42 protein-coding genes, 2 rRNA genes and 9 pseudogenes (1 of these 53 running past the window's edge) are annotated in these 57,671 nt (G+C 44.7%); 26 read left to right on the top strand and 27 right to left on the bottom strand.

Annotation, left to right across the window (positions count from 1 at the left end; genetic code table 11):
* The 10 genes and pseudogenes from J5O05_RS11330 to J5O05_RS11285 all read right to left on the bottom strand — a co-directional run.
* On the bottom strand, nt 1–394 hold the 5' end (the start) of the coding sequence (locus J5O05_RS11330; protein WP_208842141.1) for a Dam family site-specific DNA-(adenine-N6)-methyltransferase. It extends 437 nt beyond the left edge of the window; the window shows 394 of its 831 coding nt (coding positions 1–394); the start codon lies at nt 392–394; its stop codon lies beyond the left edge, outside the window.
* 51 nt (nt 395–445) lie between these two features.
* Nucleotides 446–1,072: an SPOR domain-containing protein gene (locus J5O05_RS11325; RefSeq protein WP_208842140.1), complete on the bottom strand. Its 627-nt coding sequence runs from the start codon at nt 1,070–1,072 to the stop codon at nt 446–448.
* Complete coding sequence (locus J5O05_RS11320; protein ID WP_208842139.1) at nt 1,059–1,916, bottom strand: ATP-binding protein; 858 nt, start codon at nt 1,914–1,916, stop codon at nt 1,059–1,061. The genes J5O05_RS11325 and J5O05_RS11320 overlap by 14 nt, the downstream gene beginning before the upstream one ends.
* A complete protein-coding gene (aroB, locus tag J5O05_RS11315) occupies nt 1,916–2,986 on the bottom strand; it encodes a 3-dehydroquinate synthase (protein WP_208842138.1) in 1,071 nt (356 codons plus the stop codon). The genes J5O05_RS11320 and aroB overlap by 1 nt, the downstream gene beginning before the upstream one ends.
* 29 nt (nt 2,987–3,015) lie before the next feature.
* The gene (gene aroK, locus J5O05_RS11310; protein WP_208842137.1) at nt 3,016–3,534 is read right to left on the bottom strand and encodes a shikimate kinase AroK; all 519 of its coding nucleotides are present in this window, start codon (nt 3,532–3,534) and stop codon (nt 3,016–3,018) included.
* A 167-nt stretch (nt 3,535–3,701) separates the two neighbouring features.
* Nucleotides 3,702–5,805, bottom strand: a pseudogene (locus J5O05_RS11305) (type IV pilus secretin PilQ).
* On the bottom strand, nt 5,783–6,331 hold the full coding sequence (locus J5O05_RS11300) for a pilus assembly protein PilP (protein WP_208842136.1): 549 nt from the start codon (nt 6,329–6,331) through the stop codon (nt 5,783–5,785). Before J5O05_RS11300 ends, J5O05_RS11305 begins: the two are co-directional and overlap by 23 nt.
* The gene (locus J5O05_RS11295) at nt 6,328–6,936 is read right to left on the bottom strand and encodes a type IV pilus inner membrane component PilO (RefSeq protein WP_208842135.1); all 609 of its coding nucleotides are present in this window, start codon (nt 6,934–6,936) and stop codon (nt 6,328–6,330) included. The genes J5O05_RS11300 and J5O05_RS11295 overlap by 4 nt, the downstream gene beginning before the upstream one ends.
* Nucleotides 6,937–6,962: 26 nt before the next feature.
* Nucleotides 6,963–7,541 (bottom strand): PilN domain-containing protein, encoded by a 579-nt coding sequence (locus tag J5O05_RS11290; protein WP_208842134.1) that lies wholly within the window; start codon nt 7,539–7,541, stop codon nt 6,963–6,965.
* The gene (locus tag J5O05_RS11285) at nt 7,529–8,608 is read right to left on the bottom strand and encodes a pilus assembly protein PilM (protein WP_208842133.1); all 1,080 of its coding nucleotides are present in this window, start codon (nt 8,606–8,608) and stop codon (nt 7,529–7,531) included. Before J5O05_RS11285 ends, J5O05_RS11290 begins: the two co-directional genes overlap by 13 nt.
* Before the next feature lie 132 nt (nt 8,609–8,740).
* On the opposite strand from J5O05_RS11285, the pseudogene J5O05_RS11280 reads away from it, so the two are divergent.
* Nucleotides 8,741–11,192, top strand: a pseudogene (locus J5O05_RS11280) (penicillin-binding protein 1A).
* A 77-nt stretch (nt 11,193–11,269) separates the two neighbouring features.
* Here the strand turns inward: J5O05_RS11280 and metL are convergent.
* A pseudogene (gene metL / locus J5O05_RS11275) lies at nt 11,270–13,616 on the bottom strand (bifunctional aspartate kinase/homoserine dehydrogenase II).
* Nucleotides 13,617–13,620: 4 nt separating this feature from the next.
* A pseudogene (metB, locus tag J5O05_RS11270) lies at nt 13,621–14,878 on the bottom strand (cystathionine gamma-synthase).
* 309 nt (nt 14,879–15,187) lie between these two features.
* On the opposite strand from metB, the gene metJ reads away from it, so the two are divergent.
* A complete protein-coding gene (gene metJ, locus J5O05_RS11265; RefSeq protein ID WP_208842132.1) occupies nt 15,188–15,508 on the top strand; it encodes a met regulon transcriptional regulator MetJ in 321 nt (106 codons plus the stop codon).
* 56 nt (nt 15,509–15,564) lie between these two features.
* Here the strand turns inward: metJ and J5O05_RS11260 are convergent.
* A pseudogene (locus J5O05_RS11260) lies at nt 15,565–16,805 on the bottom strand (malic enzyme-like NAD(P)-binding protein).
* 88 nt (nt 16,806–16,893) lie between these two features.
* Here J5O05_RS11260 and J5O05_RS11255 point away from each other — a divergent pair.
* Nucleotides 16,894–17,205, top strand: a complete 312-nt coding sequence (locus J5O05_RS11255; RefSeq protein ID WP_208842131.1) for a hypothetical protein — start codon at nt 16,894–16,896, stop codon at nt 17,203–17,205.
* Between the two features lie 408 nt (nt 17,206–17,613).
* Here J5O05_RS11255 and rpmE read toward each other — a convergent pair whose 3' ends face one another.
* Nucleotides 17,614–17,829, bottom strand: a complete 216-nt coding sequence (rpmE, locus tag J5O05_RS11250; RefSeq protein ID WP_208842130.1) for a 50S ribosomal protein L31 — start codon at nt 17,827–17,829, stop codon at nt 17,614–17,616.
* Nucleotides 17,830–18,049: 220 nt separating this feature from the next.
* On the opposite strand from rpmE, the gene priA reads away from it, so the two are divergent.
* From priA to J5O05_RS11225, 5 genes are all read left to right on the top strand, one after another.
* Nucleotides 18,050–20,221, top strand: coding sequence for a primosomal protein N' (priA, locus tag J5O05_RS11245; RefSeq protein ID WP_208842129.1), 2,172 nt, complete (start codon nt 18,050–18,052; stop codon nt 20,219–20,221).
* A 5-nt stretch (nt 20,222–20,226) separates the two neighbouring features.
* On the top strand, nt 20,227–20,763 hold the full coding sequence (locus J5O05_RS11240) for an SPOR domain-containing protein (protein ID WP_208842128.1): 537 nt from the start codon (nt 20,227–20,229) through the stop codon (nt 20,761–20,763).
* A 77-nt stretch (nt 20,764–20,840) separates the two neighbouring features.
* Entirely contained in the window at nt 20,841–21,359 is a 519-nt protein-coding gene (hslV, locus tag J5O05_RS11235) for an ATP-dependent protease subunit HslV (protein WP_208842127.1), read from the top strand.
* Nucleotides 21,360–21,370: 11 nt separating this feature from the next.
* Entirely contained in the window at nt 21,371–22,699 is a 1,329-nt protein-coding gene (gene hslU / locus J5O05_RS11230; RefSeq protein WP_208842126.1) for an HslU--HslV peptidase ATPase subunit, read from the top strand.
* Nucleotides 22,700–22,747: 48 nt separating this feature from the next.
* Nucleotides 22,748–23,122, top strand: a complete 375-nt coding sequence (locus J5O05_RS11225; protein ID WP_208842125.1) for a gamma-butyrobetaine hydroxylase family protein — start codon at nt 22,748–22,750, stop codon at nt 23,120–23,122.
* A gap of 35 nt (nt 23,123–23,157) precedes the next feature.
* Here J5O05_RS11225 and J5O05_RS11220 read toward each other — a convergent pair whose 3' ends face one another.
* From J5O05_RS11220 to J5O05_RS11210, 3 genes are all read right to left on the bottom strand, one after another.
* On the bottom strand, nt 23,158–25,038 hold the full coding sequence (locus J5O05_RS11220) for a methyl-accepting chemotaxis protein (RefSeq protein ID WP_208842124.1): 1,881 nt from the start codon (nt 25,036–25,038) through the stop codon (nt 23,158–23,160).
* 141 nt (nt 25,039–25,179) lie between these two features.
* On the bottom strand, nt 25,180–26,232 hold the full coding sequence (locus J5O05_RS11215; protein ID WP_208842123.1) for an MJ1255/VC2487 family glycosyltransferase: 1,053 nt from the start codon (nt 26,230–26,232) through the stop codon (nt 25,180–25,182).
* A complete protein-coding gene (locus J5O05_RS11210) occupies nt 26,229–26,750 on the bottom strand; it encodes a phosphatase PAP2 family protein (RefSeq protein ID WP_208842122.1) in 522 nt (173 codons plus the stop codon). Before J5O05_RS11210 ends, J5O05_RS11215 begins: the two co-directional genes overlap by 4 nt.
* A gap of 169 nt (nt 26,751–26,919) precedes the next feature.
* Between J5O05_RS11210 and rraA the strand changes: the two genes are divergently transcribed.
* Both rraA and J5O05_RS11200 read left to right on the top strand, forming a co-directional pair.
* On the top strand, nt 26,920–27,435 hold the full coding sequence (rraA, locus tag J5O05_RS11205; RefSeq protein WP_208842121.1) for a ribonuclease E activity regulator RraA: 516 nt from the start codon (nt 26,920–26,922) through the stop codon (nt 27,433–27,435).
* Nucleotides 27,435–28,499, top strand: coding sequence for a formimidoylglutamase (locus tag J5O05_RS11200; protein ID WP_208842120.1), 1,065 nt, complete (start codon nt 27,435–27,437; stop codon nt 28,497–28,499). Before rraA ends, J5O05_RS11200 begins: the two co-directional genes overlap by 1 nt.
* Here the strand turns inward: J5O05_RS11200 and J5O05_RS11195 are convergent.
* The 3 genes and pseudogenes from J5O05_RS11195 to hutI all read right to left on the bottom strand — a co-directional run bounded on the left by J5O05_RS11195 (nt 28,464) and on the right by hutI (nt 31,508).
* Nucleotides 28,464–30,020 carry an EAL domain-containing protein gene (locus J5O05_RS11195; RefSeq protein WP_208842119.1) on the bottom strand — a complete coding sequence of 519 codons (1,557 nt, stop codon included), beginning with the start codon at nt 30,018–30,020 and terminating at the stop codon, nt 28,464–28,466. The genes J5O05_RS11200 and J5O05_RS11195 overlap by 36 nt on opposite strands.
* Nucleotides 29,963–30,259: a hypothetical protein gene (locus J5O05_RS11190; RefSeq protein ID WP_208842118.1), complete on the bottom strand. Its 297-nt coding sequence runs from the start codon at nt 30,257–30,259 to the stop codon at nt 29,963–29,965. The genes J5O05_RS11195 and J5O05_RS11190 overlap by 58 nt, the downstream gene beginning before the upstream one ends.
* Before the next feature lie 24 nt (nt 30,260–30,283).
* Nucleotides 30,284–31,508, bottom strand: a pseudogene (hutI, locus tag J5O05_RS11185) (imidazolonepropionase).
* Nucleotides 31,509–31,619: 111 nt separating this feature from the next.
* On the opposite strand from hutI, the pseudogene hutC reads away from it, so the two are divergent.
* A pseudogene (gene hutC, locus J5O05_RS11180) lies at nt 31,620–32,323 on the top strand (histidine utilization repressor).
* A 60-nt stretch (nt 32,324–32,383) separates the two neighbouring features.
* Here hutC and J5O05_RS11175 read toward each other — a convergent pair.
* Nucleotides 32,384–33,142 carry an NAD-dependent epimerase/dehydratase family protein gene (locus J5O05_RS11175; RefSeq protein WP_208842117.1) on the bottom strand — a complete coding sequence of 253 codons (759 nt, stop codon included), beginning with the start codon at nt 33,140–33,142 and terminating at the stop codon, nt 32,384–32,386.
* 164 nt (nt 33,143–33,306) lie between these two features.
* Between J5O05_RS11175 and J5O05_RS11170 the strand changes: the two are divergent.
* Together J5O05_RS11170 and hemN are read left to right on the top strand one after the other, a co-directional pair.
* A pseudogene (locus J5O05_RS11170) lies at nt 33,307–35,336 on the top strand (methyl-accepting chemotaxis protein).
* 130 nt (nt 35,337–35,466) lie between these two features.
* A pseudogene (hemN, locus tag J5O05_RS11165) lies at nt 35,467–36,838 on the top strand (oxygen-independent coproporphyrinogen III oxidase).
* 82 nt (nt 36,839–36,920) lie between these two features.
* Here hemN and J5O05_RS11160 read toward each other — a convergent pair.
* Genes J5O05_RS11160 through J5O05_RS11150 form a run of 3 tightly spaced genes read right to left on the bottom strand, consistent with a single transcriptional unit; the run spans nt 36,921 to nt 39,660 of the window.
* Nucleotides 36,921–37,940, bottom strand: a complete 1,020-nt coding sequence (locus J5O05_RS11160) for an aldo/keto reductase (RefSeq protein ID WP_208842116.1) — start codon at nt 37,938–37,940, stop codon at nt 36,921–36,923.
* 5 nt (nt 37,941–37,945) lie between these two features.
* Complete coding sequence (locus J5O05_RS11155) at nt 37,946–38,899, bottom strand: aldo/keto reductase (protein WP_208842115.1); 954 nt, start codon at nt 38,897–38,899, stop codon at nt 37,946–37,948.
* A 29-nt stretch (nt 38,900–38,928) separates the two neighbouring features.
* Complete coding sequence (locus J5O05_RS11150; protein WP_208842114.1) at nt 38,929–39,660, bottom strand: dienelactone hydrolase family protein; 732 nt, start codon at nt 39,658–39,660, stop codon at nt 38,929–38,931.
* Between the two features lie 331 nt (nt 39,661–39,991).
* Here J5O05_RS11150 and J5O05_RS11145 point away from each other — a divergent pair, with 331 nt between their 5' ends.
* Nucleotides 39,992–40,861, top strand: coding sequence for a LysR family transcriptional regulator (locus tag J5O05_RS11145; protein ID WP_208842113.1), 870 nt, complete (start codon nt 39,992–39,994; stop codon nt 40,859–40,861).
* 122 nt (nt 40,862–40,983) lie between these two features.
* On the opposite strand, the gene J5O05_RS11140 is transcribed toward J5O05_RS11145, so the two are convergent.
* Entirely contained in the window at nt 40,984–42,156 is a 1,173-nt protein-coding gene (locus J5O05_RS11140; RefSeq protein WP_208842112.1) for an MFS transporter, read from the bottom strand.
* Between the two features lie 330 nt (nt 42,157–42,486).
* Between J5O05_RS11140 and J5O05_RS11135 the strand changes: the two genes are divergently transcribed.
* The 12 genes from J5O05_RS11135 to J5O05_RS11080 all read left to right on the top strand — a co-directional run bounded on the left by J5O05_RS11135 (nt 42,487) and on the right by J5O05_RS11080 (nt 53,789).
* Nucleotides 42,487–43,248 carry an AfsA-related hotdog domain-containing protein gene (locus J5O05_RS11135; RefSeq protein WP_208842111.1) on the top strand — a complete coding sequence of 254 codons (762 nt, stop codon included), beginning with the start codon at nt 42,487–42,489 and terminating at the stop codon, nt 43,246–43,248.
* Between the two features lie 27 nt (nt 43,249–43,275).
* The gene (locus J5O05_RS11130) at nt 43,276–43,851 is read left to right on the top strand and encodes a glutathione S-transferase family protein (RefSeq protein ID WP_208842110.1); all 576 of its coding nucleotides are present in this window, start codon (nt 43,276–43,278) and stop codon (nt 43,849–43,851) included.
* 71 nt (nt 43,852–43,922) lie between these two features.
* The gene (locus J5O05_RS11125; protein ID WP_208842109.1) at nt 43,923–44,930 is read left to right on the top strand and encodes a ketoacyl-ACP synthase III family protein; all 1,008 of its coding nucleotides are present in this window, start codon (nt 43,923–43,925) and stop codon (nt 44,928–44,930) included.
* 224 nt (nt 44,931–45,154) lie between these two features.
* Nucleotides 45,155–47,476 carry an efflux RND transporter permease subunit gene (locus J5O05_RS11120; RefSeq protein ID WP_244369576.1) on the top strand — a complete coding sequence of 774 codons (2,322 nt, stop codon included), beginning with the start codon at nt 45,155–45,157 and terminating at the stop codon, nt 47,474–47,476.
* A 26-nt stretch (nt 47,477–47,502) separates the two neighbouring features.
* Nucleotides 47,503–48,297: an outer membrane lipoprotein-sorting protein gene (locus tag J5O05_RS11115; RefSeq protein ID WP_208842107.1), complete on the top strand. Its 795-nt coding sequence runs from the start codon at nt 47,503–47,505 to the stop codon at nt 48,295–48,297.
* 74 nt (nt 48,298–48,371) lie between these two features.
* A complete protein-coding gene (locus J5O05_RS11110; RefSeq protein ID WP_208842106.1) occupies nt 48,372–49,844 on the top strand; it encodes an FAD-dependent monooxygenase in 1,473 nt (490 codons plus the stop codon).
* Nucleotides 49,825–50,028, top strand: a complete 204-nt coding sequence (locus J5O05_RS11105) for a hypothetical protein (protein WP_208842105.1) — start codon at nt 49,825–49,827, stop codon at nt 50,026–50,028. The genes J5O05_RS11110 and J5O05_RS11105 overlap by 20 nt, the downstream gene beginning before the upstream one ends.
* A 23-nt stretch (nt 50,029–50,051) precedes the next feature.
* Nucleotides 50,052–51,260: a hypothetical protein gene (locus tag J5O05_RS11100; RefSeq protein ID WP_208842104.1), complete on the top strand. Its 1,209-nt coding sequence runs from the start codon at nt 50,052–50,054 to the stop codon at nt 51,258–51,260.
* Nucleotides 51,261–51,273: 13 nt separating this feature from the next.
* Nucleotides 51,274–51,945 (top strand): HAD family hydrolase, encoded by a 672-nt coding sequence (locus tag J5O05_RS11095; RefSeq protein ID WP_208842103.1) that lies wholly within the window; start codon nt 51,274–51,276, stop codon nt 51,943–51,945.
* Nucleotides 51,946–51,989: 44 nt separating this feature from the next.
* Nucleotides 51,990–52,406, top strand: coding sequence for an SDR family NAD(P)-dependent oxidoreductase (locus J5O05_RS22470; RefSeq protein ID WP_208842102.1), 417 nt, complete (start codon nt 51,990–51,992; stop codon nt 52,404–52,406).
* Nucleotides 52,372–52,758: an SDR family NAD(P)-dependent oxidoreductase gene (locus J5O05_RS22465; RefSeq protein ID WP_208844517.1), complete on the top strand. Its 387-nt coding sequence runs from the start codon at nt 52,372–52,374 to the stop codon at nt 52,756–52,758. Before J5O05_RS22470 ends, J5O05_RS22465 begins: the two co-directional genes overlap by 35 nt.
* A 2-nt stretch (nt 52,759–52,760) precedes the next feature.
* On the top strand, nt 52,761–53,789 hold the full coding sequence (locus J5O05_RS11080; protein ID WP_208842101.1) for an NHL repeat-containing protein: 1,029 nt from the start codon (nt 52,761–52,763) through the stop codon (nt 53,787–53,789).
* Between the two features lie 709 nt (nt 53,790–54,498).
* On the opposite strand, the gene rrf is transcribed toward J5O05_RS11080, so the two are convergent.
* Nucleotides 54,499–54,613: ribosomal RNA gene (gene rrf / locus J5O05_RS11075) — 5S ribosomal RNA — on the bottom strand.
* Nucleotides 54,614–54,744: 131 nt separating this feature from the next.
* A 23S ribosomal RNA gene (locus J5O05_RS11070) occupies nt 54,745–57,630 on the bottom strand.
* Between the last annotated feature and the right edge of the window lie 41 nt (nt 57,631–57,671).

Raw genomic sequence — 57,671 nt, 5'->3', positions numbered from 1 at the left:
GATTATACCGGCACAAACCATTGTAACCATGTCGGTTCATGTACAAGAATAAAATTGCACGCTCATAGACATCAACACTTTCGTTAAACTGCTGACGATAACTGTAGTACGCATCGGGGTGGTTATTGAGTTCGACAAACAGCTTTTTTGCATCACTCACAAACTCATCAGGCGATGTTTTTAACTCTTTGTAGAGGTTAATTAAATCTGCATTGATGTCGTTGAGTATGTAATGTTTGTAATTGGTATTTAAAAACACAGATCCCGCACCAACAAAAGGCTCAATCAACGTATCAGCGTCCGCATCGGCAAGTCTTAGGCGACGTGCAATGTCCTCAACTAACGTGTATTTTCCGCCGGCCCATTTTAAAAAGGCTCTCGTTTTTGTTTGCATGGATCTTAATTTCTTTTCTGAATTGCGCGATTCTACACTAAAGCAGCCCGTTTACCGAGATGAAGCGCGAATTTCTTCTTGGATTTGGCTGACTTTTTTATAGAACGGTTGGTTTTTTAACACATTCTCTGGTAATTGCTGGCGGGCAGATTTAGCCTCTGCTATGTTTGCATATTGCCCCACCGTTACGACATACCACCAAGTCCCCTTTCGTAATGCAGGATAGACTTTTGCGTCGAGGTTCGGGAACTCATCCCTAAATGCCTGAGCATCTTTGTCATCTGTTACAGCCATCACCTGAATTGTCCACGCACTCGACGCCAATGCGACGTACCAGGATGAATCATCAATTGAATGGTACCAGGATGAATCATCAATTGAATGAATGCTGGGCTTCGGTTCCTCGGAGATCGTTGCAGCCGTGTCTGGCGTGACAACTGTTAACTCCGTTTTTTTGTCGTCCGCTTTTGCTTCTAAGACGTCAGGTTGGTCAATTTGACTCTCTACCACTTGCTCAGCAATTTGTGGTAATTCAGTACCCTTATTCGCCTCTACCGGCTGAGCTTCTATCGGCTCCAGATCGGACAAAATGCTCTGTACATCATTTTTCAGCGTAGTATTTAGCGCCACTGCCGAATCAGCAGTATCGACTGAGTCACTAGATTTATCGAGTCTCAATCGAAGAATTTATATTAGACGTTGTCGCAGGGGCGTCTACTACCTCATTTGCCGATTGCTCATTCAACTGAGGGCGAGGCAACACCAATTCTGGCACGTCTGAGACTTGTTCATCAGGTAGCAATGTAACAAGTTCTTTCTTATACAATAATCCGACGGCAAGCACGGCCAACACAATGGTCAATACAAGAAAGTGCCAATGCCAGTTTGAAGGTTTTTTTTCGCGTAAGTTGGTTGATTGTTCCTCAGGTTTCCATGATAACAACAGCGTAGGATTGCCTCGGGATGATTCTATAAACGTCTGAAAAATTGGGTCTTCATCCATCGGGAGGTTTTTAAAGTACCACTGCATTAGTTGCTTACTTTCGTGCCACGTCAATGGTTCAAGATGAATGTCCAGTGCACCGACTATCATGTTCGCTTGCTGGGAACCAATTAAAATGTAAATTGTTTCGTTGCTAGTTTTGACCAGACGATTGAGCTGTTCAATCATTTCGTCCGAGAGGTGACGACCACCATCTAAAATCCAGAGGCACGGTCCGCATGGCGCATGTTGATGCAGTAATTGGAAGTTTTCATATAATGACAGATTATGGTCAACTAGAGGCGCTCTAAAACTATGCTCAAGTAACGCGTGCATTAACTCATTGTCGGTCAACGTTGCCGAAACCTGCACGAATGCTTTGTTGAATTCAGGATATTTATCCGTAATGAAGGACTCGAGTAAATAACTCTTACCCAATCCAGACTGGCCAACGACATTGATAATCTGTTGACCATATTCGAGTTGAAGCGCAATTCTATCGATAAGCGTCGCGCGACTTGGCAATAACTGCGACTGCATCAGCGTCCTATCAGTTGTACAACCATTTCGTCAGTAACATCGTCCACTAAGGCACATTGACCAATACCTGTTGGAACAATAAAACGGATTTTACCGCGTTGATTTTTCTTGTCTTTACGCATATGACGTAAGAAGTCGTCTGCGGTCATTGTTTCTGGTGCCGATGTCGGCAAATCAAACGACGCAATCAGTGCGACCGCCTTCTCGAGTTCGTCATTGGATATATCGCCACGCAGATGGGCAAGCTGTAACGCGAGCACCATCCCTGCACCAACCGCTTCTCCATGTAACCACACGCCATAACCTTGCTCGGCTTCAATGGCATGCCCGAATGTGTGGCCCAGATTTAATAATGCTCGCAATCCAGATTCTTTTTCATCTTGTCCAACAATGTCTGCTTTGATTTGACAACAGCGATGAATCACTTGGGTTAACGTCGCGGTATCCAAAGCTCGGAGAACGTCACGTTTTTCGCTTAGCTCGTTCAGAAACTCGGCATCATGGATAAAACCATACTTAATCACCTCTGCCATACCAGCTGCGAACTCACGTGAAGGCAACGTACTCAGGGTATTGGTATCAATGAACACGGCTTGAGGCTGATAAAATGCTCCAATCATGTTTTTGCCAAGCGGATGATTGACTGCCGTTTTTCCACCAACCGATGAATCCACTTGTGACAGCAACGTTGTGGGTAACTGAATAAAAGGGACTCCACGTTGGTAACAAGCTGCTACAAAACCCGTTAAATCACCTATTACGCCACCACCAAGTGCCAATAAACACGTATCTCGGCCACAATTGTGATCAAGTAAAAACGCGTTAATACGCTCGAACCAGTCCAGTGATTTATATTGTTCGCCATCAGGTATGATGAAATGCAAAGGAGACAAAGGTGCTAGCTTGTCGAGTAGACTCGCTAAATAAAGCGGAGCAACCGTTTCGTTGCTAATTATGACGGGACGACATTTACCGATGTACGATGTCAGTCGTCCTGCATCATCAAACAGTGATTGACCAATAAAGATGGGATAACTACGCTCGCCTAATTCAACAGTTAATTCAAGCATGGTTTTCCCTCCACTACTGGTACATCACATTAGAAATCAAGTTTCTCAATTATTTGGTTTGCAACCACTTTCGCACTTTGCTCATCAGTACGAACAACGAAGTCAGCAACTTCACGATACAACGGTTCACGTTCGTCTGCCAAGCGCTCTAACACTTCACGTGCAGGCTCTTCGGTTTGCAGTAACGGACGACGTTTATCACGTTGAGTACGAGCCACTTGCTTTTCGATTGGCGTTTCAAGGTAAACCACAATGCCGCGCGCAGATAACTTATTGCGCACGTCTTTGCTCAACACCGAGCCACCGCCAGTTGCTAATACAATACCTTGTAATTCTGTTAGATCAGAAATTACCGCCTCTTCGCGAACACGGAACCCTTCTTCACCTTCTAAGTCAAACACCCACGAAATATCAGCACCAGTACGGCGTTCAATCTCTTGGTCTGAATCATAGAATTCAAGATGTAAAGTGTCAGCGATGTGACGACCTATTGTGCTCTTACCAGCCCCCATTGGGCCAACTAGAAATATATTACGTTTCTCAGCCATATCTTTTTAGTACAAACGAACTCTAAAATTTGAATAAAACCCCGCCTAACGACCTGGCCCCAAAATTAAGGAGGGGATTATCTCAGCATTCCTACTGGGATTTCAACCCCCATTTGTTCAAAATGCATTAATCCCCCAAACTTAGGTTTTATCCCCGGTCCGAAAATTTACAGTCCTTCATGTAAGATTTTTGGAGTAACAAAGATGAGTAATTCTTTCTTTTCGTTAAACTCACTTGTGTTTCTGAACAACGCACCAACGTATGGTAGATCACCAAGCAAAGGTACTTTTTTCACAGCATTAACGATTTGCTGCTGGTAAATGCCACCCAGTACTACCGTTTGTCCATTTTCAACTAATACTTGGGTTTGAATCTTTTGCGTATTAATTGCAACCGCCGGTTCTCGTTGGCGTTTGCACCACATCACCACGAGTATCTTGCGTGATCAACAAATCGAGAATAATTTTGTTGTCCGGCGTGATTTGTGGTGTTACTTCCAAGCTTAGTACCGCTTTTTTGAAAGTCACGGTTGTTGCGCCACTCGACGCGGATTCCACATAAGGGATTTCAGTACCTTGTTCGATCCGCGCTTTCTTCTGATTGGCCGTAGTAATGCTCGGACTTGCGATAATTTCACCTTTGTTCTCTTGCTCAAGCGCAGAAAGCTCTAGATCAATAATCGTACCGTCTGCCAGCTTTGCCACGTGCATACCAATACTACCCGCAGGTGATGTTACAGGTAAATTCACATTCAGACGATCAGCAAGTGCTGGGATTGTACCATTAGAAAGCTCTTGTGCCCCCTTCAATGTGCCCGCGATTGCATCAGCTCCTTGTTGGTCACTAAACCCCCAACGGATCCCTAAATCTTCTTGCACGTTGTCACGTACAGTCACCATGCGTGATTCTATGACCACCTGCTTTACCGGCACATCGAGGGTTTCGACCATTCGACGGATACTTTCAATCGAGCGTGAAGTGTCTTTGATTAGCAACGTATTGGTACGTTTATCCACTGAGACGCTGCCACGAGAACTAACAATACTATTGATATCCGTTTTTAATAAGTCTGCAAATTCTTCCGCTTTCGCGTAATTCAATTGAATGTACTCGCTGTACAGCGGCTCGAGTTCTTCCACTTGCTTTTTCGTTTGCAAATCTTTGGCTTCACGTGCGGCTAATTCTTCTGACGGCGCAACCATCAAGATAGAACCTTCGGTACGTTTATCAAGGCCTTTTACTCGCAAAACAACGTCCAACGCTTGGTCCCATGGGACCCCGTCTAGACGCAGTGTAATATTGCCCATGACCGAATCACTGGTCACTAAATTGAAGTTGTTGGTATCCGCAATAATCTGCAATACCGACCGAATCGGAATGTCTTGGAAATTTAAGGTAATTGGCTGACCGCGATACGTTTTCTTTTCACCAAATTGGCTCGCGCCTTGGTCCTTTTCAACCGTTAACGTAAACACATTCTCGAGCTGTTGATAATTGAATTTGAACGCGGCATTCGGTTCGATGATAAGGCGCGTTTTGTTCGCTTCTCTGAACGTTTCAACTTTACTTACAACAGTCCCAAAATCAAGCACATCCAGTTGATAGAGCAAGTCGTCAGGAATACCTATATGGTGAAAATCCGCAATAATTTTACCACCACGCTCTTGCACATCTATCGCCGCTTGAGGTGACTCTAAAAACGCAAGAATTTGAGCTGCACCTTTTTCCGTGCGACGAAAATCAATCGATTGCACCATATTCATATACTGTGGTGCAGGCTCTTCGCCAATTGACGACGCGGTACCAACTTGCTCATCAACTGTGGTGATTGGGTTATCTGACACGCGAAGATAAACGAGATTGTTCTTCACCTCAGTTTTGTATAATTTCAGTTCTTTTAACGCAACCGTAACCTTAAAACCATCTTTTTGCATTTCACTGGACAGGGATTCGATCCCCGCTTTGTTGATTTCCAGCTTCTTAAGACTTTCTTCGTATTCAGCCCCTTGGAAGAATAACTCAATACGAGCAGGTTGATTGAGAACGGTCACTTTCGGTTCTTGACTTAATTGCTCATCAAAGACTAGCTGAAGTTCAGTTTCTTCCTCTAACACTGGGTTATATCGAATGTCATATAGCATGGGAACTGCTTGAGCGAAGGTCGAAATACCGACTAACATACTCAGCGAGGCAAACTTTGCTGTTTGTTTTAATGTTGTGAAAACGTCGCGCTTCATTTTCAACCCTTTATTGTTTTTCACTCTGGCCATTCTCCACTGCGTCTAACAGTTCCAGTTTTGTCAGTCGTTCTTTCCAGCACCCTGTACCATCAGGGATCAGTTCTCGCAATTCTAGATGATCTGCGTTAACCGCAACCACTTCGCCATGATATAGACCAATGTAGTTCCCTTTTCTTACTCGATACAAGGCATTATCTGAGGTGCGAATTAATCCCCAACGTACCCCGCCTTTTGCAATCGTCCCTTTCATCATTAAGTTATCCAATGGATACTTTTCGAGTGGGTCTCGCGAGCGGTCGGGGTCAGGTTGTAAACAGTTTTTCACTTGCAAAACATTGCTTTCGATAATTGCGGGTTCAGGCACAACAAACGGACTACGAAGTTGTCCCGCTCCGTAAGGAAAGTGTTCAAAATCAGGCATTTTCGGGATGGGTTCAACCTTTGGAACCGCACTCGCCTTTACCTGATCGATAAATTCTTTTTGTTCTGCTGTATTGTCGTTACAGCCAACCAGTAAAGTAATAAGCCCTAGCGCTACGCCATGGAACAGTCTCATTTCTTCTGCTCCTTCTGCTCATAACGATAGGTTTTCGCTATTACGGTAAAGACTAATTGGTTGTTCGCTGCATTCTCAATTTTAAAGTCATGCAAACTGACAATACGAGGTAACTGAGCGACTTTACTCACAAACTCACCGAATTCGTGGTAGTGACCAACCACTTCTAAGTTAATGGGTAATTCGGTATAAAATTCTTTTTTGATTTCCGGAAGCCAACCAATTTTTAAGAAAGTAAGGCCACTTGTTGTACCTACATAGGTCAAGTCATCGAGCAAACCAGGTGTTTCGTTCGAAGTAGGCAGTTTTCTCAACAATTGAGAAAATTCTTCTTCCATTTGAAGCATTTGCGTGCGGTAAAGATCTAAGTTAGTCGCCCGAGCATACTTAATGCGGTACGCACTTCTTAATTCCGTCTCTTTTTGCACAGCCTGTTCATAGCTGGAAACTTCACTTGAAACCAAGGTGCTGTAACCTAAAAACAGCGTCAGAACGACGACGAAAATACAACACAACACTTTGACTGGAAACGGCCAATCGCCCATGTTTTCCAGTTCAATCTCATTCCAGTTAATGTCTTTGAGCGACTTTAAATCAAATTCCACTACTCGCCTCCATCAAATCCTTCGCATTATTTTCTGACATATCTTTCTGCCTCATTAATGTCTTCATAGGCTTTGATATAGAACTGCATAGTAAAATCGCTCAGCAAGCGAGCTTGCTGTTCTCCGGCTACAATGCCTTGCAATGTTGGTTTTTCGAGTAAATAAGATGATTCGACATTCCGTAACATTGATGACAAGCGATTATTCGACTCGCTTCGTCCTACCACTTTTAGCATTTTGCCTTTTCGTTCTAGGCTCGTTAAATAAATTCCCGCAGGGACGATTCTCGCTATTTCATCAATGAGTTGCGTACCGAGATTTCGGTTACTCTGTAGCTCTTCGATTAATTTCATCCGCTGCTGCAAATTTTCTTTCTTTGTGTTCAGTTCATTGATTTCACGTATTTGCTTATCAAGTAGCGCGATTTCCGTATTCAAATACGCGTTTTTTATGTCTTGGCCGTCACGCATTGAGCTGTAAATCCCGCCCAACATGTACATTGAAAAAAAGGCGACGAAAACCAAACTACCAATCAACGCCAAAAAACGTTTTTGTGACGCCTGACGTTGTTGTTGACGCCAAGGCAACAGGTTTATATGTGGCATGTCGAAAAGCTCCTTAATGCAAGGCCTGTTGCTATCGCGAATTGCGTTCGATGCTTTTCAAGCAGCATACGATCGACTTTGGGCGATATTTCCATATCGGCAAAAGGGTCAGCCACTATAGTGTGGATCCCTAATTCGTCGACCAATAAGCGTTCCAACCCTTCAATTGCAGCCGTCCCACCGGTTAGGATGATGTAATCGACATGATCTTTACCACTTGTGGTCATGAACATCTGCACTGCTCGGCGAATTTGCTGAATCAGTGAGGTTTGAAACGGTGCGAGTACTTCAAACGTATAATTAGGGGGTAGATCTCGCGTCACTTTACCCAATTCTGCGTCGTCGTAAGTTTTGTTGTAATACGCGACGATGCTGTTCGTAAATTGTTCACCACCAAAGACTTGATCACGGGTATACAGCGTTTTACCCGATTGCAATACGCTCACTAATGTAATCACTGCACCAACATCAATCACTGCAACAATTTTATCGAACGCATCGGAAGGTAACTGCTGGTACATTACATCCAATGCTCTGCCCAATGCATAACTCTCAACATCAACTACTTTTGCCTTAAAGCCACCTTCTTCCAACGCGCCCACTCGAGCTTCAACACTTTCAGTACGTGCTGCGGATAATAAAACGTTCATTTTTGACGGATCAGCTTCATTGACCGATAGCTTTTCGAAATCTAAACTCACTTCGTCCAATGGATAGGGGATCAAACTGTCCGCTTCGATAGCAATTTGGGATTCTAATTCAGCGTCGGTTAAAGCTACGTCCATGAAAATCACTTTGGTGATAACAGTTTGACCAGAAACGGCAACCGCAGCGAGATTGGCAGATTTTGGCACGCGCTTCTTAAGTTTAGCGATAACTCGGCCAATTGCTTCAATATCTTGAATGGTGCGTTCGGCCATAGCCCCTTTTGGAATAGGTTCAATCGCCGCAGCTTCGAGACGGTAACCAGAACCCGTTTTAGCCAACAGAACGGCTTTTACACAATGGGAACCAATGTCGATCCCCACCATCATGGATTCATTCTTGTTAAATAGTTGACTAAACATACTTATCGCTCTGGTCCTTTGATTTATATCTGAACGAAGTATAATGGCAATTCGAACAAAACTTTTTCATTATTAACCGCGATATACTAGCAGCGTCTGCCAATAATTGGGAGACTTAGCAGGGATAATTCAGTGAAATTATTAAAGAGATTTTTACTTTTTTGTACGTTTGGGATTGGATTTGGACTACTTTCACTTGTCATCCTTTATTATTACGTGAAATCCGATATTCCCAGTGTCGCGGTACTCAAAGACGTGAAACTGCAAACCCCAATGCAAGTATTTACGCGCGATGGAAAATTAATCAACCAGTTTGGTGAAAAACGACGTATTCCAGTCCACATCGAAGATGTACCAAAACCCTTGATCCAAGCCATTTTGGCGACAGAAGACAATCGTTTTTATGAGCACGTTGGAATTGACCCAATCGGTCTTGCGCGAAGTGCTGTTGTTTTGATTACGACCGGCCAAAAAAAGCAAGGTGCAAGTACTATCACCATGCAGGTAGCGCGAAACTTCTTTTTAACAAGAGAAAAATCCTACATTCGAAAAATCAAAGAAATCTTCATCTCTTTGCATATTGAGCAATTATTAACGAAAGACGAAATCCTCGAACTCTATCTCAACAAAATTGAACTTGGGAATCGCGCTTTTGGTATCGGTGCTGCCGCGCAGGTTTACTATGGTAAATCCCTAAATGAACTAACTCTTGCTCAAATGGCAATGATTGCTGGTTTGCCAAAAGCACCTTCTGCGCTGAATCCTATTCGAAATCCAGAACGTGCGATGCAGCGCCGTACAGTGGTGCTCTCACGAATGCTAGCCGAAGGCTACATCACCAAATCTCAATACGACGAGGCTAAAGCAGCACCGATCACCGCGAAAAGACATGGTGCCGAAATTGAGCTCAATGCACCGTACATCGCTGAAATGGTGCGCTCTTACATGGTTGAACAATACGGTGAAGAAATCGCCTATAACAGCGGTTTCAAGGTTTACACCAGCGTGGAATCAACGATTCAGGCACATGCCCAAACCGCCTTAATGGAAAATTTACATGATTACGATGAACGACACGGCTATCGAGGCCCTATTAAACGCCTTTGGTTGCCTGAAATCGACCTTCCGTGGAATACGGACCTCATCGTTAAAGCACTTAAAGAACAAGAAGCCTTTGGTTTACTTCGCCCTGTTGCTGTCCAATCGGTAGAAGAAAAAAGCGCACAAGTCATCACGACCAAAGGTGAAACGCTCACCCTTGACTGGAGCGGCCTTGCTTGGGCAAGAGAATACATTAATGAGGATAAACAAGGTGATGCGCCGAAGTCAGCAAAAGAAATCTTAGCACCTGGTATGCTCGTATTCGTACGTAGTAAAGGTGACCAATGGCAGCTTGCACAATTGCCCGTTGCGACAAGCGCTCTGGTCTCTCTAGATCCGCAAGATGGCCGGATAAAAGCTTTAGTGGGTGGTTATAGCTTCGAACAAAGCCAATTTAACCGTGCAACTCAGGCAAAGCGTCAAGTTGGCTCAAACATTAAACCATTTATTTATTCTGCGGCTCTCGACAATGGCTACACACTTGCCAGTATCATGAACGACGCGCCGATTAATCACTGGGATAAAAGCCAAGGTGTGGCATGGCGCCCAAAAAACAGCCCTGATGTTTATGACGGGCCTATCCGAATTCGTCGTGCATTGGCGCAATCTAAAAACGTGGTGTCGGTTAGATTACTGCGTGGCGTCGGTTTACAAAAGACCGCTGACCATTTATTGAAGTTCGGCTTCCAAGAGCAAGACATTGTACGCGCCGAATCGCTTGCTTTGGGCAGTGCAGCAATGACTCCGCTGGAGCCTCGCTCGAGGTATAAGCAGTTTTGCTAATGGCGGGAAGCTAATAACGCCCTATTTTATTACCGAGATCCAAGATGCTTTTGGTACTACCGTGTTCACTCATGAACCTGTTCTAGCGTGTGATGAAGCCATGGCAGAATCCGCAGAGCATGCCTGCGCCCCTTCGGTTATTTCTGAACAAAATGCTTTTCTTGTTGCCGATGCAATGAAAAGCACCATTCAAGGTGGAGGAAGTTGGCGTCATAAAACAGGCTGGAGTGGCACCGGCTGGCGTGCACAAGCGTTGAAACGTAAAGACTTATCCGGTAAGACGGGAACCACAAATGACGCTGTCGACACCTGGTTTAGTGGTTTTAACCGCAATGTTTTAACGACGGTTTGGGTGGGCTTTGATGATGCAGGAAAACCGCTGGGTCGCACGGCATACAACGCGAATCTTGAGCAAAATCAGCTTGCCGGCTCCGAGTCTGGTGCCAAAACGGCACTACCAGCTTGGGTAGACTACATGCGGGTGGCGCTAGAAGATGAGCCTTACGCCCCCATTGAACCGCCTCCGGGCCTTGTATCCGTTCGAATTGATTTGAAAACAGGCTTACTAACAAATCGCAATGACCACACCAGCCGATTTGAGTACTTTTTGCCTGAAACCCAACCCACTAAATATGTGTTGGATGATGGTACAGACACCCCTTTTGAGGATGCACCCGTCTCAACGAATGAGTTATTTTAACTTAGTTTATCACTGCTTTTAGATATATAAAACGCACCTGTTGGTGCGTTCTTTATATTCAAGACAAGGTTTACATTCTAACGTAGCTGCTGAATGAGCCAGTATAAATCGGAGTGAATGCCCGCCGCAGTCACTTCTTTTCCAGCACCGGGTCCTTGGATAACCAATGGATTGTTTTGGTACCACTGGCTGCGGATCACAAAAATGTTGTCACCTGGAGTGAGATTAGCCAAAGCCGATGTGGCACCAACGTGTGCGACGCCAACTTTTGCCATAACTTTACCCTCTCGTAGCGTTAAAGCACCCGTATAGCGAAGCACGCAACCTTCTCGGGCAGCTTCTTCGGCTTTCAGAGCAATAAAACTATCCAGCGATGCTCGATTTGCCAAGAAGGTATTCCAGTCGCCGTGTGCGAGTACCTCTGGCATCAGAGGACTTAATTCGATGTCATCTAAGTTCAGTGATAAGCCAAGGTCTCGTGCCAAAATAAGAAGCTTGCGCTGCATATCTCGACCAGATAAATCCTCTCTTGGATCCGGCTCAGTGAATCCCAATGCTTGGGCCTCAAGCACCAAATCAGAAAAAGCTTTTGTGCCATCGTACTGGCTACAGAGCCAAGACAGCGTGCCAGAAAACACCCCTTCCACTTCAATAACGCGGTCACCACTATTTTGTAAGTCCGCTAACGCGAAATTGATTGGTAATCCAGCACCCACACTTGTATTGTAACGCCAATACAAGTTGCGTTCTTTTAATCGGCTTCGCAATGATTCGTACCAATTTAATTCAGCTGTACCCGCATATTTATTGGCACTAATCAAATGGCAGTCTGCTGCAACAAAGTCTGGGTACAATTGGCTAAATGCTTCACTCGCCGTGATATCAATGACGACTTTGTGCTCGTAATCGAGTCTCCACGATCCGCGCAAGTAAATCTTCTTTAGCATACGGTAACGATTCAATGCCCCATTGAGTTTGCCAATTGTCCAAGTTAATCCCACTCGCGGCAAAAAGCATGCTTTCGCTGCGCAGCAAGGCAACCACTTTTACATCGAATTGCTGTTGTAAATGGGTTATCTGGTCTTTGCATTGTTCAATAAACACTTCACCCACATTGCCCAAACCCGCGACAATAATCGCCAATTCTTGGCCTTTGGTGACCAATTTGTCATGCAATGAGGCCAACGCGTCGCTGTCGATAAGTTGGTCGGTCAGAAACAGCGCATATTCCCCTGCTTCATGCTCAAAACGAACCACGACTTCTTGCTCATCCAATAACAGACGAGCTTGCTTCTTCAAGCTACTGACTTCGTTTTGTGCAGCGACCACAGCACACCCGTTTAAATTCGAGCCAACCAGGTTTGCTCTGCCCTGTAACTGTTGTACGACAACATGTGTGAAAGCGGCTGGCACCATCAAGAACACGTCTCCGGCTTGAGAAAAGTGATGAATACTGTGCTGGATAAGCTGACTCAAATCGCGCACTTCACCTGCCTGAAGTTGCTCTACACGTAGCAAATCTTGATTTTCGAAGGTAGTGATAAAACGCTTGGCTTTACTGTACCCTTCTTTGACCACTTCTGTTGGCGTCGCTTCCGGTTCATAACTCGAACGCACCACCAGTTTTATTTCCGTATTTTTTAAAGGCGACAATGTTTTTGCATGCAATACAGGGTTGCCAAGACGTGCCAATAAGTTCGCTTGTCCGCGACATACTTTAGGGTACTTAATTGCATTGGAAACTTTGCGTGGATCTGTACTGTACACCCCTTGCGTATCGGTCCAAATTGATACACTTTGAGCATGAACATAACTTGCCAACAACGTTGCGCTGTAGTCACTGCCATTGCGGCCAAGCGTTACCGTTGTTCCCTCGCTGTCACTGGCAATAAAACCCGTCACAACGTTTATTCGATCGATAGCAATTAGCTCACCACATGCTTGCACATTTTTTTGCTCAACCAATTGACCATGATGTAATGTAAATAGCTGGCGGGCATCAATATTCTTTGCCGCCACACCTAAATGCTGTAAATAATGCGCAAGCAAGCGAGCAGACCAAACTTCACCATGAGCCAACAAAGAAGCTTCATGCAACTGCTTTTGTTCACTTTGCGATGCAATTGCTTTTAACTCCACGTGCAATAAATTTAATAAGTGACGCTGTAACTCCCCTTGCAGCAGCTCACTTAACAATTGCGTTTGTTGTGATTCAAGTTGCAGCAAAATATCACTTACAGCCAGAGTGTCACCTTGTGTGTAACTTTGCCACAATTTTACAAGTGTATTCGTGGTTTTACCTGCCGCCGACACAACAACGCAATCGCCCGCCACACATTGACCTAAAATAATATTCGCTACGGCTTGATAACGAGAGGCCGAGCTTAAGCTCGACCCACCAAATTTATGTACTGCTTGTGTCATATTCTTACCATAGTGCCGGAGTTGCAGGCACTAAATTGAATGCCTGTAAATTATCTTGGTTATCTTGCTGTTGCTGAGTATTTGAGGATGCAACTTTTACTTCGCCAGGGCGCACCGTCGTAAACGCGCTTTCTAAATCGGCAAGTAAATCTCTAACGTCTTCAATACCCACAGAAATTCTAATTAGTGTATCACCAACGCCAGCCTCGAGTCGCGCTTGCGGTTCCATACCTGCATGCGTCATTGTCGCTGGATGGCAAATCAAGCTTTCCACTCCACCCAAGGATTCTGCGAGCGAAAATTGTTTGAGGGACGTTAAGAATGCCGCCGCGTCATTTAATCCACCCTGAATATCAAAACTAACCATCCCACCAAAACCACGCTGTTGTTGTTTAGCAAGCGCATGTTGAGGATGAGATTTAAGCCCAGGATAATACACTTTCTTCACGAAAGGGGATTGTTCAAGATATTCAGCAATCGCTATGGCATTTTCTTGATGCTGCTTTAAACGGACGTTTAAAGTGCGAAGTCCACGCAGACGTTAGGTAACTATCGAACGGCGCACCGGTAATACCGATGTTATTCGCCCACCATGCTAATTCCTCGCCTAACTCTTGAGTTTTAGCTATCACCGCGCCGCCAACCACATCCGAATGGCCGTTAATGTATTTCGTGGTTGAATGCACCACAATGTCCACACCAAATTGAATTGGATTCTGTAAGCCAGGCGATAAAAAGGTATTGTCTGCAGCAACGAGTGCACCGCACTGCTTCGCAACGTCAACAATGGCAGATATGTCTGTGAGTCGTAAAATAGGGTTGCTTGGCGTTTCAATCCAAATCACTTTTGGCTTGGCATCAATCACCGTTTGATAGTTCTCAGGATTGGTTAAATCCACGACTTGCAGTTTTAGTAAACCGCGTTTTGCCAATGAGGTGAACAATCGATAACTGCCACCATAGCAGTCATGTGGAATAACCAATGTATCGTCATGATTTAAAAGTTGTGTCACTAGGTGTACAGCCGCCATTCCCGTCGCCGTAATGATCCCTTTCGCGCCACCTTCAAGTTGCGCTAAAGTATCGGCCAAAATGTCGCGATTCGGGTTTCCGCTACGACCGTAGTCATAAGCACGCTTTACGTTGAAATCAGCAAACGAATACGTCGTCGATAAATACAGAGGCGGTACGACTGCACCGTGATGCTTATCGGCTTCAATTCCATTTCTGACTGCAATCGTCGCTTTATTTGACTGACTCATAATGACACCTAGATTTATGGATGTTTAGACGTCTAAAAGGTTAGACTATGATCTACCGGAAGTCAAAACATTTATACGCCTAAATGGCTAAATAACTAGTATTTGACTATCTTTTTTAAACCGATAAAATTTCGCCACTTCCTATTAGTACCATGCTAATACGACTGAGTTTTTGATCCAGCGCGAATGGTGAAATCGATGCTCACGATCGAAATGTAAATCTACCTACATTTCCTGTTGAGACTAGTTTAGTATGAACCACGAATGCAGTCGTATTGGCATTACCCAACACTGAGGCAATAAAAGATTATGGCAACTTGGAATGGTGAGTATGTTCACCCTTATGCAGAACACGGTAAAAAATCAGAACAAGTAAAAAAGATCACCGTATCGATTCCATTAAACGTATTAAAAGTACTGACGGACGAGCGTACACGTCGCCAAGTCAATAACTTGAGACATGCGACAAACAGTGAACTACTGTGCGAGGCGTTTTTACATGCGTTTACAGGCCAACCATTGCCATCGGATGAAGACTTACGTAAAGATAATCCAGAAAAAGTGCCTGCCGAAGTGCGCAAGATTATGATTGAGATGGGACTTGAAGTACCAATCATCGAAGAAGATTAATCACAAATAAAAAGCCTCGCATCGCGAGGCTTTTTTCACTCTAATTGCACTGCAATTTATGCCATGTAGTTGTCTGGCATTGGAATTTGAGCAACGCCTGAATCAATCGCCGCTTGTGCAACCGCTTTCGCGATGCGTGGCAATAAACGCGGATCCATCGGTTTTGGAATGATGTACTCTTTCCCAAACTCAAGCGCGTCAACATCTGATGCTTTAAGTACTTCAACCGGTACTGGCTCTTTTGCAATACTGCGAATGGCTTCTACAGCCGCAATTTTCATTGCGTCATTGATTGCTGTTGCACGTACATCTAAAGCACCGCGGAAAATAAACGGGAAGCAAAGTACATTATTTACTTGGTTCGGATAATCAGAGCGACCTGTTGCCATGATTAAGTCGTTACGAGCACTGTGTGCAACTTCAGGGCTGATTTCAGGATCGGGATTTGAACAAGCAAATACAACTGGGTTGTCTGCCATCAGTTTTAAGTCTTCAGCTGAAATAAGGTCAGGGCCAGATACACCGACAAACACGTCCGCATCGGCAATCACGTCCTGTAATGTACGTTTATCCGTGTTGTTAGCAAATAGCTTTTTATATTCATTCAGATCTTCACGGCGTGTATGAATAACGCCTTTACGATCAAGCATGTAAATGTGTTCGCGCGCGCACCACATTTGATCAGCAGTTCCATACAAGCAATCGCTGCCGCGCCTGCGCCTAAACACACGATAATCGCATCGTGAATGTCTTTACCTTGGATCTCTAGCGCGTTCAGCATACCTGCTGCTGTCACGATTGCCGTACCGTGTTGATCATCATGGAAAACTGGAATATCACACAGTTCGATTAATGCCTTTTCAATTTCAAAACATTCAGGCGCTTTAATGTCTTCAAGGTTAATACCACCAAACGTATCTGCAATATTGGCAACCGTGTTGATAAAGTCTTCGGTCGTTTTATGTTTAACTTCGATATCAATGGAATCTAAGCCCGCGAAGCGTTTAAACAATAACGCTTTACCTTCCATTACAGGTTTTGATGCCAAAGGACCTAAATTACCTAGACCAAGAATCGCTGTACCATTACTGATAACCGCAACCATATTCCCTTTGGCCGTGTATTTGTATGCATTCGCTGGATCTTCTGCAATTTCACGAACAGGTTCTGCTACGCCTGGGCTGTAGGCTAAAGCGAGATCCCTAACCGTTTCTGCCGGTTTCGTTAATTCGACACTAATTTTTCCTGGAACGGGGTGCGCGTGGTAGTCCAACGCTTTTTGACGAAAATCAGTCATGACGCGATTTTTTCCTGCAATGTTGAGAGTGAGAGTGAAATATCAGTATTGCTTAAATCTTACCCTAGCGGTTTAGCGTGACAACGGCGTGTCAGAAAAAATAACCTCTAGCGTTTATTCACAATACTGTTTTTTAAAATATATTCAAGCACTATCAGGTCTATCCTGTTACCTACCTTTCGCAGCATTTTCTTGGAATATAACCCAATTTTTACTTCATTTACCTTTGCACTGGAGTGCTGTTTTTGCGACAAAATGGATAAAACTGGCGCGTTTTTTCATTCACAAAGTTGAATATTCAACCACCTTTTCATTCAAACGTGATAAAAAACAAGAAGCGGCAAAAAACAAACATTTTCACGCCATTTTCCAAGCAATTAGCGACACATTTATCAACTAACGATATTCCAAAAATGAATACCCACCCAGTTTCGAGTCAAATTTGTGCACATTTAATCTCTTGAACACGTTGTTACGTCTGCGGATTTCGGCAATGGATTATTGAATTTACTATAGTAAAGAAGCTGACTAGGTTCTAACACTCTGACGAAATATTAAGCATAAATAAAATTAATAGAGTTAATGCTCTATTTTGGCCGTTTCCATCGTGCGGAGTATTTATGCGTGTTTTCTTTGGCTCTCAACAAATAAAATCGGATGTGGCTAAAAGCGTAAGGGCGGTTCTGCGTGCTCGAATGCAATGGAAACGAATGGGATGGATGGGATAAATGTGGCTGAAAAAACCTATATAGTAAAAAAGCGCCTTAAGGCGCTTTTTTCATTACAAAACTCATCGACGAGTCTGTAATTATTTTTTGCTACCGAAAGCAGCAAAACGCTTGTTGAAGCGATCAACACGACCACCTGTATCAACGATTTTTTGTTGACCAGTGTAGAATGGGTGACACTGATTACAAACGTCTAAGTGAATGTCTTTACAAAGTGTTGAACGTAGTTCGAACTTGTTGCCACATGAGCAAGTTGCGTTGCTCGATTGGTACTGTGGGTGGATACCTTCTTTCATAGTAACCTCTGAGGTAAGGCCGTATCGCTCTCCAAACCCGAAGTCTGGCACCATACGTAGTTAAACAAATTTAGTGGTCGCGTATTCTAATGTAGAATCTGTACAAACGACAAGCAAAAAATGATCTTTTCTTTTCTTTCTGATCGGAATCAATACGGCCGCTGGGTTTTTTGTCGTGCCTTTAGTAAAGTAACGCTGTGTAGTTGATTGTGTCGATATTATGAAACTCGTTGAAGTAGCTTTAAAAGTCCCGTTAAATCGAACTTTCGATTACCTAGTCGATGAGTCCCATCGTTCAAAATTGGCGATCGGCAAGCGCGTACGCGTGCCTTTCGGAAAACGTGAATTAGTTGGCGTCGTGCTCACGATTAAAGAAGACACAAATCTTGCGGTCGACAAATTGAAATCAATTTACGAGGTCATCGACGAGCAACCCATTCTCACCACCACGTATCTCAAGTTCTTACAATTTTGCTCACGTTACTATTGCTTTCCTCTTGGCGAAACTCTGTTCACCGCATTACCTGCGGCATTGCGAAATGGCGATGCCATTGACAAACTCGCGACACAGATGTTGAAACCGAGTGAGCAAGGGTCCGCAAAAGTAAGAGGTAAAAAACAACAAGCGCTGTTGGATTACTTAATCGAAAACCGAGCTTGCAGTATCGGTGAGATCAAAGCTCTGGGTTTTACTCAGGCGCAAATCAAATCGCTTGAAGACAAGTCACTGGTCGAACGCTTTATTGCGCCCCCGACGACTTGGCAGTCCGATGTGATCCAGATTAATCATAAGCCTGTACTCAACGCTGAACAGGCAACGGCTTGCGCGGCCATCAAACAGGTAGAGGCGTTTAGCTGTTTTCTTCTGGAGGGGATCACTGGGAGCGGCAAAACCGAAGTTTACCTGCAAGCACTTGAAGACATCGTGAAACAAGGCCTGCAGGCTCTCGTGTTAGTGCCCGAAATTGGTTTGACACCTCAAACCGTCAATCGTTTTCGTAAACGCTTTGCAAATCTCCCTATTGCGTTGTGGCACTCCAACCTCAGTGACAACGAGCGCTTGGAAGTTTGGAGACAAGTTGAAACTAATGAGTGTGCAATCGTCATTGGCACTCGTTCTAGCATTTTTCTCCCGTTTGCGAAACTAGGCATGCTCATTGTGGATGAAGAACACGATGCGTCGTTCAAACAACAAGATGGATTGCGCTATCACGCTCGCGATTTGGCCGCGTATCGTGCCGCTACGCTTCAAATTCCAATGATATTAGGCAGTGCAACCCCTGCGTTAGAGTCGCTACAACATGCCATTTCTAACAAGTATCGCCTGCTCACATTGTCGCAACGAGCGCAAACGGCCACCGCAAACCAATTTCATTTGGTCGATATGAAAGGTCAAATAGCGCAACAAGGTTTTGCTGGTATCACTTTGCAAACCATCCAAGACACTTTAGCACGAGGAAAACAGGTGATGGTGTTTCTCAACCGTCGCGGGTTTGCTCCCACGCTCATTTGCCATGAGTGTGGATGGTTGAGTAATTGCCATCGCTGCTCAAGTAATGCCACATATCATAAAGGTATCGCTCAACTCATTTGCCATCACTGTGGGGACGTCAACACTATCCCTAGACAATGCCCTGATTGCGGTAGCACACAAATTATGCCGACAGGTCTTGGGACTGAGCAGGTTGCCGAGTTCTTGAATGCACACTTACCTAACACACCAATCACTCGGATAGACCGAGATACGACGCGTAAGAAAGGCTCCTTTGAAGAAGCGCTCGATGAGATCCGCAGTGGTGGTGCTCGAGTATTAGTGGGCACACAAATGTTGGCCAAAGGCCATCACTTCCCTGACGTTGCATTAGTTGTGATTTTAGATGTCGATTCTGGTCTTTATTCCAGTGATTTTAGAGCAACTGAACACATGGCACAGCTCATCACTCAGGTGGCTGGCCGAGCAGGTCGTAGCGGTGAGCCAGGTAAAGTCCTATTGCAAACACATTTTCCTGAACACCCCCTACTCCAAGATTTAGTCAATAATGGATATCAAGATTTCGCGCGTTATGCGTTAACCGAGCGCCAAGAGGTGGGACTTCCTCCATTTAGTCATTTGGCTTTGATCCGTGCTGAAGGCCATAAATTTGAACAAGTTTTGCAGTTTTTATCCGATTTAGTTCCGAAGCAGCGGCTAGCTGGTATACAATTGCTAGGCCCGTTACCTGCTCCACTAGAGCGGATCGCTGGCAAGTTCCGCTATCAGCTACATATTCAAGCTGAAAGCCGAAACGTACTGCACCACTATTTGGCGCAGTTAAGCGATTACATCAACAGTCATCCACTTGCGAATCGGATTCGTTGGAGTATTGATGTTGATCCAATAGATATGTATTAAAGACAATGGCACAGCACGACTATATCAATAAAAAACCCAGACCCAAAAAAGACGCGAAACCTGCGAAGAAACCGTTTCCAATCGTCCTTGTTGTGATAGCCACAGCGCTTGTTGGGGCTTTTGGCTTTGGGCTTTGGTATGTCAAACAGCATGCCGACCCTGAGCAAGTTAAACTTGCGCAGCACCCCACCACTCAAAAAAATCAACCAGCCGTCGAAACGAAGGCGGAACCACCGCGTATGCCCGATTTCATTAAGGAAATGAAGGAGCATGAGGTGAAGGTTGAGGTCAAAGAAATGGAACAAGGCGGACCATATCAAGTTCGTTGCGGTGCTTTTCGAGAGTACAATCAAGCGGAAACACTCAAAGCGAAAATTGCCTTTACTGGACTTAGTTCTGAAGTACGTCGAGTTGAAGGCAAAAATGGCGTTTGGTTTATTGTCCGGTTAGGTCCTTACGAAACAAAACGTCTCGCCGAGGCCGATAAAAACCGCATCAAACGCTCGAAAATCATGGGCTGTACCGTTTTGAATTGGACTTGATAAAGTCAAAATAGCCCCCATATCGTCGTAATCAGTTTGTTTAATGCATCAAAGAAGATGCAGTTATAAGGATTACTATGACTACGATAGTGAGCGTACGCCGTGGCGACAAAGTTGTGATCGGTGGCGATGGCCAAGTTTCACTTGGCAACACAGTCATGAAAGGCAATGCCCGTAAAGTACGTCGTTTATACCACGGTAAAGTACTCGCAGGCTTCGCTGGCGGCACGGCAGATGCCTTCACCTTGTTTGAGCGTTTCGAAGCGAAATTGGAAATGCACCAAGGACACCTCATGCGAGCGGCTGTTGAAATGGCCAAAGATTGGCGTACTGACCGAGCGCTCCGTCGTTTAGAAGCTTTGCTTGCGGTTGCAGATGAAACGGCATCCCTCATCATCACCGGAAATGGTGACGTCTTACAGCCAGAACATGACCTCATCGCGATTGGCAGCGGCGGTAATTTTGCACAAGCGGCCGCAACTGCACTGCTTGAAAATACTGAACTGGGCGCGCGTGAAATCGTAGAAAAAAGCCTGAAGATTGCCGCAGACATCTGTGTCTTTACCAACCACAACCAGACCATCGAAGAATTGTAATAGGACTTGCTATGACAGCTATGACGCCTAGAGAAATTGTCCACGAGTTGGACCAACACATTATCGGCCAACAAAAAGCGAAGAAAGCAGTCGCGATTGCACTTCGTAACCGTTGGCGACGTATGCAGTTAGACGAAGCATTGCGTGCAGAAGTCACACCAAAGAACATTCTTATGATTGGTCCAACGGGTGTGGGTAAAACCGAAATTGCACGTCGTCTTGCAAAGCTAGCCAATGCGCCATTTATCAAAGTAGAGGCGACAAAATTTACGGAAGTAGGTTATGTGGGCAAAGAAGTCGAGACGATCATCCGTGATTTAGTCGAAATTTCGGTCAAAATGACGCGCGAACAGCAGGCGAAGAAGCATCGTTTTCGTGCTGAAGAAGCGGCTGAAGAACGCATTTTAGATGCATTATTACCACCAGCAAAAGATGCTTGGGGTGAAGTGCAACCGACTGAAAATAACAGTACTCGCCAAGCGTTCCGCAAAAAATTGCGTGAAGGCCAATTGGACGACAAAGAAATTGAAATCGATGTTGCAGAAAGTGCTCCGCAAGTTGAGATAATGGCACCTCCAGGCATGGAAGAGATGACCAATCAACTTCAAAGCATGTTCCAAAATTTCGGTAATGAGCGTAAGAAAAAACGCAAACTGAAAATCAAAGAAGCGATGAAGTTGCTGATTGAAGAAGAAGCAGCACGCATGGTCAACCCTGAAGAATTGAAAGAGCAAGCGATTTTCGCGGTTGAGCAAAATGGTATTGTTTTCATCGATGAAATCGACAAAATTTGTAAACGTGGTGATACTTCAGGCCCAGATGTGAGCCGCGAAGGTGTACAACGTGATTTGCTACCATTGATTGAAGGTTCCACAGTAAGCACAAAACATGGAATGGTTAAAACGGATCATATTCTGTTTATCGCATCAGGCGCGTTCCAAATGGCTAAGCCTTCCGATTTAATTCCTGAATTGCAAGGCCGTTTACCGATTCGAGTGGAGCTTGAAGCGTTAACCGCAAACGACTTCAAACGGATCCTAACTGAACCACATGCGTCACTGACAGAACAGCAACAAGCCTTACTGTTAACAGAACAAGTTAACATCGAATTCACTGATGATGCTATTGATCGCATTGCGCAAGCGGCTTTCCAAGTGAATGAAAAGACAGAGAACATTGGAGCTCGTCGTCTACACACGGTGATGGAAAAACTGATGGAAGAGATCTCCTTCGATGCCTCAGACAAGACGGGTGAAAAACTGGTCATTGACGCAAGTTACGTTGAGGACCATCTCGATATGCTAGTTCAAGATGAAGATTTGAGTCGCTTCATTTTGTAATGTCCTACAGGGTATCCATTGGATACCCTTTCTTTTCGGTACTCTCTTATGTATCTCGTGACAAAGTTGCATTACCACAAACAGCGCCGGTTACTCGACGTACACTTTGATAATGGTGAATTACATAGTTTTAGTAGTGAGTTTTTGCGCACACACAGCCCTTCGGCAGAAGTGCAAGGTCATGGCCACAAACATTCTCTTGAACCCACAAATCTCGTGTTAAATAAGCAGCATGTGAGTATTGAGCGTATTGAGCCTGTTGGTCATTATGCCGCAAGGCTCGTCTTTGATGATGGTCATAATAGTGGTTTGTTCAGTTGGCAATATTTTCATGCGTTGGCAAAAGAACATGAGACATTACAAGCCGCTTATCTAAAACGCGTTAACGACGTGGGCCATATCCCAATTAAATTCACACCATAAAAAAAGGCGCTGTTCGCGCCTTTTTTGTCACTTGATTAGACTCGGTACTTAGCCACGGCTTGGTGTAAGACACTCGCCTGCTCTGCAACCTCTTCTGTACTTTGGGCATTCGCAAACGCGTGATCTGAGGCAACTTGCGCGATATCACGGATACGCACCACGTTTTTGTTCACTTCAGAAGCGACTTGGTTCTGTTCGTCAATTGCGGTTGCAATGTGTGTACTCATGTCCATGATGGTTTGCACATCACTGGTGATTGACTCAAGCAGTTGCCCTGCTTTTTCCGCCTGAGACACACTCTCATTACCCTGACTACGGCATTGCTCCATAATGTTTACAACTTCACGCGTGCGAACTTGCAACCCTGAGATAATGCTTTCGATTTCTTTCGTCGAGTCCTGAGTACGCCGCGCAAGCGACCTTACTTCATCCGCAACCACCGCAAAACCACGGCCTTGCTCACCTGCACGCGCCGCTTCTATGGCCGCGTTAAGCGCAAGTAGGTTGGTTTGCTCAGCAATGCCACGAATAACATCCAACACCGAACCAATCGTTTCCCCGTCGCGCTCTAATTGAGACACCACTTCCGATGCGCCTCCTAGCGAACTGGATAGGTGCATAATCAATTTGATCGTTGCCGCTACTTCTTGGCGACCTTGCTGCGCATTCACATTGGTTGATTCTGCTTTTGTCGCGGCTGCTTCGGTATTATGGCTAATATCCTGAATCGTTGCTTGCATCTCAGTTGCAGCGGTTGCCACCATATCTGCTTCATGCAACTGTTCACGCATACCTGAACTCGTTTGAGTCGAACTTTCAGTCAGATTCTGAGTAGCTTCATTTATCGTCGTCAACGCATTATTGACTTCCGCGATGAGATTGCGGAAGTCATCGATAAGACTGTTGAAGTCTCCCGTCATATGGGTGATTTCGTCATTGCCAGTCTGCTCAATGAGCAAAGATAGATTGTTCTCGCGACGAATGCGCTCAATCGTCTGATACACACGCTCTACCGGATTGATGATGGAACGACTTGTCGAAAGCACCAACAACATCACAATGATTGCTGCAGCAATAAAGACCGCAATCGCAAACATTTGCGTATTACGAGCGTTCAACTGAGTTTGATCTTTAGCCAAATTAACAACAAGCGTGACGACTTGGTCGCTTTCCTCAACTTTGGCTTTCATATTACCAAGCAGACCCGATTCAAGATCTAAACCAAGTTGAACTTGCGCATCTACCAACGCATTAAACTTAGCTTTGTAGACATCGACCAATGACAGAAGCTCGGTTTGCACATTGGAGCTTAACCCACTGGCACGAATTGAGGTCTGAAATCGCGTAATCAGTTCGTTAAACGTATTCCGATATTTATCATCTAAACGCAACATAAAATCTTTTTCAGTGCGTCGTAACTGCAACATCACCACCAGCAAACTATCACTCGAGTTTTGTTTCAGTAGCGTTTCGACTTCATGCACCGCTCCACGTAACTCGCCATACAAACCATCTTTTGGGTGTAACCCTATGGTCTTTTGTAGCGTTACAACGGCTTGAAAGGAATCGTAATACTGTTTCGCCAAATGCCCAAACTGCGAAGTTTCCGTTTGTTTAATATTTAATTCTTTAAACAAATCCTCCAGCTGTTGAGCTTTTGAATTCAGTTGTTGATACTCCTTATCAAACTTACCTAGCGCGTCAATGTCCTTATAAAACAAGAAGTTTTTCTCATACTTACGCATGCTTAACTCATGAATATCGAGTTCTTCAGCAAGCTGTATGGTTTCATTGAGCTTCAACATGGTTCTGGCTTCATAAATGATGACCAGAAGCATGACAACCATTGCCACACCAACGACAAACGCGTTGATTTGCAAACGGCGCTTAATGGTAAAGTTTTCTAAAAAGCCCATTCGCCTCACCTTACGTTACTAAAACAAAGACAATTATAGTCGTATATTCAGGCAATTGCGTAATACTAAGTTGCAATTTAACGGACAAAAATATGCTTCAAATCAAGCAGCTGTAACCTATTGTAACTTTGGAACAATCCGTTAGGCGGCGTGACGCTTAGAAAAGGCCACTTGTTGCCATAATCGATGGTGGATCGTGTCGACATCTTGCCATTGTTTTTTGAGTAACCAATCGATTAAAGGCGATGGATCGCTTGGGAATTGGCAATAACCCTCACCGGTAGATTTCATCCAATCATCTAAGGCATTGGGGTTCAGGTAGTTCATAGATTGAGCGAGATTCAACTGCTCAAGTGCGACAATATTCGCTTGCTGCTCAAATTGGCCATGCAGTGGCTTGAGTAAGAGTTTCTTCCCTAGCTGTAAGGCTTCAGTCGAGAGTTCAAATCCTGCGTTCGCGACCACGCCACTTGAGTTGGTTAAATCACGTAAGAACCCGCCTCTCGACGGCGCTCGCAAATGAATATGCTTAAGCGACTGATCGGTTGCTTCTGGGTGATAGCAATAAAACTCTTTATCTGGAAAATCGTTTAAGAAATCTACCACACTTGAAAGCTGCTCAAAAGGTAAATACACCAACACCTTGTTCGCGATAGATGGGCAATAGGTATTCGCTGGAGTGTGCGTTACAAATGGCGGCAAAATGTGTGAGTGGTAAGGGCGCCAATGGACACCCAGATACACGTCCGCGGGGGCAAAGTTTCGGATCAAAGCTCGGTGAAAAAACTGATTTCCAGGTGAGGGAACTGCGTCGTGCAAAAATGAGGCTTGATGACTCATAGCCACCACAGGCACACCTTGTCGGCGCGCAGCCCAAGCGGATAAAGGCTCGAAGTCGTTAAACACCAAGTCGTACTTAGATACATCAAGTTTGTTCAAATCTTTAAAGAATTGACTCACCCCGAGTTGTTTCGCGGTTTTCCAAACTTTGATACTGCCCTGTTCTGTGACAAACGACAGGCCCGCCCGCGTTCGAAACTCACCAAACGCTTCCATATCAAAGTACTTATCTTCAGCTCGACCACTAAAGAAATAGTCAACGTCCACCCCTTGCGCCGCAAATCCTTCTGCCATCATCCTCGCTCGAGTGATGTGGCCATTCCCTGTTCCCTGCACACCGTAAAGAATTCTCATACATTTCCCTGTAGATACAACGCCAATTCCGCACAACTAAGACCTAAAATAGCGCCTGCAACAATATCGAGTGGATAATGTACGCCCACTACCACACGTGAAATTGCAACCCCACTCGCCCAGACGTATAACATCAACGCAAACTCTGGAAAGGCAGCGGCCCACAAGGCAGCAAACAAGAAAGCGCCAGCGCTATGACCCGATGGCAAACTAAATCTATCACTAGGTGTTAAAAAGGCCACTTGCTTAAAGCAATCGCAGGGTCGAATTCGACCGATGTACTTTTTACATATGAAGTAAACGGGCCGCTCTATGGCAAACCCAAGTAACGTTGTGATGAGCAAAGGCACACCAAGTTCCGGCACCAAATAGGCAAACCCGAAACCTAAGATGACATACATGCCACCGTTACCACTTTTAGACAGCGTCAATGCGATAAGTCGCACCACTTCTGAACGTTTTGGTTTAAACAACACAAAATACAGCGCCGTATCAAATTCGCTTAGCCAGGCTTTCATTGCTTTTCTCTTTTTAAACACCTTGCACACAAATTCAGCATAGGTGGAAAAAATAACAACTAGGTGACAGTTTTAAGACATTAATATTGCGTACAATTAATGGGATTGATATGACCGTTGATGGGAGTATACTGAGTCCAACAACCATAATATTTCAGAGGAAATCAGGATGGATTACAGCACTTCCGATCTGTGCGATCATTTTGTCGATGTTGTTGACGTGTTAGAACCAATGTTTGTGAACTTTGGTGGGCGCGCGGCTTTCAGTGGCCGTATAAAAACGGTTAAATGTTTTGAAAACAACGAAATGATCAGAGAAATCTTGCAACAAGATGGAAGTGGTCAAGTACTTCTTGTTGACGGTGGTGGATCAACTCGTCGCGCGTTAGTTGACATCGATGTGGCGGAACTCGCGTTTGAAAACAACTGGGAAGGTATGGTTGTTTACGGTGCAGTTAGGCATGTGGATGAACTAGAAGAACTCGACCTCGGCGTTCAGGCCATTGCTTCTATTCCTGTTGGTGCCGATAGTCTTGGTGCTGGTGAAGTCGGTGTGCCTGTGAACTTTGCGGGTGTGTCATTTTTCGATGACGACTACCTGTATGCAGACAGCACAGGGATCATCATTTCACCTGAAGAGCTACTCCTAGAATCGCTCGAAGAAGACGAGGCTGACGAGTTTTAATGAGTAGTCCGTTAATATGCTACCGTGAGAGTGACATCGAGTCATACACGGTAGCACGCGCGAATGAAATTCGCGTTTGGCAACAAGTCGCCTTTCTCGATCCCAATAGCCACTACACTGATGCGTTAAAAGATGCCGCTGATTTTGGTATTCGTTACGTATTGGTTGGTATAGCTGAAGACATTGGCCCAAGAGCGAACTGTGGATTGGGTGGTGCAACGGAAGGTTGGAAAGCCTTCTTAAAACGCTTTTTGAACATCGCTAGTAATCAATTCCTCGATGCCGGAAAAGTACTCTTACTGGGTGAAATCGACTGTCGGGACTTACAGCAAGCCGCCGATTTAATCAAATCAGGCGAAGCGGATGAATTAAAAACACTTCGTGATTTGTGTGAGCTGCTCGACCAACGGGTCAGTGAAGTATTAACGGCAATTTTTAAAGCTGGCTTGGAACCTATTGTGATTGGCGGTGGGCATAACAATGCTTATGGCATTATTAATGGCTTAAATCGTGCTCGCCAACAAAAGGTCAATGCAATTAATTTTGACCCTCATGCCGATTTTCGTCCACTAGAAGGGCGTCATAGTGGTAACGGTTTTAGCTATGCACATCAACACAAGTTGCTGGCCCACTATCATGTTATTGGCATGCATGAGCAAAAAAACAATCAGCATATTTTAAATGGACTGCACGAAGCGAATGCAGGTTATACGTCCTATCAAGATATTTTAGTCCGTCGCAAACTGAATTTGACCACGGCTTGTAAACAAGCACTATTGGATTTTGATACGCGTTTACCATTGGGTGTTGAAGTCGATGTTGATGCTATTAGCGGAGTCCCGGTTAGTGCCTTCACTAATTGCGGATTTACGGCTAATGATGCGGAGCATTTTGTGCATTTAGCCGCGAGTGAAAAACACGTCGCGTACTTACATCTATGCGAAGCGGCACCAGGTAACCATCCGCTTGGCATGGCGCAAGGCATGAATGAAGCAGGCCAGGTCTTAAGCGCGCTAGTTTGTAGTTACTTACAAGCCAGACAAGCTCGACTCGCTGTAAGCTGATGTGGGATGCTCTGCATTCCACTGCTTTAACCAAGAAATCATGCCTACACTACTAAGCGGTCTTGCGAAGTAATAACCTTGTGCCCCATAGGTATTTAAGCTTTTCGTAAAATTGAGCTGCTCGAGTGTTTCCACGCCTTCACACAACACTTTACTGTTTAACTGTTGCTGCATTTCAACCACACCACGCACCATTGCTTTAAACTGACCTTGATGCTGGTGCTCTCGCGTCAACGATTGGCCAATTTTAACGTAATCAACAGAGAGCTTCGGCAACTTAGCCAATACCAGTGGCGCCTCACCAAAGCCATCCACACAAAGTTTAACGCCTAGGGATTTGAGTCGCGCAATCATCGCGATTTCTTGCGGTGTCAGTGACAAGAAGAGCGCAGCTGGGCATTCGATGATAAGTGAACCGGGGTTGAGTTGGTGTTCCTGTAATACCCCATCTATAAACTCAATAAACTCTTCATGGAGCATCTCAGGACCAAAAACATTCAAGCTAAGTGGAATGGATAAGTTTTCCATCTTTAACGCCATCGCAATTTCAGCGGCACGCTCAATAACGAACTGCGCAACTGGTAATGCAAGACCAGATAAACGAATGTCATCAATAAACACGTTAGCCGCTAAAATTCCTTGCTTTGGATGCTGCCATCGAAGCAGTAATTCGAGAAACTCAATGCCACCATCTTCGTGTCGGACAATTGGCTGGAAATACAATTCAAATTCATTGCGAAAGTCCGCATGGACAAGTTCAGCGAGACGGGCCTGCTGCTCTTGCTTTAACGTTCTAATTTGCGGTTCATACGGGCAGACTTGCTGATGAGGGTTACCATCCAAGGCTAAAAAGGCGTAGTTTAATATTTGATCAAAATCACCATGTGCTTCGTCGCAACTGACATAACTCGCACGTGCCTTAATTTCCAATGTACAGTTTGCGACGTTAAATGGCTTCAGCGTGTTGTTAAACACATCGTCGAGTAACTGTTCATGTAGATGCTTGTGAACGTCGAGTCGGCACAGGAAGACAAAGTTCAGTCCTCCTAAATGAGCCACTTTCTCATAACCTTGGCTACATGCAATCGACACTACTTCTTTGTGACGAAGTTGTTGACGTAGGCGATTAGCGGATTGCACAAGTAACATATCGCCGTAATCACGTCCTAGATGAAGGTTGATGTCTTGAAAACCTTCTAAGCGCAATAAAACCAACACTGCAGGTATTGGCTCTGCAACTTTCAAATTGAAGAAAGCCTGACGCAAACTTTCTTTGTCCGCGACTCCCAAAGGATCGATTTCTCGTTTTTGACGTGGAATTGCACCCTCAATATTGAACGGTGCAGATTGCCAAAATAAGTTGATTTGGAGCAGTAAAATAGGAAGTGCAAACCACAGCACGGGCCAGCCTGCGCGGTAGTAAACACTGATTAACGCAAAGGTCAGTAACGAAGCAATGCTTGTTACAGCAATTTGTGGAATGACTTTACTTCGAATAGCAATGAACAACTGAGACAACATGGTTCAGCTAACACAAATGATAACCACATTGTGCCAGAGCTGAACATCGCCAGTGTTGCAAGACTGGCGAGGACAAGTAGGCACTTTTCAAGTAATGGTCTGCGATAAAACACCGTTGCAAAAACGCCCATTAAGAGCGCCCCTGCGAAGCAGGCTTGTAAAGATCCGGATGCAATCCACTGAGACATCTGTGTCGGTACGCCTACAGCCGCACTTACCAACCCAATCAAAGACCCCATATTCAAACCATTGCTAAATCAACACTATTGAATAAGTTTACCCAAAATCCAGAGATTTAACAGATCATTTACGCCAAATTGATAGCTCAGTTCTGCTGGGTGCTGAATATTCCACATGGCTAAATCGGCACGCAATCCAACTTGCAACATGCCTCGGTCGCCAAGACCCAGAGCTTTCGCCGCATTAACTGTGACACCAGCGAGTGCTTCTTCAGGCGTTAATCGAAATAATGTGCACCCCATATTAAGTACCAGTCGCAGTGAACAAAGTGGTGCAGTACCTGGGTTAAAATCACTTGCTAATGCCATCGCTACATTATGTTCTCGCAGTAATGCAATGGGCGGTTGCTGTGTTTCACGCAAGAAATAATAAGCAGTAGGTAACAATACCGCGACCGTGCCTGCACTCGCCATCGCAATCACGCCGGTTTCATCGAGGTATTCGATGTGATCGGCAGACAACCCCTTAAAGGACGCGACCAGCTCTGATCCATGCTGATTAGACAACTGTTCCGCATGACATTTCACTTTTAGGCCAAGCTCTGTCGCTTTATCGAAAACGCGTTTTGTTTGCTCGAAACTGAACCCAACGTTTTCGCAAAAAACATCTACCGCGTCCGCTAACTTTTCCTGCGCAACTTTTGGCAACATCACATCGCATACTAAGTCAACGTACTGTTCTGCCCTGCCTTTAAATTCAGGTGGCACCGCGTGAGTTCCCTAAAAAGGTGCTTTGAACAGTAACTGGATGATGTGTGTCGAGCAAGCGATTCACTTCCAGTAACTTAAGCTCATTGTCTAAATCCAGCCCATAGCCAGATTTGCTTTCAACCGTTGTCACCCCTTCTTTCATCAGACTATTTAGACGTGTTTTTCCCAAAACAAATAATGCTTCAACATCAGCTTGTCGTGTCGCTCGCACGGTGCTCGCGATGCCGCCACCTTGAGCGGCGATTTCTTGATAAGAAACGCCTTGCAAACGCTGTTCAAACTCTTGCGCACGGGAACCGGCAAATAAGATGTGAGTGTGACAATCAATAAGCCCCGGTGTAATCCATGCACCTTTCCCTTGAATGACGGGAGTCGACAGTGCGTCGAACTCAGGCAGTGCATCCATTTGACCTAACCAAGTGATGTTGCCCTCTTTTACAAAAATGGCGGCCTGCTCAATTGCACCGTAAGGCGCCGCGATACTCGGGTCCATCGTGGCAAGGTTTACGTCGAGGATCACTAAATCTGGGTTATGCATGGGGTTACTCCGAAAAATTTTACTGAAGTGTAGCAAGCCGTGTTGTATATACAAGAGAAGCGTGCCATCTTTACTATCAGCATCGACCAACATGACATCAAGAAGAACACTATGCAGCCAAAATTTGCGCTCATCAAGCAACATATTATCGACAATATTCGCGCTTATAAATGGCAAGAAAATGATAGGGTTCCGTCAGAAAACGAACTCGCAGAACAATTTCAAGTTAGCCGCATGACCGCACGCCGCGCATTGACTGAATTGACCGATGCAGGAGTTCTAAACCGCAGCCAAGAACCGGCACCTTTGTGGCAAGTTTTAAGTCACAGTCTTCCATGTTGGAGATCCGCAATATTGCTGATGAAGTTGCAGATCGCGGCGGCAATTATTCTTGTACCGTATTAACGCTGGAATCAATGTCGGCTATTGCGCCAATTGCCATCGCGCTGGGTGTCGAAATAAACAGCCAAGTTTATCGCAGTGTCTTAGTGCACAACGATAACGAACAACCTCTTCAAGTTGAAGAGCGTTTTGTGAACCCAAAACAAGCACCACATTATCTGCAGCAAGATTTTTCTCAAATCACACCGCATGAATATCTCACGCAGGTTGCGCCACTTACAGAAGCACGCCATACCGTAGAAGCCATCTCGCCAAACGCAGAAGTGTGTCAGTGGTTGAACCTCTTTAACGAAGAGCCTTGTCTGCAAATGATCCGTCGTACGTGGTCTGCTGATGGAATTGTCAGCTTTGCACGGCTGATTTCACCTGGCAGTAAATACCGTTTGGGCGGTCACCTGACTTTCCGCCGCTAAGAAAACAGCGAACACACGAAGAGAAAAGTGGTACACTTTTCTCTTCAATTAGTCGGGTCGTTAAATAGCATTGGCGTAACGCAGTCCAAGTGCCTCAATTGCACTGCCATCTATCACTCTTTGCTGCGTCTGCTGACTCATAAACTCTGGCATGTCGGTTCCTTTGACTCCGCAATGAGCCTGATAGTACTCAAATCGCGTTGGGTGAGCTGGGTAACACACGTTATAAATGTCTCGAGCTTCACGCCAATTCGAAAGCACAACATCAATTGCAGCTATCACATCATCTCGGTGAACCATATTGACGAGAGCCTGAGCGGAACTACGTAACACTTTTCCTGCCACAAATTGTCCGGGTTCTCGTTGTGGGCCAACAAGTCCTGCCAATCGAAGTATTTTTCCGCCTGCAGACAAAACTTTCTGTTCAGCTTCTTGCAATACTTGTATTCGACGCGACGTTGGTGCCGCCAATGTGCCTGTTTCATCATAGCGTCCGTCAGTTTCGGCATACACGCCCGTACTTGAACACAATAAAAAGCCTTTACATTTCATGGTTTTCGCCAAATTCAAAGCCTCATCCAACATCGTAAGATACGATGACTCGGGATCACTCGCTCTTGGTGGGATTGCACAGACCCAATACGCTTCTGCCAACGTCAAATCATGGACCAATTGCAGGCCTTCGAGTGTAAATACTTTCATAAATGGTTCAGCGGACGGCGCGCGACTCGTCCCTTCAACACGATATTTTTTATTTGTAAAATAGTGACATAGCGGTTTACCCAACCACCCTGCACCAAGAATAATTATTTCAGCCATTACAAATTTTCTGACTATACTTTTCTAAGATATTGGATGAATGTCATTGAAGCACAAATAAGCTGAAAAGTCTTACCGCAAACGGTAGCAAAGTGCCGTCAGATATGGTTTTATACTTGGATGAAGCTCTATCCAATAACAATAATCCAGATAAAGAGATTGCCATGCTTGATAATCTGTCCTTTCGCCAAAAAATATTGGTTCTCATCGGCGGTACGATCGGTATTTTATTGATCGTCGCATCGATGTATTTCGTGAATCACATTGCCGATTTGTCTCGCCAAGGTGTGCAACGTGAAGCACAAAGCTATATTCATTCAGAAAAACTCTCTATGGAGTCGTATTTCAAGCAATATGGTAGTGTGGTTGAAACGTTTGTAACCAGCCCGCACGTTTTAAATTGGTTTACCGAATACTCACAAAGGGAAAGTGATCTTTCGAAAGATAAGGATTATCAAGAAGTCAACGCCGATTTTGTACGGATCAGCGGCCGTGATGAGAATTTACATTCCGCGTTTTTGCTTCCGCAAAGACAGGGGAATATTTCAAAGAAAACGAACGTACCTCAAATTATAAAGAGGGTGAACCCTACTTTGCTTACAAGCGTCCTTGGTGGCAAGAGACGATGGCAAAAGGCAAACTTTTTGTTGGTGCGGTCTCTGTTGATATCAACACCGGTGCGGTCAATGCAGTAGTTCAACAGCCGGTTTATAACGATGCTGGGCAACTTGTAGGTGTAGGTGGTGTCGACCTAAAGCTTAAAAAAATCAGTGAGCTGGCCGAAAACATTCGTTTTTCTGGGCAAGGTTTTGGCTTCTTATTAGATGACCAACTCAAAGTCGTTCACCTCTCAAAGCGCACGGGTCACAAGCTGTCTATTACAGACGAAGGCCCAAAAGGAAAAGAAGGCCTCGACGCGCTTGAGGCACAATTCCCAGCAACGAGCGGATTCAAATCGCTCAATCAACAAATAAAATCAACACCGAAAGGCAACAGCATTGTGACCTTTAACGGTGAAGAATATTACGTGGTTTATGATTCATTGAGTTTAGATAAACCGCTGCTTGATTGGCATGTTGGGATTTTAATCCCCATGAGCTTCATTGAGGCGCCGGTTGAAAAAGCGGTCATGACGACTGTAACGAGTGTGATTGTCATTCTAGGCATTGTCATTGCCATGATCATCGTTGCGACGAACATGATCACTAAGCCTATTGTCGTGTTAACTAAGACGATGCAAGACATTGCCACAGGCGATGGGGACTTAACGCGTCGCATTGAAATCGACAGCAAAGATGAAATTGGCCAGCTTGCTTTACACATGAATACCTTCATCGACAAACTGCGCGCGATGATGATTGATACCGCAGCACAAGCGTCTCAATTAGGCAGTGCGTCGGAGCAACTGCGAGAAGTTTCAAACAATACTAACCATGAGATCCAGCAAGAGAAAGAACAAGTCGATAGCGTCAGTGCAGCGGTTACTGAAATGGCGGCTACGGTTCTCGAAATTTCTCGAAATGCTCAGGAGACCAATCACGCAGCAGAGCAAGTGCAACGTATGACGGAAGACGGTATGTCGCGTTCGTCTCAAGCTCAAAACGTGATGACCAATTTATCCAGTCACATCGGTGAAGCAGCAAAGGTTGTTGCGGGTCTTGAACAAGAAACCAGTAGTATTGGCGCTGTGGTGGACGTCATTAACAGCATCGCCGAGCAAACCAACTTGCTGGCACTCAACGCGGCGATTGAAGCTGCTCGCGCCGGTGAGCAAGGTCGCGGTTTTGCGGTGGTTGCTGATGAAGTGCGTTCTCTTGCAAGCCGTACACAAGAGTCTACCGACGACATCCGTAACATGATCTCGCGCTTGCAACAAATTGCACAACAAGCTTCGACGATGATGCAACAAGGTCAAGACCAAGCAGAAGGCTCAGTCACTCAAACTCAAGAAGTACTTCAAGCACTGCAAAACATCATGGATGCTGTGACGGTTGTTCAAGATCAAAGTCATCAAATCGCAACATCGACAGAACAGCAAACGGTGGTCGCAGAAGACATTAACAACAGCCTTAACTCAATCAATGAACTCGTGAACAACACGGCGCACCATGCAGGTACGTTAGCTTCAGAAGCCAGTGATTTGAATGATTTGGCCAGAGCGCTCAATGCCTCTGTAAATCAATTTAAACTTTAATTAAAGTTGCCGCTTAAAAGGTCGCGAAAGCGACCTTTTTTGTTTCTCCGTCAAGCTTGCGGCAGATCAACTTGGCTCCCCTGATTTTCTCTTACACTTCGGACATCATTATTATCAATGAGTGCGTATCGTGATTAATTTGCCAATTTGGGATGATTCCCTAATCAATAAATACAATATTTCAGGTCCTAGATATACATCGTATCCAACGGCTTTATCACTTGAATCGGGGTATAGCCAAAAAGACTTACAGGCCGCGATTAATGGTTCATCGTCCAAAGCGTTATCTCTGTATATTCACATCCCATTTTGCCATCAGCTCTGTTACTACTGTGGCTGCAATAAAATCATTACCCGCCATCAATCAAAAGCGGACGTTTATTTAGACTATCTTGAAAAGGAAATTGCCGCCAAGGCGCCGCTTTTCCAAGACTATCGTGTTGAGCAACTGCATTTAGGTGGCGGCACGCCAACTTTTTTGACCGACGAGCAGATGACTCGATTGATCCTTATTCTCAATAACTCGTTTTCGTTTTCAAATGAGGCGCAACGCGGTATCGAAATCGACCCTCGCTCACTTGCGCCCAATATGATGCGCCGTCTGCATGAACTTGGTTTTAATCGCGTGTCATTCGGCGTACAGGATTTTAATGACGATGTGCAAGCGGCTGTCAACCGCCCACAGCAGGTCGAAGAAGTGTTAGCGGTATTGAATGAGGCTCGCACACTTGGTTTTAAGTCCATCAATATGGACATGATTTACGGCCTACCGTTCCAGACCGTAGAAAGTTACCGAGAGACTATCGAGCAATTGATTGCGCTCTCACCTGATAGAGTCTCTGTTTTTAACTACGCGCACTTACCTGATCGTTTCGCGGCGCGGCGTAAGTTGAAAGAAACTGACATGCCCAGCGCGGCAGACAAACTGACTATTTTTAAACAAACTCTTCAGCAAATGACACACGCCGGCTATCAATTCATCGGTATGGACCACTTTGCCAAAAAAGAGGATGAACTTGCCATTGCGCAGAATGAAGGTCATCTTCATCGCAATTTTCAAGGTTACACAACCCATGGCGAATGTGATTTGCTTGGCTTAGGCGTGTCATCGATTTCGCAAATTGGCCATATGATTTTGCAAAATGAGAAGGATTTAAAACCTTATTACCAGGCTATCACGGACAATCAATGTGCGATTAGCAAAGGGATCACTCTGCATCGAGATGATGAGATCCGCGCAGCCGGTAATTAAACAGCTTATTTGTCATTTCGAACTTGATAAACCAACATTTGAAGCGCAATTTGACATTAGGTTCGACGAGTATTTTGCTGAGGCAATCACTGCCCTGCAACCACTGGTCGCTGACGGCCTTGTTGAAGTAAACGAGACAAACATCAAAGTCACTCGCTCTGGGAATTTATTCATTCGTATCATCTGTATGTGTTTTGACGCGTATTTGCAAAGCCAAGTGAAAAACACGCGATTTTCGCGCGTGATATAAGCGCTGTGTTGGAACTTTAAAAGATAGAAAAGGCTCAATGCCTCATGACATTGAGCCTTTTCTCGTAAGTTAAGTTGTTGCTTTACTTCATTTCTGCAGCGTTAGCCGCCACGTCTTTATTCACTGTATAACGGCCACCAGCAACGTTTGTCGGCAAAAATGCCTTACTCAGCTGCGCAACTAAACTGGAATCTAAAGCCAACTGAGCGGCACGTACATTTGACAGGATATTTGCCGACTTGGTCGAACCTGGAATAGGTAGGACATCATCGCCTTGTGCCATTAACCACGCCAACATCAACTGAAATGGGGTAATGCCCAATCCGTCCGAAATATCATAGAGCAAGTCGTACAAATGTTGGTTTTTGTGCATATTTTCAGAGGTTGCGCGCTCTAAGCTGAGTCTGAAATCAGTGGGTTCAAAATCAAAACGAGCTGCTTGTCGAGAGCGAGGCACCATACCTCGGCCAAGAGGAGAATAAGCAACAAACGTGATACCCAGTTCTCTGCACTTAGGCAAAATACTTTCCTCAACGCCTCGCGACCAAATCGAATATTCAGTTTGCAATGCGCTAATAGGATGAACTTTGTGCGCACGCTCTAACGTCGATGGGTCTGCTTCTGACAACCCAATGGCTTTGATTTTCCCCGCTTTCACGAGTTCAGATAATGCACCAACGGACTCTTCAATAGGTACATTCGGGTCGATACGATGCAGATAAAATAAGTCAATACATTCAACTCCGAGGCGCTGCAAACTTTGTTCACATGCTTGTTTTATGTATTCTGGACGGTTGTTGTATTCACGGCGAAAATTCCCATCCGCCATGACTTCTTTGCCTCTGACGATGCCACATTTAGTCGCAACAACCAAGTCACCTCGGGTGCGTTTAATAAATTGACCAATTAATCGCTCATTATCGCCATCGCCATAGAAATCTGCGGTGTCAAACATTCTGACTCCACTGTCGTACGCAGTTTGCATAACGCTAAGAGCATCGGTTTGCGACAATGCCGTGCCATAGAACTCAGACATTCCCATGCAACCCAGCCCGAGATTAGGCAGCGTTTTATCGAGGTGTTTTAATGTGATGGTTTTCATCCTGCTTATTCCTTTTCACTGGATTGGAAAATCGAGTTTAACTGCGCTTTTGTCGTCGTATCGAGTGCATAATCAACCGCATTAAGATTGGCGGTGAGTTGCTCAAACGATGACACTCCGACCACGATACTATCGACCTTGCTATTTTCAGCGAGCCACGCTAACGCAAGCGTCGCCATTGGCACATCGAGTTTTTCACTGAGTGTGCGCAGTTGTTGCGCTTTAGCAACGTGTCCATCATTCCAGTACTTATCACGTAGCTGAGGACTGTAGGTCGATAGCAAAGTATTCGGTTGCACATTTTGATCTAAATTCTTGCCTGCCAAGATACCCGCAGCAAGAGGACTCCAGCACATCAACCCCAATCCATACTGCTCTCTAAGCGGTTGAATTTCTTGCTCGACATAATCACGTACCAAGAGTGAATATTCTGCTTGCTCAACAATCGGCGGTTCATAACCCATTTCTTTGCAGATATGGAATGCTTGGACCAATTGCTCTTTTGTCCAAGCACTGGTGCCCCAATACAAAATTTTTCCATCACGGATTAGGTCATCAAAGGTACGGATCGTTTCCCGAAGCGGTGTATGTTCATCAAATCGGTGGCATAAATACAGATCAATGTAATCCGTATCTAAACGCTTTAACGAATTCTCTACTGACGCTCGAACATGTTTGCGTGAAAGCCCACGGTCGTTAACGTCATCGCTCATCGGCCAATAGCATTTCGAACTTAAGACTAATTTGTTGCGGTCCAATCCTTTAAACGCTCGCCCCATTGCCTCCTCAGCATTGCCATACACGTCAGCGGTGTCGAATGAATTAATACCTTGTTCTACCGCATGATGAATAATTCGCTTTGAGTCGGTGTCATTTAACCGCTCGCCAAAATTTTTCCAACCACCAACAGAGAGTACGCTCGCTGATAACCCTGACTGACCTATTTTCCTGTATTTCATTTATTATCCTTAAAACTGCTGTGGGTAAACTATGCAATGCCACCGAGTTGCTTTACATGATTAGCGACTAACTCCACGCTTAACTCAAGCGCGTCCAAATTATAGATAGAACCCGGCCCTATGTACCCAACTTCTTGTTTTGTAAAACTATGCCGACTTTCGCCCAACGTGTGGCTATACCAAGGTCGACCACTTACTTGCATTTCCTTTAGAAAAAGAGAAATATCGTCTTTGGAAATGAGCGGATCTGAGCCACCACCGACAAAAACCATAGGCACTCGACTTGCATAGGAGCTCAAATGGAGATCGGTACTTGGATTACCATGGATAGACACCGCTAGGTCTATCGCTGAGCTGGTTCTTGCTGCTTCGAAGGCTATCGTGCCTCCAAGGCAAAAACCGACCATAATTAATTTTGCAGCTTTGTTTTCCCAATGATTTTCCAACTCGGCAATGGCTTCTTGAATCCATTGCCGACAACGCGCCCTATCGCTCAATACTTCATACACTTCGAAACGCCCTTCCAAGATATAATGCACGGGATGCGTATTGACATTATATGGATGGAATATGAGAGTTTCGGCATTGAGTGCTTGGCTAAATAACTCCGCCATTCTTTGCATATATGCAGTATTGGCACCTTGCCAATCTGGCAAAAGCAACAATCGAATATTTCCGCTAGGATTGTTATTAAAACGAATAAAACCACTCGGTAAAGCAGTATTTAAAGGGAGCAATTGATTCGCTTTTTTAATGTGCATCTCTCTGATTTAACCCTAAATTTTGCATTACGATAAAATCAATGAGACCACTATTAAAAAACCGAATCAATATGCAATAATGAAACGCCTGTTTCAACAACCTTTAAAGCCGTAATATGTTTGAAATAGTTCGATAAATCAAAATAAACCAAATAACACTCTTGACTTTACGTCAATATAACTTTTTGTATTATTGACTCACATTAGCAATCTTGTTAGTATTCAAATTAACAACAAAAAAACAACCCGCCAACATAAATCACATATAAAACCAACAGTTAACATTAGGAAGTAGCAAACTTACAATTTAGTTCTTTAGGATAATAAAAGGATGTTTGAGCAAGAAAATAAAGGTATGAATTGGGATTTACTATATAACTATATGGTATTTTCTAAATGCGGCAAAATGAGAAAAGCTGCAAGCATGCTAAACATTAGTGTTTCAACGTTAAGTCGGCGGATGGAAAAATTGGAATCCGACCTTAACATGTCTTTGTTTAGAAGAAATGCAAATGGTATTGCTTTTACGGAAGAAGGCTATCGACTCGCAGAATATTGTAAATTACTGGATGGCAGTATCGCTGAAATTTCTCAAGCAATGCGCTTAACAGAAAACAATATTCGAAAAGTGGTTCGTTGTTCAATCGTTGCCGATATCGCTCGCTACTTGATTATTCCTCATTTAAATGAGTTTTATCAGAATAACCCAAATATTTTGATGGAAATGGATACGTCAATGCAGCTTGTTGATCTCGCAAATGAAGATTGGGACTTAGCCGTCCGCTTCTCCAGACCTGAACGTGGAGCACTTATTGTTAAGCGACTCGGTTCAACTCGGATAGGCCTCTACCGTCATCAAGAAATGCCCTTTGACCCCAACAAAAGCGTTCCATTTATTGGGTGGCACAAAAAGGATGCCGATTTTTTACCCAATGTTTTAGCAAGACAAATCGAAAACTATACGGAAGTGTTAAGAGTGTCTGACTTCTCTGAAGTCATATTAGCGATGAAAGACAAAGTCGGTATTGGTTTTATGCCTGACTATGTCGCCAAACAATTTCCTCAATTTGAATACGTAGACCTACCCGGAACATATCGAGATGTAGATATTTGGATGGTCGTAAGGGAAGCTTCCGCCAAAGCACCTCACGTTAAGCAATTTATGGCTTTTTTAAATCACCTTTTCTCCGACTTTAATTAATCTCCGCCAAATAAAATTGGGTTATTCGTTATATTGAATAACCCAAATTAAAATCATAAAAAGCAGTAACGAATTAAATGCTGAATAACTTAGTCGAACTTAAAATAAGTTCTTCATCTATCTTACGCTGAAACCGCTTGCTTTGATTCGTTGGCAGGTGAGGTACGAGCCTGTGTTGAAAACGCAAAGATCAAACCGAGTAACGCAAAAGACGCCGCACCAAACGGTAGGAAAGTTATACCGAGTGAGCTATCAATGATGTAGCCACCAAACGCTGCAGCTAACGCGTTAGCAAGGTTAAACGCCGCAATATTAAATGACGCGGCCATCACTGGCGCATCGCCCGCTGCAATCATTGCATTTACTTGCAGTGGTGTAATCGTTGCAAACAGCGCAGCACCAAACAGGAAGGTCAAAATATACATTGGGATCATGTAACTAGACAGAAGACCAATCGCCAGTAAGACAACAAATAGGAAACCCAGCGTCGCGTTTAAGCCAAGGGTTAAGTTCTTGTCCGTTAACCAACCACCAATTGGGTTGCCAACAGCCATACCTAATCCGAAAATAAATAACATCATTGAAATGTTACTTTCTTCAAACCCCGTGACGTCGATTAATAAAGGAGCAATGTAAGTCAGTAGTGTAAACGTGCCAGAAAAACCGACTAAGGTCAGTAACAAAGCACGGATCACTTTTGGTTGTAATAGTGTCTTGAATTCCGCACCGATGTTTTGTGGCTTCTCCGATTTCACTTTTGGTACCAAAATAAAGATGCCTACCATTGCAACAAAACCAAGAATAGCACAAGCAACAGACGTACTTCTCCAACCGAACTCTAAGCCAATCATTGTCCCTAAAGGCGCACCTGCGATGTTTGCAATCGTAGCCCCCATGAATACCATCGACATAGCTCGAGCTTGTTTGTCTTTACTAACCAACTGCGAGGCAATAATAGACGATAGGCCGTAGAATGAAGCATGTACAAGCGCCGTAAAGACCCTTGAGAACAACAAGGTTTCGTAGTTCGGTGCGAAAACAGCAATCACATTACCAACGGTAAAGAGCGCAAGTAAGAAAACAACCACTTGTTTTCTTGGGTACTTTGCCAAAATAGGCGTTAAAAGTGGCGCACCAATGACCACGCCAATGGCGTAGGCAGTAACAAGGAACCCAGCATCCGAAACGCTGATTCCAAAGTCTTGAGATACATTCAGGAGTAGTCCCAATATCACAAATTCAGTAGTTGAAATTGCAAAAGCCCCGAGGGCCAGTGCGAATACAGCTAATGGCATTTTTTATTCCTTAAGTAATTTATACCAATTTCATTTGAAGTAATTATTTAACTCCAAACAATAAAACAGTCACCAAGCACATTTGTTGACAAAATCGATAATAACAATACAAAAAAGAAAATTATGTATTAAAAAACGCAACTCATGTTTCATTTTTAGGTATTGAACTAAAAACCCCTTCTCAATAACATTATTTCAGTCCAGTAAAACGAACATCATAAACATCAACACAAATCGAAATAAAAAATAAATATTTTTTAAATAAGATTTAAATCGAATTATTTGGACACTCAAAAACACAAGATTCGCAATTAAACAAAGGTATTAATTATGTGGAAAAACTCACACATTATTGTCGACGACATCTTCCAAGGATTTTCGGATGGCAACGACGCTGTTCTCACAAGAACCGAGCTGTATAACAAACTGTTGAAAAATGAAGTTGATTTGGAAAATGTAAACTTCATCCTTGGCCAAGGCATCAACGAATTAGACCTTCGCAATATGTTGCGCTCTTTAGACGTTGATACCTCGAAATTTACTTTCGCCAACGAAAACAAGTACGTGAAAGCAAGCCAAAACAATACACACAAGCATTATTTCCAAAACATTCTTGTCAGCGTGGCCCGTCGTCTAGAAAACAAAACATATGAAATGGACTTAATGCTTGATGGCGGCAATGAATTCTTCAGTGACCATATGACCGGCCAACACGTCCAAGGCATGGCAATAATCGAAGCCGCTCGACAAGCTTTCTTGTCCGTGACAGAACAGTTCTACTTGGCGTCAAAAGATGAGAAATTCTATTTTGTTATCAATGATATAAACATAAAGTACAAACGTTTTGTGTTCCCGGTAGCCTCAACCATTCAATACACCATTTTGGAAGAACGCTTAACCGACGACCGTATGTCTTTTGATGTTTCTGTCGATGTAATTCAAGACGGGAAGATCTGTGCAAATACGTTGGTGAGCTTTACGGTGTTTGAATACAACACGATCGATGAGAAAGAAAAACGCGCAGCGGCGAAAGTCGTCTCTTCATTGCTTGAGCAACACTCAACTACAGTTCTGGATAAAGAGCTGGCTTAAGTAATAGTTTTATAAGGAAATTGTGAAATGATTTTGTATACAATTAACGGCTCAGGCTCCGATTCCGTATTAGCTTTAGCGAAATACTTAAATATTGAACTTGAGGTGAGACCTCGTTCGGAATTCCGCCCAGCACTTGAAGCGGTAAACCCAAGAGCTACAGTTCCGACACTTGTAGAAAGCCAAGATATTGCCATTACTGAAACGGCAACGATCTTACGTCTCTTAGCTAGACGTCATGGCCCTGAATTATTAGGCGAGTCTGAGTACATCCAAACCAAAGTTGATGAACTGGTAGGATTTATGAGTACGGTTGTATATCAAGGCTATTTATTAAAGTTTCGACCAGAATTCTACACCAGCGTTGAAGCCCATTATCCCGCGGTAGGCGAGAAAGCATTACAGGTACTTAAGAGCAACCTCCAATCTTGGGAGTTTTTACTTACAGGCTCACAGTACTTGGTTGGTGACAAATTGACGATTGCCGACTTCTACGCATACGTATTATTGAAATGGCAATCCAATATTGCCCCGCTCAATGAAACGGACACACCGAAACTGTTCCATTATTGGAACACGCTAAAAGAGCCTCGAGTACTTTAAAAAATAACCCCTCCTTAAAGCCCTATTTTCCAATTGAAGATAGGGCTTTTTATCATACATGGGTATACCAAATGACTGATATCTACATTCAGGCCTGTCATTCTTATCTTCCCAATAAACGCATTCTTGTCAAAGACGCTGTCGCAAACGAACTCTACGATGAAGACGAAGCGAGACGCGATGAATACGAATCTATTGCTGTTGAAGAGGAATTATGGCCAATTGAAATGGCGTTAAAGAGTGTTCAAGACACACTGAAGCAGGGCGCAAGTTCACGCGATGACATTGATTTTCTAACCTACAGCTTTATTCATCGGCAGGGCCATAAGCACTTGTGGCAACCTGCGGCTTATTTACAAGACAAACTCGACTTAAATCATGCCATGGCCGTATCTGTAAATCATGGCTGCAATAGCATGATGCTCAGCACAAAACTGGCAATGGATCATTTGCTTGCCAGTACCAGCCAATCCGCGCTTGTTGTTTGCGCAGACCGATTTGCCAATTCCGGCTTTGACCGTTGGCGTTCTGACTATGCTGTAGTTTACGGGGATGCGGCAGCCTCAGTGCTACTTTCCAAGCAACCGAGTCCACTCAAAATACTCCATTTTCAACAACAATCCGTTTCAAATCTCGAAAGTATGCATCGCTTCCAACGACCAGAACCAGAATCTATAGAAAGTGTTGCGTCCCAATACAACACGCGGGAGGCAAAAAAAGCATATATGAGCCATTACGGAAAAGAAGGATTCATCAACAACATGCGTGTTGCACTGAGTGGCATGAAACAGCGTCTTATTAACGAAACAGCGCTTTCAGAATCTGTTGCGGATTGGATTGTGTTTCCAAATGTGGGGAAAAGCATTCTCAATGGCCTCTATGAACCCCTGTTTTCTGACCTTGCAACGCAAAACTTATGGCACGTAGGAAAGACCATTGGACATGCTGGTGCAGCAGATCAATTTCTTGGGCTTGCCACTTTAATGAAGTCTAACAACCTGAAATCTGGACAAAAAATCTTGATGCTCGGCTCTGGAGCCGGGTTCAGTTGTAGCACCTTACTGTTGGAGGTCTGTTAGCTGATACTCGGTTCTACGAATTAAAATCTCGGCACGGGCATTATTTGACTTAATGCAATTCATTTTTAGAACCGCTGTTTCATTTATGTTCATTGCTTATAAATTTTTTCGTTCTTAAAATTAACAGACTACAACAACATTATTTTAATTTAATATAAACCGGCATTTTTAATATGAAAAATGAAAAGTCAAAATCAAGTTTATATAGATATACTAGCAACATTGTGAAGCATAGAATAATCGTTATTTTACTCGTCGCGATAGCTTGTTTTCTAATTGGTCAAGGCCAAAATAAAATTGGAGTCAATACAGACTATAAATACTTCTTTGGTGAAACTACTCCTCAAATCGTCGCGATGGACGAATTAGAGGCAACCTACAGTAAAAACGACAACGTTTTTTTCGCAATTACGCCTAAAGATAATCAAGATATCTTTTCTAAAGAGGTATTGGGTGCGATAACTGAAGCCACCAGCAAAGCATGGAAACTGCCTTTTGTTACCCGTGTGGACTCATTGTCCAACTTTCAACATATTGAAGCGAATGATGAAGGCTTAGTCGTTGAAGATTTGGTACGTCACCCTGAAGCGCTTTCAACACAGCAAATTGACAAAATAAAACGCGTCTCTTTACATGAACCATTATTGTTGAATCGGATTGTTTCTCCAGATGGAAAAAACGCCGGCATTAACATCATCATCCAGTTGCCTGGAGAGTCGCCGATGGAAACGTTCCAAATCGTTGGTGCAGCACGTGATCTCATTAAAGACATCGAAGCAAAGTACCCTGTCGACATTCGCCTAACGGGTGTGACTGTATTGAATGCAACATTTGGTGAAGTTGGCGCATCAGACTTACAAAACCTAACGCCGATTATGAATGGCATTATGGTGGTATTACTGCTGGTCTTGTTCCGTTCGATTTGGATGCTGTTAGCAACGCTTGCCATCGTCCAGCTTTCAAAAATGGCTGCGATGGGTTTAGTAGGTTACATCGGTATTCCAATCACAGCCCCGTCCTCAATCGCTGCGACGATCATCATGACGCTTGCCGTTGCTGATTCTGTACACATTATCATGGGTATGGTGTCCGAAATGCGCAATGGCCTTGAACGCAAGTTTGCTGTCATTGAAAGTATTAAAAAACAATTCGTTGCCGTACTAGTGACTAGCTTGACCACCGTTGTGGGCTTCTTATCTCTAAACTTTAGTGATGCGCCGCCATACCATGATTTAGGTAACATTACGGCCATTGGTGTAGTTGTCGCGTTTATTTTATCAGTAACGATTTTACCTGCCCTGCTTACGCTACTGCCGATTAAAGTAAAACCGCAAAATAAAGCACAAACGATCACAGGCAAATTCTTCTCGTCCGTTAATCAATTTGTCATTAGAAGAAAGTTTTCAATTATCACGTTATCACTGCTCTTTATCGGTACGTGTGCTGCTTACATCCCGAAAATGGTCTTAGATGATAAGTTTGTAGAATACTTCACAAACGACATTAATTTCCGCGTTGAATCTGACTACATCTCAGACAATCTGACTGGTTTGTACACCATCGAATTCAATATTAAATCGGGTGCGACGAATGGTGTTGCCAACCCTGAATTCATGAAAAAAGTGGACGATTTTGCCAACTTTTATCGTGAACAAAGCGATGTCTACAACGTTAACGTGTACACAGACGTAATGAAGCGTTTAAACCGCAGCCTACATAGTGACGATGCAAACGAATACAAGTTGCCAAAATCGACCACGGAAGCGGCTCAGTATCTCCTTCTGTACGAAATGTCTTTGCCGTACGGATTGGATTTAACAAACCAAATCAACATTGAAAAATCTGAGACCAAGATGGTTGTAACGATGCGTGACGTATCAACCGTCGAGTTGCGAAAAGCGGCTGAACGTGGCGAAGCGTGGTGGCAAGCGAATGCTAAAAGCTACGAACCCGTCATTGGCTCAGGTGCAACGGTGGTGTTCTCTCACATGTCTAAAGCGAACATTGAAGGCATGATCACAGGTACTATCCTATCGTTCATCCTAGTCACTGCGTTTATGTTTATCTCACTTCGCAGCTTAAAATATGGCTTGATCAGTATGGTCGCGAACATCTTCCCTGCCATTATTGCTTTCGGAATTTGGACCATCTTATACCAAGAAGCAGGTATGGCCATTTCCATCGTCGCGTCAGCCACTCTCGGTATTATTGTTGATGACTGTGTTCACTTCCTATCGAAATACGTACACGCCAGACGTGACCTTGGTTATAACGCTGAAAACGCTCTGGGTTACGCATTTAGTAGTGTAGGTGTCGCTCTTGTGTTCACATCCGTAACCTTGATGGCTGGTTTTATCGTCCTAGCGACATCACCATTCCTCATTAACAGTACATTAGGCATCTTATCAGCAATTACCGTACTTGCGGCTCTTGCTATCGATTTCCTACTGTTGCCAGCAATCTTGCTACTCGTTGACCGCTCAACTCAGCCGCAAACAAGCGCGGCGCAGCAAGATATGCCTTCGCTAAGCACAGGCAACGTATAACTAAGCATTCGTGCAAGGAGTAAAAAATGAAACTGACTTTTAAACCTCTACTTATCGCATCAGCACTTGCAGTGTGTTCAAGCTCGCTTTATGCGATGGATAATCAGGGTGATCGCGGATTGCAAATTGCAACTGAAATGGAACATCGCGACACCGGTTGGAAAGACCAAGAAGTAAACGTTGAAATGACAATGTTCAGCAGCACAGGCGACAAAAGCATTCGTTACATGCGAAACAAGGCGCTTGAAGTTGAAAACAATGGCGACAAGACGTTAGTTATTTTTGACCAGCCAGCAGACGTCAGTGGCACAGCATTTCTTTCTTTCACTTACAAAGAAGGAAGTGACGATCAATGGTTGTTCTTACCAGCTTTAAATCGCGTTAAACGTATTGCCTCTGACAACAAGTCTGGGCCTTTCATGGGGAGTGATTTTGCTTATGAAGACATTACCTCTCAGGAAGTTGAAAAGTACACCTATAAATACATTGGTGAAGACACACTTGGTGAGCGCGCGATGTTACAAATCGAACGATACCCAGTAAGTGAAACTTCAGGCTATTCGAAGCAAGTTGTCTGGGTCGACGCTGAACACTACATCAGCCAAAAAATCGACTATTACGACCGTAAAGGATCGCTGCTAAAAACCCAAGAATTTGTGGATTACAAACTCTATAACAACAAATTCTGGCGCGCCGACAAGCTAGTGATGGTTAATCATCAAAAGAAAACACGTACCGAAATTGAGCTAAAGGATTATGCGCTCAGTGCAGGTATTCCAGTGACTAACTTTAGTACTCGTGCCCTCACTCGTCTGAGATAAGCACGCACTGTATGCATGGGCATCGCTTGATGCTCATGCTTTAACACGAAGAAAGATTAAAAGGACTTTCGAGAATGAATACAGAATCAGAAGCTCAAGTGCTGATTGTGGGCGCAGGCCCGATAGGCCTAACAACAGGCATTCTACTCACACTCAATGGTATTCCTTGCCGGATTATCGACAAGAATAACCGTATTCCCAGTAAAGAATACTTTAGCCGTGCACTAGGTTTACACGCTCGTACATTAGAAGTTTTCGAAGACATTGGCGTCATTAAAAACATCATGACGAAAGGGCGCATTATCAATGGTATCGGTTTTTATGTTGAAGGCCGCCGCGTAACTGGTGTTTCCTTTAGAGAATTGCCAACAAGCTATCCTTTCATGCTGAGCATTCCACAAAGTGATACTGAAAGTATTTTAGAAGCCCGCTTAAATGAACTGGGCGTATTCGTAGAACGCCAGACAGAACTCGTTGACATCGTGCAAAGTGACTTGTTTGTGACGGCGCAAATTCGCCTACCGGATGGTTTTTTACAAACCCAAGCATACGCTTTTGTCGTTGGTACGGATGGTTTTCGCAGTAAGGTAAGAGACCTGTGCAACATCCCATTTGATGGCTCGGAATACGAAGAAAGTTGGCTTCTTGCTGAGTCATACCTATCTCGAGATTTCCCAAGTGACGAAGCGAACGTCGTCATTTCTAAAAACAGTTGTTTCGCAGTTGTTCCTATGCCGGATGGCAAAACACGAGTTACCGGGCCAGATACGAGTTCAATGAAAGACGTCGATGAGGTGGATTTGACACTCTTTGACACCGCATTGAAAGAAATGGGTGCCCTTGCAAACATCTCTTACACAGACCCCGAACAAGTGACGCGTTTTCGAGTGCACAAACGCTTGGCTAGACACTATGCTAAACATCGCGTTTTCTTAGCAGGCGACGCCGCACATGTTCATAGCCCCGGAGGCGGACAAGGTCTGAATACAGGTGTGTTAGATGCCTATAACCTCGTTTGGCGACTCAATTTAGTGATTAAAGAACAGGCAACCTTTGCACTGATGGATGACTACGAAGTGGAGCGCCGTCATGCAGGTGAAGTGACTGTTTTTGGCACTGATAAAGCAATGCAAATGCTCCGTAGCAACCGCTCAGCCATGAGTAAATCCATTACCAATTTAGTTTTGCCTTGGTTAATGAAATCAAATTTTGGCAAACAATTGGCTGCGAATATGAGCCAAATATTCAATCATTATCGCCACAACTACACAGAGCAAGAACAGGAGTACTATAACTGCTCTATCCAGCTTGGTGATCCGTTACTCAGAGTTGTTCCGCCCATCGATGTTGCGGGTGATCCACTTAAAATTCAGCCCAACGGTAAATTCACTTTCTTGGTTTTTTCAGCACACATGAAAAAAGAAGCACTTGCTGTTGAATTGAAAAAGCTTGTTACGGTTGCAAAGAATTACCAAAACTTTTTCCGCATCATTTTGATAGCAGATGCCCCAATGCAAAGCATCCCTGATGTTGAGTCTCGTCTTTGACAAATCCCGCTACATCCATAACGCATTCGGTATGAATGAACCTGGCGCGTATGTCTGTCGGCCCGATGGCATTATTGCCTCACGTACAAAGAATGCAAACTTTGAACATGTCTTCGACACCTTCATTCAAAAGTCACTTCGTTTAAGAACAAACGAATCGTCAGCCATGCGTGAAAGCGCCTAACTAAACTAGTCGATGGAAGTACTATGATGTTAAAACATCTCATCAATAGCCTGCTTATTGTTAGCTCTTCGGCATGCCTTGCTGGCAACCTGAATTGGAAAATGGAATCGGGTGTCGAGTTACGTGGGTTTGAGCATGCGGGTTTGGGCACAAACAGCGACGCTACGGTTTCACTGTATGCGGAGCCGGAATTTACCTATGAAACGAGTCAGGGCACGGACATCTTTTCGGGTAAAGCATTTATGCGTGCTGACAACGAAGATGCACAGCGCAGTCACGTCGACATCCGAGAACTGTCTTGGCTTCACATCAATGAAGAATCGGACCTTCGAATTGGGATCAGCCGAGTTTTCTGGGGTGTGACCGAATCACAACACTTAGTTGATGTCATCAACCAGACTGACCTCGTCGAAAATCCCGATGGCGAAGCCAAACTCGGACAACCTATGATCCAATGGGCATGGATGCAAGATTGGGGTACGTTAGATCTCTATGCCCTCGTTGGCTTTCGTGAGCGCCGCTTTCCTGGTGAAGATGGACGATTTAGAACCCTTTACCCGATTGATAAACAGGCAACAACTTATGAAGCCAGCAATAACAAAGATCGTATCGATTTAGCCGTACGTTATAGTCGCACTATCGAGAGCTGGGATTTCGCTGTGTCACATTTTTCTGGCACGGCGAGAACCCCGGTATTAGAAGAACGACCTGACATTGACGGTATTAAGTACGCGCCTCATTACCCCTTGTTGGAGCAAACCGGCTTTGTCTCTCAATATGTCCAAGGTGATTGGCTTTGGAAAGTCGAACTCATTAGTGCACAACAGCAGAATCAACGATTTACAGCCAGTACTTTTGGATTTGAATACACCCAAGTAGGCGTTTTCGCAAGCCAAGCGGACTTAGGTTGGCTGGTTGAATACTCATTTGATGATAGAGGAACAAATGGGCCATCCTCTTTTGAACATGACTGGTTTGCAGGCTGGCGCTTATCGGCCAACGACCCCCAATCATCTGAAGCTTTATTAGGCCTATTATGGGACCCCGCTTCTGGTGAAAAGTCCGTCTCGATTGAAGCCAGTACTCGACTTGGCAACGACATTAAAATTGCGTTCGAAATGCGCAGTTATAGCGGCTCAAAACCCGCCGATGATCTTTTCTCCGACGACGACAAACTCCTGTTTTTAAGTACAGAGAGTTACGCTCAACTTGAAGTTGCTTATTATTTTTAACCAAGGAATGCAGATGGAACACGATTATAAAAGCTACGCTTTTTTTGACGTAGACAACACGCTCATAAAAATAAAAAGCATGTTTTCTTTCTTAGAATTTATCGAAAAAGAAGCAACGCCCACAGTGACGATAAATCCCCAAGCAAAAGAAAACTTTCTTGCTTTGGCAAAACAGAACCAAGATAGGAATCTGGCGAACAAAGTCTATTACCAACTATTTAAAGGTATTGAGGCCTCTCTCTTTTACCGATTAGCGCAACAATGGGCAGACCGCCAACGCGAAGGTATTGCGTCTCTATTGCTCGGAAACACAGTGAAACGCTTACAAGAGCATAAAAATAACGGCACTGGAGTCATCTTCGTGTCGGGGTCCTTTCCTGAATTACTAGCGCCTTTTATGGAAGAGCTAGATGCGGATGGCTGCTTAGCCACCAAAATTGAAGAAGTTAATGGCGTACTCACAGGTGAAATCGACGCCCCACAAACGATCGGTGAAGGCAAAGCAGTCGCAGTTCGCGCTTTTCTTGCTGAAAAGAATGTGCCAGCAGAACAGTGTTTTGCGTATGGCGATGACATCAGCGATGCCCCAATGCTTCACGCTGTAGGAACCGCAACGGCCATTATTGGCAACCCCCTGTTAGAACAAGAAGCTGACAAATATCACTGGGAAAAACTACACGCTTAGTTGTAGTGAATTGACTTTATGTAACAAACCGAAGGACACGAAAAATGAGTTTATTAAAAGATAAAAAAGGCATGATCGTAGGCGCAACATCTGGCATTGGTCGTGCTGCAGCAACGTTGTTTGCAAAAGAAGGTGCGGAAGTTGTCGTGATTGGCCGCCGTGCCGAATTACTTGAGAGCCTCGTTTCTGAAATCAAAGAAGCCGGTGGTAAAGCACATTACATTGTCGCAGACATTGCTAAGAGTGATGACATCAAACGCATGACGGATGAAGCACAAACGTTGTTAGGACGCCTTGATTTCGCCTTTAATAATGCGGGAACAATCGGGAATTTCGCCCCTATTTTCGACCAAAGTGAAGCGGATTGGGATCACACAATCGGCACAAACCTAAAAGCGGTGTGGCTATCTATTAAAGAGCAAGCCACTGCAATGCGAATCTCATGGCGGCGCTATCGTTAACACCTCTTCATGGCTCTCTAACGGTGGCCTAATTGGTTCTACTGCCTATTCTGCAAGCAAAGCGGGCATGGATGGCATTATCCGTCCTGCGGCACTCGAACTTGCTCAATATGGCATTCGCATCAATAACATTAATCCTGGTGGCGTTGATACTGAAATGACGCGCGAAGCATTTCAACATGATGAACAAGTGCTAAGCACGTTTGCAAAGTCTCATCCATTGGGGAAACTAGCCTCTTCTGAAGAAATTGCTGAACTTGCCGCCTACCTGTTGTCAGACAGAGCTCGAAACATCACTGGCCAAGCTATCTTTACCGATGGTGGATATGCCATTGCGGGTCAAAGGGGTTAACGGTGCGAACCAATCAACCTTTAAGAACTCGAAAATCGCCATTAATGGCGATTCTCGCTTCACTTTTCTTCGGGTCGGTATCTGCTCAAGCCTCGAGCACTCCATGGTTTGATGAAGAAACTCAAACTGAACGTATCGTCTTACCCGAGGGCTATAAGTACCCTAATGGCATTACACATTCGCCAAAAGGCCGTGTTTTTGTCGGATCTGTTGTCTCTGGCGACATACTTGAAATAAAGCCTAACAAGAAAGTACGCGTTGCAATTCCTGCTTCCGAGCAGGTCTTTGCAGGTACTAGCTTACGTTTCGATGAGGTCACCAACATGCTTTGGGTTGCTTCACCAGACTTCCTTGGTGTAACAGATAGTGATGGTAACGTCACTCGCAGGGCACATCGAGTGGCAGCGATTGATGTGAAAAAGCGCAAAGTTCTGCGCATTTGGACCATGCCAGATCAAGGATTCTGTAACGACATCGCTTTGGATGGTCACGGTGGCGTATTTATTTCAGATAGCATCGCAGACCTTGTGCATCATATTGATTCACCCACGTCAGAGCTTGAACCTTATGCAACCAGTAGCTTGTTTTCGCCTGGCGAACTTGGGCCTGCAGGCATCGTACAGCTCGCAAATAGCGACCTGATTGTTGGTCTATACAGTGCGGGCGAATTGCTACGAGTAAGTGGAAACGACCGCTCTGTTAGTCGTATTCCACTCCAGCGCAGTTTAGAAAATCCCGATGGCATCTACGCGATTAGCGACAATAAAATCTTAGTTCTTGAAGGTGGTGCAAATAGTGGAAATGGTAAGCTTAATCTGATTGATTTTAATGGTGATGCACCATACGCCGTTCACACACTTGTCGAACATATAGAGTCCCCACTAAATCTTACCGTGGTGGATGATAAAGTTTATATTACTGAAAGCAGAATAAGGCATTTACTTATTAAAGATACAGGTTTACCAGTGCCTGAAGCGTTTTTTATAAGAGAAATCGACCTATCTAGTAATCCGTTTTACGAAATAGACTAACTTACTTACTCCACAATGCCCTGAGAGGATCGCTTTTTCTACATCCTAATTGGGGCATTTTTATTTTCGCTCCATTCTTTATCCTCTTGCCTCAATCGCTATGTGCTTTTCATACATCTTAATGAAACCGTTCGCGAAGATACATCTCCATCGAATGCTATTATTCCAATAAGCAACGCCAGTGACCGCAAATAGACTCGGTAGTGTTCTATGTTTGCCACTCGAAATCATACCTATAAATTTGTTTTCTAATATTCTGATAAGTAAATAACTACAATTTGAGTCAGGAAATCCTGAGCCGGCTGCGCTACGCTAGTGTGCGTCGCTTTACTGAGGCAAAATACGTTCGAAGTGGAGCTCTATAGTGCTGTACATAGGCGAGATCAGGAATGATCGAGGTGAAATGCCACAAGGAGGTATTCCAATATTAATTTGGGTTTGGGATATGTTTCTGAGCGCATAAAGCAAAAAAGCCCGACTCTTTCGGATCGGGCTTTCTTTAAATAGAGTCGGGGGCGCCTAGTCGGGGGCGCCCAGCCTGGCGATGGTCGGGGACGCCTAGTCCGTCTGCGCTTCGCTTGCGTTCCTCGGACTGCGAAGATGATCAATCTTCGGTTCCTCGTCACCCTACTTTCACGTAGGACATCTCTAAACACGTAATAAATAAGAAGGCCTCTTCTTTCGAAGAGGCCTTCTTATTTAATTAAGAGCCTGGCGATGTCCTACTTTCACATGGCAGCTGCCACACTATCATCGGCGCTGTTGCGTTTCACTTCTGAGTTCGGCATGGGGTCAGGTGGGTCCACAACGCTATTGTCACCAAGCATAAGCTGGTCGTCTACTCGCTACCGCAAGTAAACTAAATCTGGAATTCTGATATTAATGTCTTTTACTTCGTCGTTGTCTACTTTAGTCAATACTTAACTTCTAACAACTTAAACCACTTTGGCGTTGTATGGTTAAGCCTCACGGGTAATTAGTACAGGTTAGCTTCACGCCTCACAGCGCTTCCACACCCTGCCTATCAACGTTGTAGTCTCCAACGGCCCTTTAGTGGAGTTAAACTCCAAGTGAGAACTCATCTCGAGGCTCGCTTCCCGCTTAGATGCTTTCAGCGGTTATCGATTCCGAACGTAGCTACCGGGCAATGCCATTGGCATGACAACCCGAACACCAGCGGTTCGTCCACTCCGGTCCTCTCGTACTAGGAGCAGCCCCTCTCAATTCTCAAACGCCCACGGCAGATAGGGACCGAACTGTCTCACGACGTTCTAAACCCAGCTCGCGTACCACTTTAAATGGCGAACAGCCATACCCTTGGGACCGACTTCAGCCCCAGGATGTGATGAGCCGACATCGAGGTGCCAAACACCGCCGTCGATATGAACTCTTGGGCGGTATCAGCCTGTTATCCCCGGAGTACCTTTTATCCGTTGAGCGATGGCCCTTCCATTCAGAACCACCGGATCACTATGACCTACTTTCGTACCTGCTCGACGTGTCTGTCTCGCAGTTAAGCTTGCTTCTACCATTACACTAACCGAGCGATGTCCGACCGCTCTTAGCAAACCTTCGTGCTCCTCCGTTACTCTTTGGGAGGAGACCGCCCCAGTCAAACTACCCACCAGGCACTGTCCGTAACCCCGATTAGGGGCCAACGTTAGAACATCAAACATACAAGGGTGGTATTTCAAGGACGGCTCCACAAGAACTAGCGTTCTTGCTTCAAAGCCTCCCACCTATCCTACACATGTAGGTTCAATGTTCAGTGCCAAGCTATAGTAAAGGTTCACGGGGTCTTTCCGTCTAGCCGCGGGTACACAGCATCTTCACTGCGATTTCAATTTCACTGAGTCTCGGGTGGAGACAGCGTAGCCATGATTACGCCATTCGTGCAGGTCGGAACTTACCCGACAAGGAATTTCGCTACCTTAGGACCGTTATAGTTACGGCCGCCGTTTACCGGGGCTTCGATCAAGAGCTTCGTCCGAAGACTAACCCCATCAATTAACCTTCCGGCACCGGGCAGGCGTCACACCGTATACGTCATCTTACGATTTTGCACAGTGCTGTGTTTTTAATAAACAGTTCCAGCTACCTATTCTCTGCGACTCCCGTCTGCTTACACCGCAAGGGCTTAACAGACAAGAGCGTACCTTCTCCCGAAGTTACGGTACCATTTTGCCTAGTTCCTTCACCCGAGTTCTCTCAAGCGCCTTAGTATTCTCTACCTGACCACCTGTGTCGGTTTCGGGTACGATTCGATATGAACTGAAGCTTAGAGGCTTTTCCTGGAAGTAGGGCATCAACAACTTCACACCCGTAGGTGCTCGTCTCGTATCTCAGCCTTAAGGAAACCCGGATTTACCTAAGTCTCCAGCCTACATACTTTCACATGGACAACCAACGCCATGCTTGCCTAGCCTGCTCCGTCCCCCCATCGCATTCATATCAAGTACGGGAATATTAACCCGTTTCCCATCGACTACGCTCTTCAGCCTCGCCTTAGGGGTCGACTCACCCTACCCTGATTAACATGGGATAGGAACCCTTGGTCTTCCGGCGTGCGGGTTTTTCACCCGCATTATCGTTACTTATGTCAGCATTCGCACTTCTGATACCTCCAGCATACCTCCCGGTACACCTTCAACGGCTTACAGAACGCTCCCCTACCCCGCAGATAAAATCTGCAGCCGCAGCTTCGGTGGTATGTTTAGCCCCGTTACATCTTCCGCGCAGGCCGACTCGACTAGTGAGCTATTACGCTTTCTTTAAAGGGTGGCTGCTTCTAAGCCAACCTCCTAGCTGTTTTAGCCTTCCCACATCGTTTCCCACTTAACATACACTTTGGGACCTTAGCTGGCGGTCTGGGTTGTTTCCCTCTTCACGACGGACGTTAGCACCCGCCGTGTGTCTCCCGGATATTACTTACTGGTATTCGGAGTTTGCAAAGGGTTGGTAAGTCGGGATGACCCCCTAGCCTTAACAGTGCTCTACCCCCAGTAGTATTCGTCCGAGGCTCTACCTAAATAGATTTCGGGGAGAACCAGCTATCTCCCGGTTTGATTAGCCTTTCACTCCAATCCACAAGTCATCCCCTACCTTTTCAACGGGAGTGGGTTCGGTCCTCCAGTCAGTGTTACCTGACCTTCAACCTGCTCATGGATAGATCACCGGGTTTCGGGTCTATACCCTGCAACTAAGCGCCCAGTTAAGACTCGCTTTCGCTACGGCTACCCTATTCGGTTAACCTCGCTACAGAATATAAGTCGCTGACCCATTATACAAAAGGTACGCAGTCACACCACGAAGGTGCTCCTACTGCTTGTACGTACACGGTTTCAGGTTCTATTTCACTCCCCTTACAGGGGTTCTTTTCGCCTTTCCCTCACGGTACTGGTTCACTATCGGTCAGTTGGGAGTATTTAGCCTTGGAGGATGGTCCCCCCATATTCAGACAAGGTTTCACGTGCCCCGTCCTACTCGATTTCACTGTGTATAAGTTTTTGTGTACGGGACTATCACCCTGTATCGTTACACTTTCCAGAATATTCCACTAACTACAACACAGCTTAAGGGCTGGTCCGCGTTCGCTCGCCACTACTAACGGAATCTCGGTTGATTTCTTTTCCTCGGGGTACTTAGATGTTTCAGTTCTCCCGGTTCGCCTCCTATGGCTATGTATTCACCATAGGATACCTATAAATAGGTGGGTTTCCCCATTCGGAAATCCGAGCCTCAAGCGCCTCTTACTGGCTTGACTCGGCTTATCGCAAGTTAGTACGTCCTTCATCGCCTCCAACTGCCAAGGCATCCACCGTGTACGCTTAGTCACTTAACCATACAACCCAAAATGGTTTGCATCGTCAAAGACAGTTTAAC

The organism is Pseudoalteromonas xiamenensis (genome assembly GCF_017638925.1).
Classification (GTDB): Bacteria; Pseudomonadota; Gammaproteobacteria; order Enterobacterales; family Alteromonadaceae; genus Pseudoalteromonas; species Pseudoalteromonas xiamenensis.
The sequence above is the reverse complement of the archived record's forward strand: the minus strand, read 5'-3'. Positions and strand labels throughout refer to the sequence as shown.

What these genes read in the sequence shown, in the direction of transcription:
- J5O05_RS11320 (WP_208842139.1), bottom strand. Translation starts at nt 1,916, where the DNA reads ATGCAGTCGCAGTTATTGCCAAGTCGCGCGACGCTTATCGATAGAATT.
- aroB (WP_208842138.1), bottom strand. Translation starts at nt 2,986, where the DNA reads ATGCTTGAATTAACTGTTGAATTAGGCGAGCGTAGTTATCCCATCTTT.
- aroK (WP_208842137.1), bottom strand. Translation starts at nt 3,534, where the DNA reads ATGGCTGAGAAACGTAATATATTTCTAGTTGGCCCAATGGGGGCTGGT.
- J5O05_RS11300 (WP_208842136.1), bottom strand. Translation starts at nt 6,331, where the DNA reads ATGAGACTGTTCCATGGCGTAGCGCTAGGGCTTATTACTTTACTGGTT.
- J5O05_RS11290 (WP_208842134.1), bottom strand. Translation starts at nt 7,541, where the DNA reads ATGCCACATATAAACCTGTTGCCTTGGCGTCAACAACAACGTCAGGCG.
- J5O05_RS11285 (WP_208842133.1), bottom strand. Translation starts at nt 8,608, where the DNA reads ATGTTTAGTCAACTATTTAACAAGAATGAATCCATGATGGTGGGGATC.
- metJ (WP_208842132.1), top strand. Translation starts at nt 15,188, where the DNA reads ATGGCAACTTGGAATGGTGAGTATGTTCACCCTTATGCAGAACACGGT.
- rpmE (WP_208842130.1), bottom strand. Translation starts at nt 17,829, where the DNA reads ATGAAAGAAGGTATCCACCCACAGTACCAATCGAGCAACGCAACTTGC.
- priA (WP_208842129.1), top strand. Translation starts at nt 18,050, where the DNA reads ATGAAACTCGTTGAAGTAGCTTTAAAAGTCCCGTTAAATCGAACTTTC.
- J5O05_RS11240 (WP_208842128.1), top strand. Translation starts at nt 20,227, where the DNA reads ATGGCACAGCACGACTATATCAATAAAAAACCCAGACCCAAAAAAGAC.
- hslV (WP_208842127.1), top strand. Translation starts at nt 20,841, where the DNA reads ATGACTACGATAGTGAGCGTACGCCGTGGCGACAAAGTTGTGATCGGT.
- hslU (WP_208842126.1), top strand. Translation starts at nt 21,371, where the DNA reads ATGACAGCTATGACGCCTAGAGAAATTGTCCACGAGTTGGACCAACAC.
- J5O05_RS11225 (WP_208842125.1), top strand. Translation starts at nt 22,748, where the DNA reads ATGTATCTCGTGACAAAGTTGCATTACCACAAACAGCGCCGGTTACTC.
- J5O05_RS11220 (WP_208842124.1), bottom strand. Translation starts at nt 25,038, where the DNA reads ATGGGCTTTTTAGAAAACTTTACCATTAAGCGCCGTTTGCAAATCAAC.
- J5O05_RS11215 (WP_208842123.1), bottom strand. Translation starts at nt 26,232, where the DNA reads ATGAGAATTCTTTACGGTGTGCAGGGAACAGGGAATGGCCACATCACT.
- J5O05_RS11210 (WP_208842122.1), bottom strand. Translation starts at nt 26,750, where the DNA reads ATGAAAGCCTGGCTAAGCGAATTTGATACGGCGCTGTATTTTGTGTTG.
- rraA (WP_208842121.1), top strand. Translation starts at nt 26,920, where the DNA reads ATGGATTACAGCACTTCCGATCTGTGCGATCATTTTGTCGATGTTGTT.
- J5O05_RS11200 (WP_208842120.1), top strand. Translation starts at nt 27,435, where the DNA reads ATGAGTAGTCCGTTAATATGCTACCGTGAGAGTGACATCGAGTCATAC.
- J5O05_RS11195 (WP_208842119.1), bottom strand. Translation starts at nt 30,020, where the DNA reads ATGTTGTCTCAGTTGTTCATTGCTATTCGAAGTAAAGTCATTCCACAA.
- J5O05_RS11190 (WP_208842118.1), bottom strand. Translation starts at nt 30,259, where the DNA reads ATGGGGTCTTTGATTGGGTTGGTAAGTGCGGCTGTAGGCGTACCGACA.
- J5O05_RS11175 (WP_208842117.1), bottom strand. Translation starts at nt 33,142, where the DNA reads ATGGCTGAAATAATTATTCTTGGTGCAGGGTGGTTGGGTAAACCGCTA.
- J5O05_RS11160 (WP_208842116.1), bottom strand. Translation starts at nt 37,940, where the DNA reads ATGAAAACCATCACATTAAAACACCTCGATAAAACGCTGCCTAATCTC.
- J5O05_RS11155 (WP_208842115.1), bottom strand. Translation starts at nt 38,899, where the DNA reads ATGAAATACAGGAAAATAGGTCAGTCAGGGTTATCAGCGAGCGTACTC.
- J5O05_RS11150 (WP_208842114.1), bottom strand. Translation starts at nt 39,660, where the DNA reads ATGCACATTAAAAAAGCGAATCAATTGCTCCCTTTAAATACTGCTTTA.
- J5O05_RS11145 (WP_208842113.1), top strand. Translation starts at nt 39,992, where the DNA reads ATGTTTGAGCAAGAAAATAAAGGTATGAATTGGGATTTACTATATAAC.
- J5O05_RS11140 (WP_208842112.1), bottom strand. Translation starts at nt 42,156, where the DNA reads ATGCCATTAGCTGTATTCGCACTGGCCCTCGGGGCTTTTGCAATTTCA.
- J5O05_RS11135 (WP_208842111.1), top strand. Translation starts at nt 42,487, where the DNA reads ATGTGGAAAAACTCACACATTATTGTCGACGACATCTTCCAAGGATTT.
- J5O05_RS11130 (WP_208842110.1), top strand. Translation starts at nt 43,276, where the DNA reads ATGATTTTGTATACAATTAACGGCTCAGGCTCCGATTCCGTATTAGCT.
- J5O05_RS11125 (WP_208842109.1), top strand. Translation starts at nt 43,923, where the DNA reads ATGACTGATATCTACATTCAGGCCTGTCATTCTTATCTTCCCAATAAA.
- J5O05_RS11115 (WP_208842107.1), top strand. Translation starts at nt 47,503, where the DNA reads ATGAAACTGACTTTTAAACCTCTACTTATCGCATCAGCACTTGCAGTG.
- J5O05_RS11110 (WP_208842106.1), top strand. Translation starts at nt 48,372, where the DNA reads ATGAATACAGAATCAGAAGCTCAAGTGCTGATTGTGGGCGCAGGCCCG.
- J5O05_RS11105 (WP_208842105.1), top strand. Translation starts at nt 49,825, where the DNA reads ATGTTGAGTCTCGTCTTTGACAAATCCCGCTACATCCATAACGCATTC.
- J5O05_RS11100 (WP_208842104.1), top strand. Translation starts at nt 50,052, where the DNA reads ATGATGTTAAAACATCTCATCAATAGCCTGCTTATTGTTAGCTCTTCG.
- J5O05_RS11095 (WP_208842103.1), top strand. Translation starts at nt 51,274, where the DNA reads ATGGAACACGATTATAAAAGCTACGCTTTTTTTGACGTAGACAACACG.
- J5O05_RS22470 (WP_208842102.1), top strand. Translation starts at nt 51,990, where the DNA reads ATGAGTTTATTAAAAGATAAAAAAGGCATGATCGTAGGCGCAACATCT.